Source organism: Spirosoma humi (assembly GCF_054776575.1).
This window is the reverse complement of the sequence record NZ_BAAHBR010000015.1, coordinates 1,369,408-1,426,379: the sequence shown is the minus strand read 5'-3', so window position 1 is coordinate 1,426,379 and position 56,972 is coordinate 1,369,408. Positions and strand designations below refer to the sequence as shown.

The following is a 56,972-nucleotide window of genomic DNA, read 5'->3' as shown; positions in this document are numbered from 1 at the left end:
CAGGTGAAAAAAGCAAAAGATGCGTTAAAAATCGAATGGGAGAAGGCAGATGCTCTGGAAAGCACAGCCGACCACAATCGACTATTTAAAGAATTACTGGACGGCTCAGGCGCAACAGTGCGTCGGAAAGATGGTGACGTTGACACGGCGTTTAAAAATGCGGCCAAAGTGGTCAAGGCGGAATATCAATGTCCGTTCCTTTCTCACGCGCCTATGGAGCCTATGAACTTCTTCGCCCACGTCCGGCCGGATGGAGTAGAGTTAGTGGGGCCTACCCAAACCCCCGAACTGGCCCGAAATGAAACCGCTAAGCTGCTTGGGATCGCGCCCGATAAGGTATCAGTGCAATTGACCCGCATGGGGGGGGGATTTGGCCGTCGGTTAAAAGCTGACTATGTCGTTGAAGCCGTACAGGTATCGAAGTTAGTGAATGCGCCGGTTAAAGTAATCTGGACGCGGGAAGATGACATGATGGGTGGAAGCTACCGCCCGGCTGTTCGCTACCGTTTTGAAGCGGCTCTGGACGCCCAGGGTACTATGATTGGGTACAAGCTTCGGGGGGCCAGTATTAACGCTGGTAATTCGACACGGGAGGACAATTTTCCGGCGGGTGCTGTCGATAACCTATTGATCGATAGTGTAGACCATAAATCGCCGATTACAACCGGCCCCTGGCGAGCACCAATCACAAACTTCCTTGCTTTTGCCGAACAGTCGTTTATTGATGAAGTGGCCCAGGCCGCTGGCAAAGATCCTGTTCAGTTTAGATTGGAACTGTTAGACAAAGCGAAACAGAAGCCCGCCGGAGCCATCAAGTACGACATTGACCGTATGAAAGGCGTTATCAATCTGGCTGTTGAGAAATCAGGCTGGGGTAAGAAGAAGGATGCCAGCGGAAAGCCTGTAGCACAGGGTTTCAGTGTTTATTTTTCCCATCGCTCTTACGTGGCGCAAGTTGGCGAAGTCGTTGTGGTAAAAGGCAAACCCGTTTTGCAGAAAGTGTACTCGGCAGCCGACTGTGGAGTGGTTATTAACCAAAGTGGATCGCAGCAACAGGTAAGGGGTTGTATCGTAGACGGTATTGGGCATGCCATGTATGGCAATATCACATTTAAAGATGGTGTGCCTGAGCAAAAGAACTTTAACGAATACCGACTGATTCGACTTAATGAAATCCCTGAAATCGATGTCCATTTTGTCCAGAACGAAATCGATCCAACCGGTTTAGGAGAGCCCTCGCTTCCGCCAGCGGGTGGAGCCGTTGCCAATGCTATTTTTAAAGCAACGGGTAAACGATTAAGAAGTCAGCCATTTGTGGAACAGGAAGAATTTAAAGGTGTATCGTAGCATACAGGCTTTGGATTGTAGTTCATCTATTTATAACCTCACTATTTTACTCTATGTACGCTCGCGTAATTCAATTCCCGTTGAAGGCTGAACATATTGCTGACGCAATAAATTACTTTGAGAATACAGTCGGGCCCGCCCTGAAGGAACTCGATGGGTTTAAGAATAGTCGTATGCTTACCAATTCAACAACCAATCGGGGGCTGATGGTAACCATATGGGCGTCAGAAGCACAACGACAGGCTGCCGAATCCAGCGGTTTTCTGACTGATATTCTGAAGCACATGAGCAGCTATTTCGATGGTCCGCCAAGCGTTGATTATTACGAAGTGAATGTTCAGGTAGCTTAAAAAGATAGGGGCCAGATATTCATCTGGCCCCTATCTTTTTAAGGACTTTCCTATTGCATGGCAACGACCCGACTTAACTCGCTTTTAGGCGTGGTTGACAGATTGACCTGTTTCCGTATGCTGCCTTCTTTAGACGAAACTTCCAGATCATACTGCCCATCGCCCAACTCATTGACATTCAATTTCACAACATATTTCGACTCTTTTTTGCTGATGTACTGCCGGAACAGGATTTCATTGTCTTTATTCCGGAGCAGAACAAGCACCGGTACATCAGTAGTTTTTTGAACCGCTACCCGTATTCGCTTATCGACCGTGACATAGGCACTGGCATCGAAGGACAATACATGGGGATTGGTTGGGTTTGTTAAGGTCGTAGCGCTTAAAAGAAGAGAGCCTGCCAAATTGCTTACTAGTGAAAACATTGTCGTAGTTGTTTAGTATTGATTAGTTGTTTACTGTTCATACGCAATAAGCCAAAGGCTGTGCCAACTAATAGTATGCTTTGATTATCAATAGGTTATCTTCGGTATTTGGGATTTACTCTGTCCGTAACTGGACGTTTCCTGTTCACTTGCGGACAATAGCGAGGCCTGTTTCGATGAGCGAGATAAGTCCTCTATTTTCATCAATTCAGTAAAATAGGAGTAGCTCTACCTTTCTGTATGGTATTCAAAAAATTAGTCAAAGAAGCATGATCAGTGTCAATAAGCTCAGGAATCTGATGCTTGTATGCCTTGTGTCGGGTGTATACCTCGGTGCCTGCCAGAGCAATAAGGCTAAACAGGAAAACAAAGAGAGCAGTAGTGCCGCTACGGATTCAGCGTCCAGTACACAGGCGCTCTCCAAACCATTGGTGAGCCATATATATACCGCCGATCCATCGGCCCATGTTTTCAACGGTAAAATTTATATTTATCCCTCCCACGACATTGATGCTGGAATAAAAGAAGACGATGAAGGAGCTCATTTTGCCATGCGCGACTACCACATTTTATCAATGGATAGTATCAATGGAAAGGTGACCGATCATGGCGTGGGGTTGGATATCAACGACATTCCCTGGGCGGGGCGTCAATTATGGGCACCTGATGCGGCTTATAAAAATGGTACTTACTTTCTCTACTTCCCGGTTAAGGATAAGAAAGATGTGTTCCGAATGGGCGTTGCTACCAGCAAATCACCAAGCGGACCATTCAAAGCAGAACCGACGCCGATAAAGGGCAGCTTTAGTATTGATCCAGCTGTTTTTACGGATACAGACGGGCAGTCGTATATGTATTTTGGCGGAATTTGGGGTGGCCAGTTGCAGCGCTGGTCAACTGGTAAGTATGCAGCCAATGAGTCTAAAACGGATTCCGGCAACGACAAAGAGCCAGCCCTGGCCCCTAAAGTGGCCCGGATGAGCAAAGACATGCTGCACTTTGACGCACCCGCCAAGGACGTAAAAATTCTGGACAAAGCAGGAAAACCGCTGCTAACCGGTGACCATGACCGGCGGTTTTTTGAAGGTGGCTGGATGCATAAATACAACGGTAAATATTATTTCTCCTACTCAACCGGCGATACGCATTTTCTGGCCTACGCCCTTGGTAACTCACCGGAGGGGCCATTTACCTATCAAGGAGTTTTTATGACGCCCGTGAAAGGCTGGACAACCCACCACTCGATTGTGGAGTTCAAGGGGAAATGGTATATTTTTTACCACGATACCGAATTGTCGAGCAAAACACACCTGCGGAATATAAAGGTGGCTGAACTGAGGCATAACGCAGACGGAACCATTGAGCCAATTAATCCGTATCCTGCTAAGAAAATGTAAGCACGCAGTCCTGACTGGATGTGTTAAGTTTGTAGCCTGAATCGAATACTCAACTGAATTCAGACTACTCTTAAATCTGTATCAAATTAAGTATGTCAAGCACTATTCAACCCATACGGGTACTCGTTGTTGGATGTGGCAACATGGGCGCATCGCACGCTATTGCCTACCAGACTACAGACGGTTTCGAAATTTGTGGTATTGTCTCGACCGGAAACAGTAAAGTCGTTTTGAATGAACGCCTGGGCGGTGGGTATGCCCTATTTAGTGACTATGAAACGGCGTTGAAAGAAACCCAACCCGATGCCGTTTGTATTTCCACGTACCCCGACACCCATGAAGCCTTTGCCCTGATGGCCTTTGAGCAGGGGTGTCATGTATTCATGGAAAAACCAATTGCTGACACGGTCGAAGGAGCAAAGCGCGTGATGGCGGCCGCTCAGAAAGCAAATAAAAAATTGGTTATTGGCTACATTTTGCGGCATCATCCATCCTGGGCCAAATTTGTTGAGGTCGCGCAGGGGCTAGGTAAGCCGCTGGTAATGCGGATGAACCTTAATCAGCAAAGTCACGGAACGATGTGGACTGTTCACCGGAACCTGATGAAAAGCCTTAGCCCAATCGTCGATTGTGGTGTACATTACATTGATGTAATGTGCCAGATGACCCGCTCGAAACCACTACAGGTCAACGCGATCGGCGCTCGGCTGAGTAATGATATTCCCGTTGGCAACTACAACTACGGTCAGCTACAGATTCGGTTTGAAGACGGCTCTGTAGGCTGGTACGAAGCTGGTTGGGGCCCTATGATGAGCGAAACGGCGTTCTTTGTGAAAGACGTTATCGGGCCGGATGGCTGCGTGTCCATCGTCGCCAAGAATGCGGGAGCTGCCGGCAAGTCCGATAACGTAGACTCGCACACCAAAACGGAGTCGCTGCGCGTGCACCGGGCCGCGCTCGATGCAAATGATCAGTTTGTTGAATCCGATACCTGGATCGATATGCAGGATGAGCCAGATCATCAGGAGCTCTGCAACCGCGAACAACGGTATTTCCTGGAATCTATTCGGGAGGATCGCGACCTGACCGACCATATGCAGGATGCCGTCAGCAGTCTGGAGATTGCTTTCGCCTGTGATGAATCCGTTCGGACGGGACAGCCGGTTATGTTATAATGTATCGTAAAAACAGCAAGGCGTGCCACGATTCTCGATCATGGCACGCCTTGCTGTTTTTACGAAAAGCTATACGTATCGTTCGGCAATGTGTCGGGCACGCTCGGCTGTCTCAATCAAGAGCGGATGACGCGGCTGGCTCAGTGCTGTCTCCAATTCATCAATCGTATCTTTGAAAAGTAAGTTGACCGGAATCTCATGCGACTCTAGCTTACTCTTGATGTACATCAAGGATGGGAAGACCTTACCCGACGCTGCCAGCTCATTATACTGCTGTTTGGCGACCACAAACTCTTCATCGGTAGGACCAAATGAAATGACACGCTCGGGTAATGGATTGGCTTTACGGGCGGCTAGTTGTGCATCCAGGGAGGTCAGCAGCCGTTTAAGATGATACGTATCTTTACCGGTCCGAATACGTTCCCGTAGCGACTGACGAATAAGATACGTCAGTGAATTCGATAAATTCAGCCCAATTTCAGCCATCTGCTTAAAGATCAGCGATGAGGGCGACATGCCCGGAATGGTGTTTGGGTCATGCAACAGAACATCTCCGGCAGGAGTCAGGAAACCGTCGATTCGCGAATAAACATTGATGCCCAGTCGGCTGAACACCTCCGCTACGGCCAACTGAATTTTACGGTTGTTTTCCAGGCTTGTATCAACCGGTATCCGCTTTTTGGTTGTATTCAGCTTGTACTTGGAATCGAAATCGAAGCTTGTTACATTATAAATTTCTGTAGGCGGCAAGGCAATCGCAACCTGGTCGTCGTCCTGAATAACACCACAGGAAAACTCCTGCCCCGTAATAAACTCCTCAAAAAGAACTTCGTCTTCGGCATTTAACGAAGCCAATGACACTGGCTGGCCCTGTTGGGCGATCGCATCCAGTTTCGTGACGAAATCGGCCGGGTGGTTGATCACTTCACCCGTTTGCTCAATAACGACGGGAAAACTGATGCCCGAGTCTAAACTGACCATTTTCTGAGCCAGTTCGTTTTTCTCGTCAGTTGATAAACCCGACCATTCACTTAGTTTACTCCAGCCATCGGGTTGCACGCTCATGGTGAAAAAGCACTGTTCTACGGAGCGGCAAAATAGCGTTAAATCCGCTTCACGGACGATAGCTACGCCGATGGAGGAACCCTGATGAGGGGCCTTTACCACAATCGGCAGACCCAGATGGTCAACCAGTGATTGGAAAAACTGAGCTTTGTCCGCCTGTTCGTAGGCATCCCGGCTAATGGTAGCCGTTTTCTTCTGCTGACCATTTGCCAGAGCAATCAGCTCATTTTGCAGAATCTTATTAATGCCTACTGCGGATCCAAGCAACCCTGGTCCTGTATAAGGCATTTTGTGCCACTCCAGTAGGCCCTGGATGGCACCATCCTCACAGTCGGGGCCATGCATAGCCAGAAAGGCCAGGTCGAAATGCTCACGAAACTGTTCGGGGCGTAGTTCGGGTAAGGTTGCGTCGAGTGCATCGATAGCCAGTGACTCATCGTAAACCGAAAAACCAGAATTATCCTGCGGTAGGGCATCGCGTAGTGATGGCGATTGCAGAAACTGGGGAGATACAAGCCGAAACCGTCCGCGTCCATCAACAAATACCAGAACCGGTTCGAACAGCCCTTTATCTAAATTAGCCAGGGCAGTACGCCCACCAGCAAACGAGACCTCCCGCTCCCGCGCAGGTCCACCGAAAAAAATGCCTATTTTCACTGAATTGAGGAATAATACGAACTGCAAAGAAACAAAAAAACGCCTGATTCGGCGTTTTGATGGTTAAGAAACACATAAGGACTTCGTGGTTTCTCACTCAGAGTAAGCTATCTACTCTGTTATGAACCCTGATCCAGTTAAAAAGCAGGCGTTATATTCACCGCTTCAACTTTTGTAATTTCGGGCACCGCTTTCAGAATCGCTTCTTCCAGACCGCCTTTGAAGGTCATAGCTGACATGGGACAGGAGCCACAAGAACCCATCAGTTCGAGCCGAACCGTTTTATCTTCTGTAACTTCCAATATCTTCACATTGCCGCCATCGGCTGCCAGATAGGGCCGCATATTGTCGAGAGCCCGTTCTATTTTACTTATCAGCTGGTCGTTATTGACTACCGTCTCCATTGATTGATTGATTTACGGTAAATTTATACTTTCTAGGTTGTTTATGCAACCTGAACACGTTCCGTACGGTCAAGGCTGGCATTTCGGATGGCTACTTGTTGAGCGAGGGCCTCGGCGGTTGCCTTGAAAGCTTCTGACGCAACAGGTTCACCGACACTAATCGCCGGGCGACCTTCGTCGCCTGCTTCACGGATGCTTTGTACCAGCGGAATCTGGCCCAGCATCGGTACATTGAACTGATCGGCTAACAATTGACCACCTCCCTTGCCAAATATATAATATTGATGATCTGGCAATTCGGTCGGGGTGAAATACGACATGTTCTCAATCACCCCTAACACCGGCACGTTGATTTGTGGCTGGCGAAACATGGCCAGCCCTTTTGTGGCGTCGGCCAGCGCTACTTTCTGGGGCGTAGTCACGATGATGGCACCCGTGACCGGTACCGTCTGCACAAGCGTTAAGTGAATATCACCGGTGCCTGGTGGGAGATCGATGAGCAGGTAATCCAGTTCTCCCCAATCAGCATCAGAAAAAAATTGTTGCAATGCCCGACCAGCCATTGTGCCCCGCCAGATAATAGCCTGTCCCGGTGCCACCAGGAAACCCATCGACAATAGTTTGATGCCGAACTGTTGGATAGGCTCCATACGAGTTTGCCCATCCACCTGAAAAATACGCGGCTGAATGTTTTCAGCGCCGAACATCGTTGGCATGGAAGGACCGTAAATGTCCGCATCAATAATGCCTACTTTAGCCCCGGATTTGTGCAGTGCAATGGCCAGATTAGCCGTTACCGTAGATTTGCCAACGCCCCCTTTCCCGGATGAAACCGCAATAATGTTCTTTACACCGGGCAGCGTAGGCGCGTTAACGCGTGTCGAGGTTACGTCCGACGTCATGTCGATCGTAATCAGAATGTCGGCCCCTATGTGGGCATGAATGGCATCTTCACATCGTTTGCGAATAACTTCCTTGAGCGGACAGGCTGGTGTCGTCAAGACGACGGTGAAGCGCACCGAACCGATGCCCAGCACGACATCCTTAACCATGTTCAGCGAAACGATGTCGCGTTTTAAATCAGGTTCTTCTACGGTGCTCAATGCCCGTAGAACAGCTTCTGTAGATAATCGGTAATCAGACATAAAAATGGGAAAAAGAGAAAGGTAAACTTAAGCGAACTCTTTTTCGCCCTCCTGCCGTTCAACCGTTTCTCTCTGTTTTAAACGACTTTGCACCTCTGCCAGTTCCGCTGACACGTCTACCTGTGTCGCAACAGTCTTCAATTGTGCTAATAATTTAGTCAGAAACTGATAATACGCCGGGCTCTCTTGCCCGTAGAGCGGTCTATGGGCTAATGATTTACTGATTTGGGACCAGTCGGCCACAAACTGACAAAGTTCGCTGTCAAACGCACACGCAGCAAATTTGGCAAAAATGTACTCGTGGGCCTGTGCATTAGGATGGATCATATCGGCTTCATAGAAACGATAGTCGCGCAGATCATCCATCATTATCTCGTAGGCCGGAAAGTAAGCGACCCGATCGTTCCAGGTGGTCAATTCGTGTGTAAGCACCCGTAATGTCGACTTACTTACGCTATTCAGCGGTAAAGTATCCCGCGTGTGACGTACCGGGCTAACCGTCAGCAACACGTTAAGTTTCGGGTTTGCCCTGTATACTGTTTTTAAGAGCTGTGCCAAATCTTCGCGTACATGATCGATCTGATACAGGTATTTCTCAAACAGTGAACCGGGCATTTTATGGCAATTGGCGACGACCTTACCCGTCTCGATATGCCGATAAACAATGGCAGAACCGAGCGTGATAAACAGAAAATCGGCTTTCCGAATAGCCGCCGCCGTGAGCGCCAGGCTGGACGCAAGCTTATGGCGTAGTTCATCCTGACTGTTGGCCCAAAGAGACGAGTGGAAGTCATAATGAAACCACACACCATTGCGCTCCAGATAGCCGTCTTCATCAGGGGCCGTACCCCGCAGTGCCATCGTTACTAATTTGGCGATCGAAACCGGATTGAAAATCGTTCCGAATGGATTGTTCAGTACCGGCAATTTATACTCACTTAAGCGACGTCCCATAACATCGGCAAAGCACGATCCGATGGTTACAATTCGGCTGTTCAGACCCATGCGATGGGGAAGTGGTTCGGGCGAAAATTCGGTATGAAACTGCATACCTTACCAACAAAAGAACGGACTGATTAGGTCCGTTCTGAGTAAAAGATTTACATTGATAATTGCCTGATTATTAGTTATTAAACAAGATTTCGTGCGCTTTCATATTAGCTTGTTCATCGAACAACGCTAAGACAGGTACGCGAAAACCTGCGACCTGTTTAGATTCAATATCCTGAGTTTTCAGGAAGGTACCCACGTGAGCATATTCTTCAATGTCGGGGTCCAACTCATATTGCTCAACCGTTTGTTTACCTGGGTTGATAATCCAGTATTCAGCTATACCATTGGCTGCGTAGTCCGTAAATTTAACACCTCTGTCCCGACGGGCTGTTCCTTTCGACAACACTTCAATAACCAGATCGGGAGCCGGAAGCTTCATTTGATCTGCTGTAAACTGACTTGCTTTCTCCTGTTTCCAAAAGCAAACGTCAGGTTCGTAGTCATTGCGGATCAAGGAAATCAGCGCTTTCTCGGAAGCAACTCGGCCCAGCTTTCTTTTGAGGGCGTACCAACTCATCAACCGATAAATATTACCCACTGTTGTCCAGTGCCGTTCTTTAACAGGTGAGTGCATGACAATATGGCCATTGATAAATTCAGCTTTTACATCTTCCTTCAACCAGGCATAGAACTCATTCCGACGGCTGGCTTCCTGGCGAAGGGCCAGTTCTGCCTGCTGAATCAATTGAGGTAAATTCGGAGCTTCTAAAAGTTGTTCAAGATCAAGAGCAGCCATATTTCAGTTATTTAACTCAAATATAACAAAAAACCGACCTGCCGCGAGACAGGTCGGTTTGTCAAAAAATAGCCCTGCTTATTCAGCCGATACTACTTCGAATTTTACTTTGTGCTTCACATCCTTGTGCAGATCAAGAGAAGCCTCGTAGGTACCAAGCACTTTAACATCTTCAACCGTAATTTTCTTCCGGTCGATGTCGAAGCCTTTCTCACGCAGCGCTTCAGCTACCTGCGTATTGGTAACCCGGCCGAAAATTTTGCCGCTGTCACCTGCTTTTGCTGGAATGGTCAACGTCATATCACCAATGCCGTCGGCAATGGTTTGGGCTTCGGTTTTGATTTTTTCGGCTTTGTGAGCTGCCTGACGAATATTTTCAGCAACGATCTTTTTGTTAGAATCGGTTGCCATCATGGCAAATCCCTGAGGAATCAGGTAATTGCGACCGTAACCGGGCTTCACCACAACGGTGTCGTTCTTATAGCCCAGGCCGGCAATATCGGTTTTTAAAATGATATCCATTTTTTGAAAAAGGTTTGTAGTTTGTGGTTGGCGGTCTGTAGTTTTTCTGAAATCAGTATTCAATAACTATAGACAACGAACTACAAACGTTATTTCAGTGAATCGCCTACGTAAGGCAGGATGGCCAGATGACGAGCGCGTTTGACAGCCTGGGCCACTTTGCGCTGGTTTTTCAGGGTCGTTCCCGTTAACCGCCGTGGCAGGATTTTACCTTGCTCGTTCAGCAGTTTCAGCAGGAAGTTGCCATCCTTATAATCGATGTATTTGATACCGGCTTTCTTGAAGCGGTCGTATTTTTTGCGGTTCTCGGTTTTCGAGACGGATTCGTTTTGCAAGCTCATGATTACTTGGCCTCCCCGGCGTTTTCGGTTTGTTTTTTCTTACCCACTAAGCCATTGCGTTTACGGTCGTTGTAGGCAACAGCGTGCTTGTCGAGCGAAACCGTCAGGTGGCGGATGATGCGCTCGTCACGGAGATACTCGGTGTTGAGTTTCTCGATGATCGTGCCGGGGGCCTTAAACTCGAAGAGTTGGTAGTAACCCGTGTTCTTATGCTGAATTGGATAGGCCAGCTTGCGCAAACCCATATGGTCTTCATGGACCAGTTCCGCACCGTTATCGGTCAGCACTTTGCGAAACTTGTCAACGGCGTCCTTCATCTGAGCATCAGATAAAACGGGAGTTAAAATGAACACCGTTTCGTAGTTATTAGGAAACATTTTTTTGTAATTTGTTTGAAATGAGGCCGCAAAGGTAAGAAATAAACTGACAATCGCAAAGGCAAACGGGGGAATAAAGGGAAGTAAGTGCTAAAAAGTAAGGGCCGCTCCCTACTGGAGAGCGGCCCTTACTTTTTAGGGATGAATGCTGGGTCGATGCCTACCGGATGGTAAATTCGCCTTCGCCAATTCGGAACCCTTCGCAGTACACTTCGACCGTGTGCTTTCCTTCTTTAAATGGCTGACCAGCACGCCCGTAAAAGAAGTCAAGTCGCTGGCGGCTATTGTCAAACGTGAACTTTTGCATGGCGGTATAAATCATGCCCTGGTTGTTGTACATAAACTCACCCGATCCCGTTGCCAGATCAGAAACAACGGCTCCCGAAGGGTCAATTACCCGAACATAAAGCAGTTTCTCGTCTTTTTTGGCTAATCCGTTGGGAGACAATTGAATCGATATGTGAATTTTATCGGTTTTTTTAGCTTTGTATGTACCCCCATCCGTTTCTTTTCCCCTTGCGTTCACGCCATTGATCGTAACAGACTCGGCGTGTAGGGCCGCAGCGATGGTTACTTTCTCGGCTAATTCCTGGTTCTTGATGGTCACTGAGACGACAGAATCACTCAACGATTGTTTTTCGGCTTTAAGGCCATTGTTTTCCTGCGTGAGCGATTCGTTCTGCTGAGCCAGAACGCCATTCTCTTCTTTCAAACGAGCAATTTCCTGATCTTTCTGAACCAGAATAGCCTGGTAATTTCTAATCTTCTGATCGTACTTCTTGCTGTCAAAGGAACCTACGTTCTTCAGCTCCCGCTTGTCGACCTCCAATTGAGCTTTTACTTTCATTAATGAGTCGATGCTACCACCTAACCGCTGAATTTCGGCAATTTTCGTGTCAAGTTGTGCCGAAATCGAATCGAGTTTTGTTTTAGCAACAAGAACCTCCTCCGTCTTAGCGGCAATGGTGGCATCCTTGGTTTTATTGTCCTGCCGCTCCTGGTAATAGAAGTAGAGTAGCAGGACATTGAGTGCAGCCAGAATGAGTAGTGCAGCCAGTAAGTAGCTACGACTGTTATTCTGGGGTTGTGGTCTGGGTTCCATTGGGGTCATATGTTAGGCTGAAGAGCAAAGGTTAAAATCTTTACCAAAACTACACCAAAGAGTTATTTATTGCTTCCATTAACTGGTTTATGGGTGAAAACTACGCCTTCCGGCGCAGCTATCAACCCTATATTTGCACAATATTAACAAACCGCTGGTAGAAGACAACCACCTGATATTGTATGATTGCTGATTCAATTCGCCTGATTGAGAGTGAATTACAGAATAAAGCCAAACTAATTGCTGTTACGAAAACGAAGCCGGTCGAGTTGCTGCGCGAAGCGTATGAGGCTGGTTGTCGGCGGTTTGGGGAAAATAAAGTGCAGGAAATGGCTGACAAATACCCCCAGTTACCGGCTGATATTGAGTGGCACCTGATTGGGCATCTGCAGACGAATAAAGTTAAGTACATCGCGTCGTTTGTAACGATGATTCAGTCGATCGATAGCCTGAAACTCTTGCAGGAAGTGAATAAGCAGGCCGCTAAGCACAATCGGGTTATTGACTGCCTGCTGCAAATTTACATTGCCGATGAGGAAACCAAATTCGGTTTGTCGGCCCAAGAGGCTGAAGCGCTGCTGAAAGCACCTGAACTGGACGACTTGCCCTACATACGTATCGTAGGACTAATGGGCCTGGCGACCAATACGGAGAATGAAGCACAGATCCGTCAGGAATTTCGGGGTCTTAAGCGGCTGTACGACCAATTGGCGAAAACTCAACGACCCATGGTTCATTTTCACGAGCTGTCGATGGGGATGAGCGGTGATTACCGGATTGCGGTTGACGAGGGCAGTACGATGGTTCGCGTTGGGAGCGCTATTTTCGGAAGCCGCATTTGAGTATCAACAATAAATTAAATCCTGCGGGCTACCCGGAGGTTCAGACACTATGAAGTTCTTTATTCAGGCCGGAGCCGTTTTAGGGCTGTTAGGCGTTGCGATCGGCGCTTTTGGGGCGCATGCCTTGCGGGCTATGCTCGACGCGTCGGGGCGGGCGGCCACGTTCGAAACGGCCGTTAAATACCAGTTTTACCATGCGGTTGCGCTCATTCTGATTGGCATGCTGCTGCACTTGTTCGGGAGTAATCCGACGACGGTGAAGCTGCTTAGCTGGTCGGGTTACTCGTTTCTGGGTGGCGTACTCATTTTTTCGGGCTCACTCTATGTATTGTGTTTCACCGGTATTACCTGGCTCGGTGCCATCACACCACTTGGTGGGCTGGGAATGATTGCGGGCTGGGCTCTACTGCTGTGGGCGTTCTTATAAAAGGATGGATGATGAATAGCGAAGCGCTGCTATGGAGCTTATTCATGGGTCATCATGAATAATTCATCGTTGAATCCGTATCTTTGTACCTTGATTCTGAGAATAATGCAAACGAATATACAGGCCGAAACGGCCCGTCGACGGACGTTCGCCATCATAAGTCACCCCGATGCTGGTAAAACGACATTGACTGAGAAACTGCTGCTTTTTGGGGGGGCTATTCAAACGGCTGGGGCGGTCAAATCCAATAAAATCAAGAAGACGGCTACGTCCGATTTTATGGAGATTGAGAAACAACGGGGTATCTCGGTGGCTACTTCCGTAATGACGTTTGAGTACGATAATCTGAAAATTAATATCCTCGATACACCTGGCCACAAAGACTTTGCTGAAGACACCTACCGGACACTCACGGCTGTCGATAGCGTTATCCTGGTTATCGACTGCGTAAAGGGCGTAGAGGAACAAACCGAGCGGTTGATGGAAGTTTGCCGGATGCGCGATACACCCGTTATTATCTTCATCAACAAGCTTGACCGCGAAGGCCGAAATCCATTCGATTTGCTGGACGAACTGGAGGAAAAGCTGAACATTCGCGTTCGGCCAATGACGTGGCCCGTTAACATGGGCTCCGACTTCAAGGGCGTTTACAGCCTGATCGAGAAAAAATTATATTTCTTTAAGGCCAACAAAACGAAGGTTGAGGCTGATGTGCTGCCCATCGACCTGGCCGATGATTTACTCGATACGAAGGTTGGTCCACGCGATGCTGGGCAGCTTCGCGAAGACGTCGAATTGATCGATGGTGTTTATGACAGCTTCGACCGGCAGGCGTATCTGGATGGTAAATTGGCCCCCGTGTTCTTCGGATCGGCGGTCAATAACTTTGGGGTAAAAGAATTGCTCGAAGGCTTTTGCGACATATCGCCGGAGCCCATTGCCCGCCCGACCGATAAGCGGGAAGTAGAGCCCGGAGAGAAAAACTTCAGCGGGTTTGTCTTTAAAATTCACGCCAACCTGGATCCGCGCCACCGCGATCGGATTGCGTTTCTACGGATTTGTTCGGGCGTGTTCGAACGCAATAAATTTTACCACCACACGCGTCTGGATAAAAACGTGCGGTTTGCCAGTCCGTTCAGTTTTATGGCTGACAGTAAAAGCGTGGTGGAGGAGGGTTTCCCCGGCGACGTGGTGGGTCTTTATGACACCGGCACGTTTAAAATTGGTGATACCCTGACCGAAGGAGAAGAATTGCAGTTTCAGGGAATTCCGAGTTTCTCACCGGAAATTTTTAAAGAACTGGTCAACCTTGACCCGATGAAGTCAAAACAGTTGGATAAAGGTATTCAGCAGTTAACTGACGAAGGGGTAGCCCAATTATTTACGCTTGAACTGGGTAACCGGAAAATTGTTGGTACCGTTGGAGAGCTTCAGTTTGAAGTTATTCAGTATCGACTGGAAAATGAATACGGCGCTAAGTGCCGCTGGGTACCGCTGAATTACACGAAAGCCTGCTGGATTACGTCCGAAAATCCGGCCAAGCTGACTGAGTTCATCCGCTTGAAAGGCAACCAAATTGCGTACGACAAAGATCAGAATCCGGTGTTTCTGGCCGAATCGGACTGGATGCTGCGCATGAATGAACAGAATAATCCCGACGTTACTTTCCACCTCACGTCGGAATTTAAGGTAGCCGTGTAAGCCGTTCGGGCATTATTAATGTAGAAAAGTTGATATATCGAAAACTCATGGACAGCGAGCGAGTTATTGGTAGTATAAACTCACGTTAACGAGATAACTAATGATTAACTCACTCGCAACCCTTGCCTTAACGCTGGTACTGGCCGGAACCGCGGCCGCTCAGCAGAAACAACCCAGCCGCTCGACCACGAACAAATCGTCTAGCGGTACCATCTCATCTACCGATGCCGCTCGCTCAAATCCATCGGCAGCCAATACCCACGATGGAACTAACGGCGCATCGACCGGGACTGGGCTGACTAACGACCAACTTCAGGCGAATGGCGCTGGTTCTAACCGGGGTACAACCAAAGTAGATGCCAACAGCAGCGTGCGCACTGGGCCATCGAATGTGAAAGCAAAGAAAAAAACGCCTAAGTCGTCGAATCAATAATGGGTCAACAGGTCGACCGTCAGAAATAAAGAAGCCTCTCCTTGTGGGAGGTTTTTTTTATGCCCGAAAATAAAATTGAGTAAACGCTTGACTCATATCGATAAAAATCTCAGCATTGTAGTGTACTATTAATCTAATACACTACAGCGCCTTAATTTTATGATCGAGTTTCGCGATGTGTCGTTCGGCTACCAGCGAGGTAAGCCGTTGTATGAAGGGTTGAATTTAACGCTGACGCCGGGTTCCATTTATGGCTTGCTGGGGCCGAATGGTGCTGGTAAGTCAACCTTACTGAAGTTGTTATCTGGCTTGTTGTACCCCAAATCGGGCGCTATTCAGGTTGGCCCCTATACGCCGGAGAATCGCCAGCCTGCTTTTCTGGAAGATCTATTTCTAGTGCCGGAGGAGTTTTATATGCCTCCGGTACGGATTCGGCAGTTTGTGGAGTCGAACGCGTCTTTTTACCCGCGCTTCGATCGCATGCAGATGACGGGTTACATCCACGAGTTTGGCCTGACCGGCAATCAGAAACTAAACGAGCTGTCGTATGGTCAGAAAAAGAAAATACTCATCGGGTTTGGCCTGGCTACCAACACCGCCGTACTCCTGATGGATGAGCCAACGAATGGGCTGGATATTCCTTCAAAAAGTCAGTTTCGGCGAATGGTAGCTGGTGCGGTCGATGAGAACCGCACGGTCCTAATTTCAACCCACCAGGTTCGTGATCTCGAAACCCTGATCGATCCCATCATCATTTTGGCCGAGCGCTCGCGTTCACACATGACCGTGGCACTCAAAGCAAGTGTGGAGGAAATTACGGCCCGGCTCTGGTTTAGCCTGGTGCCTGAACTGGAGAAAAACAGGTCAATCCTATATTCCGAACGAGCCGTGGGCGGCTATGCTATCGTCGCTGAAAATCCACTGGGCGAATCGAGCCGACTGGATCTGGAGCGGTTATTTAATACCGTACAGGCTGAGCCAGCGCGCATTAGTCAATTGTTTTCCTCCATCTCAGCTTTATCAAACGTATGAACCAGACCTTTTCAGTAAGCCGCTTTGGACGGTTGTTGCGAACGTACTTTACCGACAATCGAGGGCAGTTGCTGGCAAACATTGGGTTGCTTGTCAGTGCTTTATTTGTTGCCTGTGTATTTGCGTATCAGGGTTCCCCGGCTGCCGTTGACAGGCAGCGTAATTTATTGTTCTTTTTATTCGTTTGGCCTTGCTGGTATGTGTTCACCGTACAGCAAACGGCGGTGTTGAATCAAAAAGAACGAGCGATTACTTATCTGATGCAACCAGCATCACAGGTTGAAAAAATTGCGCTGATCTGGCTTATTTCAGGGCTTGGGTTTGTGGTTGTGTATTTATCAGCTTTTGGTGTAATGGATGCCATAAGCATTTCGATTGTCAATAATCGCCACTGGACACCAGAGCAAGTCGCTATGATTCGAATGCAGGGTGGCCTTTACACAATACAATCGATTTTCAGCGAAAAGAATATTGGTAGCGTCCCGACCCAGTTATGGGTATTTACGGCCCTGCTACATTCGTTCACACTATCGTTTGCCTTGTTTATTCGTCGGTATACAATGCCATTGGTGGTTATAATAGCTTTTGCCCTGCTAATCTTTGGCTTCTTAGCCAACAACTATTTTTTACAAGTATTGACCGATTCCGGCAGTATTCGGAGTAATACACCTTTTTCGGATGCTATCGCCCAGTCACCTACGGATCAGTACCACTATCGAAAAATTAGAATGACTCAGCCGATTGGTAATCAAATTAGCTACGCAGTGGGTAGTATGGTCGTGGTCTTTTTATACATCATGGCCTATTTTCGGCTTAAAGAACGGGAGGTATAACGATGGATTTTCGAGATAAACAAGCCATATACCTGCAAATTGCCGAGCATGTCAGCGAGCAGGTGCTGCTAGGGCGCTGGCCAGTGGGGGAGAAGATTCCGTCGGTACGGGAACTGGCCGCTGAACTGGAAGTGAACCCCAACACGGTGATGCGGACCTACGATTTCCTGAGTCAGAAAGGCGTCATCAGCAACAAACGGGGTATTGGCTATTTTCCGACGGATGGTGCTGAAGAACAGATCAAGTTGTATCGGCGCGAACAATTTCTGGAAAATGATCTGCCTGTTTTCTTCAAAAACCTGTACCTGTTGGGGATCGACTTATCGGAGATCGAGACGCGTTACCAACAGTTCATTGCAAACCACTATCAACCCAAATTATGAAAGTAAGTCATATACTATTCGCCCTGATTGCGGTCGTAACCCTAACCGGAATGGTGGCGACAGATCTATTGCTCAAGCAGCAATATGATGGAATGGATTGGCATAACGCCTATCAGGATTTCGGAAAACGGGATTTGCCGGACGCCCACCACTGGGTAGTGACAGGCACACCAGCCAGCGAAGTTATCGTTGCCAGAACGACCAGTAAACCGCAGGCATTGATTGCGCCCGATGAAGTCAAGTTTTATCGGGTCCGATTGCAGGGCGATACCGCTTTTGTTTCCTTTACGCCCGATTATAGTGGCTATCATAATTCGCCACAGGCTGATGCCAGTCGCGAATTAGGGGTTCGGTTGGTGTTGAGAGTACCGAGCTTTCAAACGTTAACCGTTGAAAATGCACGGCTAACGTTATCTGATTTCTCTGCCGATTCGCTCACTATTGCACTGACTCAAAGCCGTTTACGCACGCATAAAGTAACTGTTTCGGAGCACTTTAGGCTAACTGTTGCTCAAAATAGCTTTGCCATGCTTGGTAACGATCAGTATAAATCGTTACAGGCCGTAGTAGCTGATTCGAGCGGATTGCAGCTCAATAACAGTCAGGTTGATGCCTTCACCAAGACCGTTTCGCCCCAGGCTGAGATACAGGTAAAAGGCCAGGCGCTGAAATGGTTAAAATAGGCCAGAGCCGATACTGACGAATGTATCATCGTCAGTATCGGCGTGTCGTTGATTTCAATGGGGGCTCCTTTTACCATTTGGATAAGCACCCAGCATGAAAAAGAAGCCGCCAATGAACGCGAACCATATCAACCATTTCAGAAAAGGAAACCGTTCGGTGATGGGAGGCAGCACCATGATGCCGCAGATCAATAACAGAACAAGTGACGTACTCGACCCACTGCTATCCGTTATTCCGCCCGTATGCACGATGATGGCCAGTGCCATAAGGATGTACATCGCCCCCATAAACCATTGTACTTGCTTCATCGTCATTGAGTTTTGTTACTCTTAACAAAATTCAATGACGATGTTACCGGACTGAGGTCGCGATGGCTGGCGATTGGTACAAGAAATAGTCATAGATACTCCGGGCGGCATGGGCTATTGTTTGCTCGCGTTCGGCCAGCGGCATGGGCGAATCACCCACAAAAACGGCAATGGCTATGTGACCGGCATTGTCGGGTAGCGTAATAATCCCCACGTCGTCTGTAGCGCTGCCATCCAGCGAACCGGTTTTATGGGCGATAACCGTAGACGGTGGTAGATAGCCTTTCAGTCGGGCGGCTCCACCCCGGCACCGTTCCATGACGCCCAGTAATAAGGCCCGGCTCTCGGGCTTGAGGGCCGTTCCCCGGTAGATTTGCGTCAACAAATTGACCATAGCCTCCGGAGTCGATGTATCGCGCGGGTCGGTTTTTAGTTTGATAGCAGCTGCCCGTTTCATGTCTGGTGTGGTGGCGCTGTCTAATTTAGCGTAGAAACCGAGCGTCCATTTGTCGGATGGCGGAAGGATGATGCCGTCGAGGTCGGCCAATAGCTGGATGATGGTACGGTCAACCGACATACCCTGAATGCCCAGTGCTTTCACCCGGTTCTGAACCGCTTGCGGACCACCCACCAGACGAAGCAAAATGTCCGTAGCGGAGTTGTCGCTGATAACCATCATGAGTTCCAGCAGATTCTGGACGGATAACTGAACACCGGGTTTCGCGAACAGAACATCCAGCGTACCGCTGCCCGGATGCAGGTCCGATGGTTGCAGATCGACCATGGTCATCAGGGAAAGCTGGCCTTTCTCGATCATCGTAAAAAGCTGAACGGCAATGGCCACTTTGATGGTACTGGCCATCGGGAAGCGTTCCTGTAAATTCAGGCTAACCTGTTTGCCCGATTCGAGATGGAGAGCACAAATGCCAACCTTTCCCTTCGCCAGCCCGGCAATACGCTCCAGCTCCTGCTGCAGTCGTTGCGTGGCTATATCCGTTTTCGCGTTTGTGCTGGTTTTAGTTTGGGCAGTTGCTGACTGGTTGATGAGCAGCGAAAGCCCGATAAAGAGGAAGAAGAGTTTTGAGAGAGTTGATTTCATCTGCTGGGTTATGAAAGCTAGGTGAGTTTTACAAAATGGCCAGTGCATTATCTAAATCAGAGAGAAGATCGCTGACATTTTCAATGCCAACAGAATACCGAATCAGGCTTTCCGGGATACCGAGTAGCCGACGCTGTTCTTCGGTTAGTTCGACATGACTCGTGGTTCTTGGCGGTCCGGCCAGGGTACTGACGGAGCCCAGGCTAGCGGCCAGATGCACGAACTGGAGTTTTGGCAGAAATTTCTTTACATTATCATAGCTGCCATGCAATGAAAAGCTCATGATACCACCGAAGCCCGACATTTGCGCTTTGGCGATCGCATGGCCTGGGTGAGTCTCCAGACCGGGGTAAAAGACGTCGCTCACTTTTGGATGCGCTTTCAGGTGTTTGGCGATGGTGAGGGCCGATGCGTTCTGCCGCTCAATCCGTAGTTCCAGCGTTTTCATGCCTCGGGCAATCATATAAGCCGCATCGGCCTGCAGGCTGGCCCCGTTGATTTCCCGAAACTGAAATACCTTCTCAACCAGGGCTTTGGTCCCGCATAACACACCGCCCATGGCATCGGAATGCCCCCCGAGAAACTTGGTCGCGCTGTGCACAACCAGATCGGCGCCCAGTGCCAGCGGATTTTGGTTTATAGGCGTAGCAAACGTATTATCGACAACAGTGATCGCCCCTACTTTCTTCGCGGCCGCTGCCAAGCGGGCTATGTCGACAATTTTCAGAGTAGGATTGGTGGGCGTTTCCAGGTAAAGAACATCGCAACCTTTCGCAATTTCAGTTTCGAGGTTATCGAAGTCGGTGGTGTTGCAGAGGGTGACGTTCACCTGATACCGGGGAAGAAAATCGAGGAAGAGTCGGCTGGTACCGCCGTAGGTATCATTGAGTGACACCACTCGTTTGCCCGGTCCCAGCAGGGCAAATAAGGTATTGCTAATGGCGCCCATACCTGTGGCGAACGACGTAGCCGCTTCGGCACCTTCCAGAATACGGATTTTCTCTTCCAGTACGTGTACGGTGGGATTGGTATTGCGGCTGTAAATATAGCCCTCTGCTTTCCCGGTTGCCACGTTGTGCCATTCGTCCAGGTCATTGTAGGAAAAGGCGACGCTCTTTACGATAGGGGTTGTTACGGCACCGTCGTTGTAGTGATCGGTTTCACCAGCCCATACCGAGGCTGTGCTTTTTTGGTAAGCTGAAAAATCCATTATAGACTGTGTAGGTTGTATGTTGTTGGCGCATAACTTGATACGCTAAGGCCAGAAATTGACAAGAAGGTAATATTACAGAAAAAGACGATCAGCCGTACCGTGAAGGGGACAATACCTACCTAATTCATAGTAATTTGTTCATAGCTAAAGCAGGCTCCTCGCAAAGAGAGCGTAAAATGACGGTCTTCGATTAGCGGGCGACCTCAATCTTGTACTTCTTGCCTTTCATCTTCTCCTGACTGATTCTAGCCAGTAGCGACTGGACTTTCTCCTGTTTTACGGCGGCAAAAGAGATGAAATCCTGCACGTCGATACGCCCTAAATCACCTTTCTCGAGGCCGCCTTTCTGAGCGAAGAAGCCAACGATGTCGACTTTGTTTAGTTTATTTTTCTTGCCCCCACTAATGTAAAGGGTCACAAAGTCGGGTGGCTCCGGTAGCTTGGCTGCAGCGGGCAGCTGAAGCTCTTCGAGCGCGTCGGTTGCCAGATAAGCTGGTGGCGTTTCATCTCGGGAGAGAATAATATAGGCCGTTCCGGTGGCGTGCATTCGGGCGGTTCGGCCATTGCGGTGCGTAAACTCGTGTTCCTGCAAAGGCAAATGGTAGTGAATGACGTGCTTCATTTCGGGAATGTCCAGCCCACGGGCGGCTAAATCCGTCGTGACCAGATAGCGGGTACTGCCGTTCCGAAATTGAATCAGCGCCCGTTCCCGGTCGGCCTGCTCCATGCCGCCATGATACACGAGCGAGTGGATACCCCGTTCGGCCAGCATCTCGCTGGTTCGTTCAGATGCGTCCCGGTGATTGCAGAAAACCAGAGCGGACTCCGAATGCAGGGAACAGAGCAGCGTAAACAAGGCGTCGATCTTATCCTTCGACGCGGAGTAAACCAGCTTGGTTGTCAGTCCGGTTTGTTCGTCGGTTTCAGCCGAGAATGTAAGTTTCGTAGGGGACTTAAGTCGGATAAAGTCAGGAATGCTGATGCCCGAAGTCGCCGAGACGAGTACGCGTTTGCGAAGGTTTCGCAGTCCGTGAACAATGAAATCCATCTCATCGTGGAAGCCCAGCGCCAGCGATTTATCGAATTCATCCAGCACCAGCGTGTGAATACCGTCCAGCGAAAAACTGCGCCGGGTGATGTGATCGGCAATGCGGCCGGGCGTACCAATCAGCACCGCGGGGGGATTGCTCAGATTTTTAATTTCGGTTTCGACCGGATGCCCGCCATAACACACATTCACTTTGTAGCCGGTCGACATTTTTCTCCATACCTGCTCGATCTGCATCGCCAGTTCACGCGAAGGGGCCAGAATCAGACACTGTACCTTCGTTTGATCGGGCTTGAGCAAGTCGAGCAGCGGCAGCAGAAAGCCCACCGTTTTCCCCGAGCCAGTGGGCGCAATCAAGAAAGTATCGTTGTCTTGCCGAATCGCTTTTTGAGCGGCTTCCTGCATGGGATTCAGGGCCGAAATGCCGAGGCTTGTCAGAATTTGTGCTTGTTGCTGAGGGCTTATCATCCTGTAAAAGTAACTCAAAATGCGGGGGCTACTAAACTTAGACTTACCTTCGTATTCTATTTGATGGGAAAGGCTATGACATTTGACGAACTGAATTTAAACAAACCCCTGCTGAATGCATTGAATGATCTGGGTTATACAACGCCCACAACTATTCAGCAAAAGGTATTCTCGGTCGTCATGTCCGGTCAGGATGTGTGCGGAATCGCGCAAACCGGAACTGGTAAAACATTTGCCTATCTATTACCTACTCTCCGGCAGGTTCAGTTTTCCAAAGACCGGCTCCCCCAACTGCTCATCATTGTGCCCACGCGCGAACTGGTCGTTCAGGTGGTCGAAGCCGTTAAGAAGCTGACCTCCTATATGAATTTGACCGTTGTGGGCGTGTATGGTGGTGTGAACATGAAAGCACAGACGGTGGAGATTCAGCAAGGGCTGGATGTACTGGTAGCCACCCCCGGCCGGCTGGCTGATCTGATGCTGAATGGAATACTGAAAACCAAAGCGATCAAGAAACTGGTCATCGATGAATTCGACGAAATGCTGAATCTGGGATTTCGGACGCAGCTAAAAATCATACTGGACTTATTGCCGCCCAAACGGCAGAATCTGCTGTTTTCGGCTACGCTTACGGACGACGTCGATCAACTGGTGAATGCCTATTTTAACCGACCGGTTCGGGTAGAAGCCGCGCCGACGGGTACTCCGCTCGATAAGATTGACCAGTCGGCCTACCTCGTTCCCAATTTCTACACGAAGATCAACCTGCTGACCAACCTCCTGAACCGGAATGCGGTGATGACGAAGGTGCTGGTTTTTGTGGCCACCAAGCACTTAGCCGATCAGCTGTATGAGCAGCTGGAGTCGGGCTTCCCTGATCAGGTGGGCGTTATTCACTCCAACAAAGCGCAGAATTACCGCTTCGAAACAGTCAATAAATTCAAAGCCGGAGCGTACCGTATTCTGGTTGCCACCGATATTATTGCCAGGGGTATTGATGTCGACGACGTTTCGCATGTGATCAACTTCGACCTGCCCGACGTACCCGAAAACTACATCCATCGGATTGGGCGAACGGGGCGGGCTGACCGAACCGGCATTGCGATTTCGTTTATCACCGAGAGTGCCAACGAACAGCGGGCAGCTATCGAACAACTGATGAATCAGCCGATACCTGTACTGCCTTTACCCGAAAATCTGGTGATCTCCGATGAACTGACGGCCGACGAAAAGCCTAAGGTTTACATGAAGACCATCGAGGTTAAACCGCCCCGTCGCGACGACGTGGGTCCGGCTTTTCACGAGAAGATCGACAAAAATAAAAAGGTCAATGTCCGGCGTGATATTGCTGCCGAAAAGATGCTGAAATACGGCCGTCCCATCAAGCGGAGCGGCAAAAAGAAACGGGATTAAGGTAAATTTTCAGTCGAATTGAATTGCCCCAGGGTTTGTGAGGACACAAGCCGGGGAATACAGGCTCCTCCCTATTCACAAATCAATTATGCCATTTTCATCGCTTGGGTTGTCGAAGCCACTTCTAAAAGCAATCAGCGCCCAGAGTTATACGAAACCGTATCCCATTCAGGCAGAGGCCATACCGGCTATTTTGCAGGGCAAGGATATTCTGGGTATTGCCAAGACGGGATCTGGTAAAACAGCAAGCTTCGTATGGCCCATTCTGGAACTGTTTCAGCGAAAAAGCGTTGCCCGGAACCGGTTTGTCAACGCACTGGTACTTGTTCCAACGCGTGAATTAGCCGTTCAGGTTGCCGAGGTTTTTCACGTTTTCGGCGAGACGTTGCCGCGGCCGGTAAAAACGGTGGCGGTTTATGGTGGCGTATCCATCAATCCTCAGATGATAGCCTTGCGGGATGCTGAAATCGTGGTGGCCACCCCCGGCCGTTTGCTGGACCTAATGGCCTCAAACGCGCTGCAACTGACGGAAGTCGACATACTCGTGCTGGATGAAGCCGACAAGATGCTGGACCTTGGTTTTGAAGAGGAGATGGAGCGTATTTTCGATCGCTTACCGCGTCGTCGACAGACGATTTTGTTCTCGGCGACCCTGGGTGACGCGATTCAGGATATCAACGCGGCTTTGCTGCGAAATCCCGTCAAAATCGAAGTCGTAGAGGAAGAACAGAATCTTGATTCAATCAGGCAGATCGCTTACCGGGTTGACCCCGAGCGGAAAGGTCCCCTTCTGCGCTACTTAATCAAATCGGGACAGATGAAGCAGGTCCTGGTGTTTGTTTCTTCTACCCGAACGGCGGATAATCTGGTTGTAAAGCTGACGAAAAATGGAATTCAGGCAGCCGCCATCCACAGCGGCAAAACACAGGGTGCCCGAACGGATGCCTTGACTAAGTTTAAAGCGGGCAGGTTAACCGTTCTTGTTGCTACGGATTTGATTTCCAGGGGAATCGATATTCAGTTATTGCCGTATGTGATCAATTTCGAGTTGCCCCGCTCGCCCAAAGATTACATTCACCGTATTGGTCGAACTGGCCGCGCTGAAGCGGAAGGCGAAGCTATTTCGCTGATTGGTCCGGACGATGAACACCATTTTAAAATCATCCAGAAAAAGATGGGAAAACGCGTTGCGCTACTTGACACCGAAGGCCTGGATTTGATGGGCTATTGAACGAAACGTATTTAGGGCAGTCTACGGCAATTCAGCAGTATATCGACCGATTCATAGAAACGCCTAAAGTCTTTTGATTACTAAAACAAGTTTCATATTATTACACCTAATCGTAATTAATGTAACTTGTCTTTCAGTATGAGATCATTCTACAAAGGTTGGATTTTATCAGGGTTGCTGCTTGCCATATCAGCCGTAAGCTTTGGTCAGGTTATTTACAGTAATACATTTACGGGAGCCGGAGCCTGTCCAACCCAAGGCAATACGCCGGTTGTATCAACCAATGCTACGGGCACGCCTTTCACCCGAAGTATGGTGACGTGTAGTTCTTCAATGGGTGTGTTCAATTCGGCAACGCTCAACAATACCGCCAGCATCAATAACTCCTCCTACATTGAGTTTTCCGTAACCGCTAATGCGAACGCCCAGTTGACTGTGGCTTCGCTGAGCTTTGTACGGGATGCCAGTAACAGTGCGCCTAACCAGCTAGAAGTTCGTTATAGTACAGACGGGTTTGCTACGTCTACGAGCTGGGGAGCTGCCCCAAAAACGCCAACATCCGGAGCGTCCACAACGTGGGATTTTACCGATTTTTCGGTACCGCCCGGCACGACCTTAACCTTTCGTTTTTATCCATACGGCACGCAACGGGCCGACCTGGGAACAGGGCCGGCTTCGGGGACAACGGGAACGTTCAGCGTTGACAATGTCACGCTGAACGGCACCTCGCCCTTACCCGTCAACCTGGTATCGTTTACGGGAAAGGCCAGCAAAAATGGCGTTACATTGACTTGGATTACCGCCTGGGAAAAGGAAAATCTGGGGTTTGAGGTACAGAAAAGTCTGAATGCCGAAAGTTTCGAAGGGGTTGGGTTTGTTGATGGAAGGAGCAGCTCGAAAACGCAGGCGGTTTACGAGTTCACCGATAAAGAGGTGCTACCGGGCCTAACGTATTATTACCGGTTAAAGCAAAAAGATCGGAATGGCGAGACAACTACCTCTCAATTAATAAGTGTTCGTACCTGGTCTGACGGGCAGGAGGAAGTACTCGCTATTTTTCCCAACCCGAACAAGGGTACATTTACAATTTCCGGACAGAATTTAGATAAGGCTGATATTCGTTTTTACGCGCCTTCTGGCCTTGAAATGCCTATTCACGCAGTCGAAAGGGAGAGTCGTCAAAAGCTTGACATTTCCACCAATGCCTCGTTGCCGCCGGGTATCTATTTCCTGGACATAAAGGGGGAAAAACGCAAAGTTCTGATCAACTGAAAGGTCTTTTACGGAAAGTGGCTTCCTATATATAAGGCGTGCCCAGGCTTAAAGTCTAGACACGCCTTATGGGTTAGAGGCAGGTTGGCGCCATCCTTAAACGGTCATTTCGTCAGCGCTGGGGCCATAGCTGCCCGGAATCGGAATAGTCAGCAACCGCAGGTAAACGCCCAATTGTGCCCGGTGATGAACAATTTGGGAAAACGTTATTCTAATCATTTCGCCTTTAGTTGTCTGGCTGTGCATCTCATCCCCATTTCGGAGCGTCCAGACAGGCTCCAGTTGATCGTCTGTAGTCTGACTAAGTGACGACTTGCCAGCAGCCAGCGACTGGTCAAACAGATTGAGCACTTCGGTTGTGTCGTTGACCGTTTGGGGCGAATAGGGGCTCGTCGCAAAATCGAGTTCCTCAGTTGGCAGGGCCAGTGTAACCCAGGAAGGCAGTTCGGCAATGTGCGTTGTCAGTTGCCGGATGGTCATGCTTTTAGGATGCGGCTGCCAGCCATACTTGTCATTCGGTACTCTTTCGAGCATTTTCTGCATTATCTGCGCGTCCTGTTGCATTTCTTCTACCAGCATTTGAATCAGTGACATAGCCTTTTGGGTTTAGGGGAGGATGCAACGTAAAAGCCAGGCATTGACAGCCCTATGTCAGCAGTCATTCACGAATTTTTGCTGCCCGAATTGATGGGGAAAAGCTGTTTAAGCGTTTTGTAATGAAGGGTTTTTGGCCAAACACCAAAAGAAAATGTAAACTGGAATTGACTGATAAATTAAACTAAAAGCATGCAGATTGGTCTGAGAACAAACAATAGCTTGACAAGCTAAGTTGATTGCAAGATGTATACAAGATGTATATACATTTATTTCTCACCAAAAAAGAAACGCGATGAAAACGATTCGAAATATGGCCTTACTGCTCCTGGTGACCAGTATACTTGGCCAATCAGTGCACGCACAATCATGGAGTCCACAAGCAAAAGGAGCCGTAATCGGTGCGGGTACCGGTGCTGCCGTGGGCGCTATCATCAATAAACGGAACCGGGCCGTCGGCGGTGTAATCGGTGGCGTAGTAGGAGGAGCTGGCGGTTATGCCATTGGCAAACAGGGTAAAAAACGCTGGAGCCCCCAAGCGAAAGGTACTGCTATCGGCGCGGGCGTTGGCGGGGCGGCCGGGGCCATTATCAACAAACGAAATCGTGTCGTCGGGGGTGTCATTGGGGGGGTAGCTGGTGGCGCGGCTGGCTATGCCATTGGTAAGATCAAAGACAACAAAAATAAAGAAGCAGCTCGTATTGCTGCCGCGAACAGAGCTGAAGCCGAACGTAATGCTGCTGCCAGAGCCGCCGGACAGACCAGAGTCGCTGAAAGCAGACCCGCTGTGGCGGCAACGTCCGCTGGGGCAACTTCGGCAACCTCCATTAAAGAACCAAGTGTTGTCCAGCCCGTAGCGATGCTGGCCGCTCACCCAAACATGGCGGCCGCTACGATCAGTGCAGGCTATCTGGAAAATGAAACCTATGGCGACCCTTCTGCGCCGTATGGCACGTCTGAATACAGACGTAAAAGCTGGTAAATAATCAGCAAACAAATTTTATACTAGTTGCCGGGCGCGTTTCTGTAGATACGCTGCCCGGCAGGTAGCCCTTTTTCTCTCACCAACGTTATTAACTACAAGTATGAAATCGTTCATTGGAATAGCACTCATTTCTGTGCTTTTTAGTGCCTGCTCGCCATCCGGCGAAGCCGTTAATGTTCAGGATCTTAACCGGCAGTTCATCGATGCCTGGAACAATAAAAATGCCGACAAGATAACGTCTATGCTCGCCGAAGACGTCGATTTTCTTCAGGGCAACGTTCATTACAAAGGGAAGTCTGATGTAGCCAAGCAATGGGTACAGGCCACGCTGCCGACATTAGCTAATCTGAAGACCAACGTTGTCAGTTCGGCAACCGATACGCGTACGGCTTACGAGGCAGGCACATTTGCGGTCGACGTAATCACGGATGTTCCAAATCAGCCACGGGGCTTTGGGGAGGGAAATTTTATCCTTCTCTGGAAAAAAGGCGATGATGGCAACTGGAAACTCAGTTACGCGCAGTTAGAAGACCTGCCCGTACAGGTAAAAAATTAAGGGAACGGAACAGCTGATTCTAATTGAAGAAAAAACCTGTGGGAGCGCAGGTTTTTTCCGTTCCGGCCCGCGCGTAGTGCTATTCGTTTCACTGCCGAACGGAGGCTGTTCTTCCGTTTCAACGATACACACAGTTTGATCAAAATTGGCTAGTTTACAGCCTTACGGATGAGATTTATTACCATGCTTTTTCTTCGACTGCTCTGGCAGATCCCAACCGGTTTGTTTCTTGTCGTTACCGTGCTGCTGCTGGTTAACGAGTATGCCATCGCCCGCCCTAGCCGACGTACCAAAGACATCGCCTATGTAACGACAAACGCGCCGGGTGGCGATCGCGAACGGCATTTGTTGGACGTTTATGCGCCGAAAAAGGTAGCTGCCACGACCAGGCTTCCCGTAGTTGTGTTTATTCACGGAGGCAACTGGAATAGTGGCAACAAAAATATCTACTCCTTTATTGGACGTCGGCTGGCAAAGCAGGGCGTTGTAGCGGTCATTATCAACTACCAGCTTTCGCCCGCTGTTTTGGTTCCTGCTATGGCCGATGATTGTGCTCTGGCTGTTCGTTGGGTTAGCCAGCACATTACCGATTTCGGTGGAGATCCGGATCGTATTTTCGTGATGGGGCATTCGGCGGGTGGTGGGCTGGCCGCTTTGCTGGCTACCGATAACCAACTGTTCACGAAGCTTGGTATGGCTACGAATCCGGTGAAAGGCGCTATTCTGGACGATGCGGCCGGACTGGATATGTTCGATTACCTGACTAAAATGGAATATCCCAACGACCAGCAGTACTTGATTCCGTATGGAAAAGACCCGGCCGTTTGGCGGACTGTGTCGCCCATGTATCACGTTAATAACCAGACGCCCCCTATGTTGATGTACTCGGGTGGACGTACCTACCCAAGTATCACCGGCAGTTCGCAACGGTTTCATCAGTTGCTTTTAACGCATCAGGTAAAGCATGAGTACAAGGTTTTGCCCGGTAAAAAGCACATCGCCATGGTGACCCAGTTATTCTGGCAGCACAATGTCATTTACCAGGACTTGCTGAACTTTGTTGGGGCGGTGAAAAGGTAATTGCTTGATATTGAATGCCAAACTTGTAAGCTTTTTCACTCAAACTGAAAGGCGAAATAAGTGCAACTTCCCCGACTCGTATTCTGAATCGCGTGCGGAATATTGGATTCGAGGAAGATGAGGTCGCCAACGGTTGCCGGATACCGCTTGCCATCGATGCTTTCCTGAGCCGAACCATCGATCATCAGTAGGATCTCGGCTGCCCGGTGCGTATGTGGTGGGTGGCTCCACAGGTCTTTATTAAGAGTTGTCACATGCATCTCAAACCGTTTTGTCATAGCCGTTGCCCGGTCGAACATTCGGCGGATGCCGCCCTTGTCATGTGGTTGAAAAACTACATCGTTCCACTCGATCCAGAATGAACCGCCCGCCTTCTGGCCCCGCTCGCTGTCCACCGGTTCTTTGGCTGTATAACGCATCACGTAATAAGTTGCCGGGGCGTCTTCCTTATTTTCGAAACCATGTTCATCGCCCGGCATAAAAAGCGCAACACTTCCTGCTCCCAGCGTTTTCGATTCTCCGGCAATGGTTATCGTTAACTTACCTTCTTTGACAATGATCAATTCCTCATCATCATGTTTATGGGCCGGGTGAGGATCCTGCCTGGGCAGAAGCGTTGTTGCGTGTATGTTGATATGGCTAAAGTCAATCGAAGAGCCGTCGAGGATAACTCGCTGTTCAGCAGTAGGTTTCTTCGTCACCGTTGTCTGCGCCCATAAATACACACCCGATTCGACGGATTGCGGAAAGGCAAATCGGGCTGTCAGCACAAGAATAGTAAAGCAGGCGATGCGTAGGATCATGACCAAACGGGTTGACTTTAACCGGTTAAAGTCAAGAAACGGGAATGAATACTTCTTACTCGTTTCGACATGACCTCTGCTCGCCTGCAATTCGAACCAACAGCAGAACGGAATTGGCGCTGGGATTGAGCAAGTGATCTGTTTTTGTACTTACTGTTTGATCACTTTATGCATAAAATGCTGATTACCAATGCGAATGTTTGTGAAATAAAAACCTGTTGGGAATCCAGCGGTCGCTATCGTGCGAACAAGGGTAGGTTCGCTTTTTTCACCCGAAAGTGATGCGTATCGTTTGCCTTCAGCCGAGTATAGCTCAATGGTGCACGTTCCGTTTATCGGCGTACTCAGGGTAATCGTCAATTCATCGGAAAACGGATTCGGCTGTATGCTGGCTAGTTTATCATCACTGGTAAAGGCAACACTGATAATTTTTGAATAGGTATACGTGTTGTCCAGGTCAACCTGTTTCAGGCGATAATAAAACGTATTACTTCGGGCATCAATATCTGTCCATTCATACCGACGGGCACCTGGCTGCTCGGCAAGCGAGGCAATACGGGGGCTCACGACCTCGAAGCCAATGGCATCGGTGCTACGCTCAACCTGATAATAATCGAAATTTTGCTCTGATGAACTAGTCCAGTTCAGACGTATTCCCTCACCAAACGATTGCGCCTGAAACATTGTCAGACGAACGGGTAATGCCGCGAAGCAGCCCCCACCCGCCGACGAGCCTGAACAATTAGGATTGACCGTAGCGCTACCAAACTTATTGGGGGTAGGAGCAGCGCCGGGCAGACAAACGCTTATGTTGCTGTTGTTTGTCAGTACCTGATTGAAATTGCCAACACTGCCGCGAACAGTATAACAGCCTCTGCTGGAGGTAGTCGTAGAGTTGACCTGATCATTTTTAGTGAACTGGTTCGTGTTGACAATGCCATTGTTCAAACACACACGTCCATTGCCATTAATGCCAAAATTACCCGTTGAGTACAGGGTTGACCCCTGATCAACGTATAGGGTGCCGTTTATGTCTATATTACTGACAGTCAGGGTAGCACTGTTTTCAACAATGACAGAGGATGATCCGTTTATAGATGTCAAATTGGTCAGTGTAAGATTGTTTCTAATTCGTAGCGTGCCCCCTCCAATGTTAACGTTTAATGGGTTGGTCGCCGAGCTGCCATTGTAAATAACGGTACCGCCATTCACATTGCCTCCATTAATTTGACCGGCTCCCGATACGCATATCACGGCTGATCCGCTCAGATTCAGATTACTTATGGATGTAGTGACGCAGTAAGTCCCGGAAGTGATATTCAGATTGCTGCCGGTGAGGTTTGAACAGCCTGCACAACTGGGTAGTGTGGGTATCGTACACTGACCAAAGACGCCAGTTTGGGCAATAAAAATATAAAAGACAACCAGTATAGAGGAGGAAAGATGTTTCATCGTTTAGAGCGCATTTAGTAAGCTAGTCTTTTGATTTGATAAATATAGATAGTTATACAATTTATAAAAATGATTAGTAAGGGAGATGTTGCCATTTAGACATAACCTTATGGCCAAACCGCAGTTATGGTAGTTCAACGATAGGAATGAATCATGAATGCATCAATTCAAACGAAAGCCTTACTTTGGGGACTTGCCGGTATAGGCGCGTGGACCGCCATTAAAGCCGCATTGGCTCAGAAACGTAAAATCGATTTTCGCAATAAAACCGTCCTGATCACCGGCGGGTCTCGGGGATTGGGTCTGGAATTGGCCCGACTCCTGGCAAAGGAAGGGGCCAACCTGGCAATCTGTTCCCGGGATGCCGATGAACTCGATCGGGCTGAAGATGAACTTGCTCAATTCGGCACTGCTGTTTATACGGAAGTGTGCGATGTGACAAATAAAATTCAGGTGGAACGTTTTGCCGAAAACGTCCGGCAGGCCATCGGACCGGTTGATGTGCTTATCAATAACGCAGGTACAATCATCGTGACTCCCTACGAACACGCGACAGAAGATGATTTCCGGTATGCCATGGAGACTCACTTCTGGGCAACCTTCTACATGACCAATGCCGTGCTGCCACATATGCTGGCCCGTGCTGAGCAGCCTGGCCGGGGGGCGTCGGGCCAATCAACGTCAGCGGGGCGAATTGTGAATATTACATCGATTGGCGGTAAGGTGTCGGTTCCTCATCTGATGCCTTACTCAACCAGTAAATTTGCGCAGGTAGGCTATTCGGAAGGGTTGAGGGCTGAGTTGCAGAACAAAGGCATTTATGTAACAACCGTCTCTCCGGGCCTGATGCGAACGGGTAGTCCGCGCAATGCTATTTTTAAAGGGCAGAATGAAAAAGAATACGCGGCTTTCAAGGTCAGTGATTCAATTCCGTTCCTGACGATGGGATCAACGGAGGCCGCCCGCGAAATCGTAGAAGCCTGTCGGTATGGTGAAGCTGTGCGCGTTATTACCTTACCGGCTAAAATAGGGGTGGCCCTCCAGGGACTGGCTCCCAACCTGGTAGCCGAAACAATGGCTATCGTGAACGGGATGTTGCCTGACCCCGGTGGAATCGGTGAAAAAAAGGCCCTGGGAAAAGATAGCGAAACGACCCTGTCGGAGTCTGTATTAACCACACTGACCGATCAGGCCGCCGAACGAAACAACGAGGTTATAGATTAAGGTTAGATTAAAGAATGGGTTGATTTAAACAAGACTACTCAAGATTCGTTAAGTAGTATATTCCTGATTAGACTAGGAAATTACCAGGAATAATCACTCACTAAAGGCCACAGGCCACTACGATTATGAAAAAAGTACTTATTGCATTCGCTGCACTTGCCCTGACCTTTAGCGTTGCTCAGGCGCAGGACAGCAAACTGAAAAAGAAGGCAGACGTTGTTGAAGCGAAAGCAGAAGTTGCTGGCGACAAAGCCGCTTTGAAAGCCAATAAAGCAGAACGGGAAGCCGCTAAAATGACTGGCGATAAGGAAGCCCTCAAGGCAGCCCGCAAAGATCGGGTGAAAAAAGAAGGTGAACTGATAAAAGACCGCGCCAAAAAAGACGTTAAAGTTGTGAAAGAAAAGATTTAATCAATCCTGTTTCTTTACAACAAAAAACGCCCGGCTTTTCAGAGCCGGGCGTTTTTTGTTGGCATAGATAAGTCAGTCTTCGTCAATGGTTACGTCATGCTTTCTGGCCGCTTTTCTGATGCACTCTATAATCACATCAACCTCATCGTATTTAGCCGTGTTGTCTTTGTGATTGATCCGGGTCGCCGGTGCAATAGTTCCACGCAGCCCGAACGTGTTCGGGCGTGTCGATTGGATATTTCTTATTCGTACGGTCAGCGAACCGGAGCGCCGGACCGTTCGCATCACTGTATGTACGCTCGCCTTCTTTGGAGTTAACCTCATCCCGTTGATCAATTTTTGAATCAGTAGCCATCCTTGTCGAGGTTTTGTTGGGCTATTTCTAACGATAATCGAGATTGAATGTTTATAGCTAGTAACATCTTTCAAAACGAGTATGTCTGTTCTGTTCAGTCCGCTTTCTATCCGTAGTATCCAGCTCAAAAATCGCCTTGTTGTTTCGCCCATGTGTCAGTACTCCAGTGAGGACGGATTCTCCACCGACTGGCACCTGGTGCATTTAGGCAGCCGCGCCATTGGGGGAGCCGGGCTGATTATAACCGAGGCCGCAGCCGTATCCCCCGAAGGGCGGATCTCCCCAAATGATCTGGGTATCTGGAAAGATGAGCACATCCCCGGATTAAGACGAATTACTCAGTTTATTCAGCAGAATGGCTCCGTTGCGGGTATTCAACTGGCCCACGCCGGTCGTAAGGCTAGTACGCCACGCCCGTGGGAGGGAGGGAAGGCGATTTTCCCGACCGAAGAAAACGGTTGGCAGACCGTTGCCCCCAGCGCTGTTCCGTTCGTGGCCGATGCGCCCGAACCGCTAGCCCTCACTGAAGAAGGTCTTGAAAAAGTGCGGAACGACTTTGCGTCCGCTGCGCAACGTTCGTTAGCGGCCGGTTTTCAGGTTATTGAGCTTCATGCGGCTCATGGCTATCTGCTCCACCAGTTCTTGTCGCCGTTGAGCAATCAGCGTACCGATGCTTATGGTGGTTCATTCGAAAATCGTATTCGTTTGTTACTCGAGGTTATTGAGCGCGTCCAATCGGTGTGGCCATCCACGCTACCGCTGTTTGTCCGATTATCGGCAACGGATTGGACCGAAGGTGGCTGGACTATTGAGGACTCTGTAACGTTGTCGGGTATTCTAAAAAATAAAGGCGTCGACGTGGTTGATGCGTCGACGGGCGGCAACGTCGCAAACGCAAAAATTCCGGTCGGCCCCGGCTATCAAGTGTCTTTCGCTGAGCGTATCAAGCAGGAAACCGGCATTATGACAGCGGCCGTTGGCATGATCACAACGGCCAGCCAGGCCGAGCAAATCCTGACAACCGGACAGGCTGATTTAATTTTATTAGCCCGCGAGTTTCTGCGCGATCCGTATTTTCCGTTGCATGCCGCCCATCATTTGGATGACAAAATCGAGTGGCCTGTACAGTATGAGCGAGCCAAACCCCGGTGACTACCTAGCACGGGCTAAACATTTTGCCACTGGAAACAGTAGTCTTGCCAGCGGAAGTCAATTTGCATAATCACCATTTAACTAAAAAAAATCATGCGTTGGTTAGGAGGACGTGAAAGTGATAATGTCGAAGATCGCCGGGGAAGCGGTGGTGGCGGCTTACTTGTTGGGGGCGGCATTGGCTCAGTTGTCATTGCTGTAATCGTGATGCTGCTGGGTGGCGACCCAACAGAAGTACTGAATCAGGCTTCACCCACTCAGGCAACATCACCTGCCGACCAGCAGGCTGAAGGAGAAGCCGCCAGTTTCACCCGGAAGACACTGGCCAGTACAGAAGACGTCTGGACTAAAATTTTTGCCGATCAGGGATCTCAGTACCGCAAACCAACGCTGGTTATGTTTAATCAGGCGACGACATCAGGTTGTGGTACGGCTTCTGAAGCATCGGGGCCCTTTTACTGCCCGGCCGACCAGAAAGTTTACATTGACCTGTCCTTTTATAATGAACTTCGTGATCGGTTCAATGTGCCCGGTGATTTTGCCATGTCCTACGTTATTGCCCACGAGATCGGGCACCATGTACAGAAGCAACTGGGTATTATGGACAAAGTAGACGGGCTAAGAGGGCAGCTAAGTGAGCGGGAGCAAAACAAACTGTCGGTTCGGTTGGAATTGCAGGCTGACTTTTTTGCGGGCGTGTGGGCTAACAAGGCGCAGGGGAAATCGATTGAGCTGGATAAGAATGATATCGAGAGTGCCTTAACGGCAGCCAACGCCATTGGTGATGATCGTATTCAAAAGGAAACCCGCGGAACGGTAGTGCCCGATGCGTTCACGCATGGAACATCAGCCCAGAGGGTCTACTGGTTTTCAAAGGGATTTAAAACCGGCGATATTAATCAGGGCGATACCTTCAATAGCCGCGAAGACGCCAACTTACAGTAGAGAAAGCATGCTTTATTAGTACAGCCGGTCCAGATGTGGACCGGCTTTTTTATGCATAACGAATGAACCGGATGCTGCCTGAAACCTACACCAGTTTGGTCTTGATTAATTTGCGTTGCCTGGTCTGGTAACGCACGATGAGCAACGACGTACTGAAAACAATCAGGCAAAGAGGACCAAAACCAGCCAGGGTATCTCGTGAATAGGCACAGGAACACCAGCCGATCTGAAGGCGCGATATAGGAGCAATTCTTTCTGAACGGGGTTCATGCCGGCCACATTGAACGTTTGGCTAAACTGAATTTTACGGCCATCCTGATTTCCATCCAACTGAATGGAAAGGGTTTTGGTATCGTCAGAAATCCGCGTTCGCAGGTTCGACGCTACTGAACGCTGGGGCACTGTGGTTAAGCCAATGCAGATAAGCAAGCAACTAAACAGGTATTTCATACAAAACTGAATTTGTTTATTCACTTCGTAAACTCTTCACGGGGTTCATCAGGGCCGCTTTGATGCTGTGAAAGCTGACCGTAGCGAGGGCAATAAAAATGGCTGACAGGCCCACCAGAATAAACACCCAGGCGCTTATTTCGATGCGGTAGGAATAGTCATCCAGCCATTTTTGCATAAAAAACCAGGCCAGGGGTGTTGCGATAACGATGGCCAGAACAACGAGTTTCACAAAGTCCTGCGAGAGAATGAAAACGATGTTGGGTATGCTGGCTCCCAGTACTTTACGAACGCCGATCTCTTTGGTGCGCTGCTCAATCACCATCAGCGCAACGGCAAATAGGCCCAGGCAGGACAGTAAAACCGCTATGCTCGACGCAAGGCTGAAAATCTTCGAGAGCTGTTCTTCCCCTTTGTACCAGGCATTGGTATTCTCGTCCATAAACGATCCAATGAATTCCGACTTGGGAGCCACTTCTTTCCATACGGCTTTCAACTTATCCATCGAGCCTGCCAGACTGTGCGGGGCTACCCGAACAAAGATGTAGCTGACAGGTTGCGAATGGGCCAGGTACATGGTGATCGGCTTTTTCTCGCTTTTCGACGAATACAAATGGAAATCCGGAATCAGGCCGATAATCTGGTATTTCACACCCGCGGTGTCGGTCTGGAAGTACTTGCCTACTGGATCTTTCTCGCCGATCATTTTGGCCATACTTTCCGTAATGACCACCCGATCCAGTGTATCTGACGGGTAGGCTGGACTAAATTCACGACCCGCCAATAGCTTAATATTGAGTGTCTTGAGGTAATCGTAATCGATTTGCAGCCAGTCGGTCGAAATTTCTTTTTCCTTATACGTGAAGCCCATAACCGATCGCGAGGTACTTCTATCCTTGCCAAGGCCAAGGTTCACACTGCTGCCGGTTATGGCGACAATGGTTGGGTCGCTGGCCAGCCGATTGCGCATGCGTCTGAGGACCTGCTGGCCATCTTCCTGATTGCCCACGGGAATGCTGATAACTTCCTCTTTCTTAAAGCCGAGGGGCTGCTCACGCATATGGCGTACTTGCTGCACGGCAATGATGGTACAGCAAATGAGTAAGGTCGATAAGGTGAACTGGGTAACGATGAGTGAGTTACGCAGGAAGCCAGGCCGCTTTACGGTTATCTTTCCTTTTAATACATCAACGGCGTTAAACTTCGACATCTGCAAGGCCGGATACCCACCCGCTACCAACGTTACCAGACCAAAGAGGCCCAGTATGATTGCCAGTTTGTCGGGTTGCAGCATGTAGTCGAGGGTGATTTTCCCCTGAAACGTCGTATTGAAAGCGGGTAGGAAAAGATAGGTGAGGATCATTCCAACCAGAAATCCAATAAAGCAGATAAGAGCAGCCTCCCCCCATATTTGCGCGAACAACTGCGTTTTAAGCGCCCCCAGCGACTTCCGGACGCCTACCTCTTTGGCCCGGATAAACGACCGGGCAATGCTTAGGTTAATGAAGTTGATACAGGCAATCAGCAGAATGAAAAAGCCAATACCCGCCAGGGCGTATACCAGCGTAATTGATGACCCCGATTTACCTCCTATCTCCGTGCCAAAATGAACATCAGATAAGTGCTGTAATCGTATGGCGAACAGGTCACCCCGCTCGTCAGGCTTGGCCCCTTGCTTTTTCAGCTTATTGATGTCGCCGGAGAAATATTTTGCGGCAAAGGATTTAAACCGGTTTTCAGCCGTTGCCTGACTCACCCTGGGGGACAATTTGACGTAGGCAGCATGCGACATGGCATCCCATTTGTCCTTATCTGTCTGATAGTTATCGGCATTGACTATTTGAATAAACGCGTCATATTGAATAGACGAGTTATCCGGGTAATCGGCTAGTACGCCACTGACCGTAAATTCTTTTGCGTTATTGTCCCGGCCCAGCATTACCCGTTTCCCAATCGGATCTTCGTTACCGAAAACAGCCTTTGCCATGCTCTGGCTGATAACGATACTGCTCCGGTCATTGAGTGCCGTTGCCCTGTTCCCTTTAAGTAAAGGAAAGGAAAATATCTTCAAAAAGTCAGGATCGGTGAACATGACATTTTTATCGACGTATTTTCCCTTGTACCCGACCACATTGCTGCCGTTCATCAGGCGCGCTGCGGCTTCTATCTCGGGGTATTCTGCTTTTAGGGTTGGCGTGAAGGGCAGGGGCAATGTGCCCGAGTAAATCGCTTTATCAGGGTTATTGAAAAAGAGATTCGCTTTGTAAATGCGGTCACCGTCCGTATGAAATGAATCGTAGCTGAGGTGGAAATAAGCGGTTAGAAAGAGAAAAATGCTGATGACGAAGGCGACCGATAAGCCAACTACGTTGATAGCCGCATAGCCTTTACTTTTCCAGAGGTTCCGAAAAGCGATTTTGATATAATTACTGAGCATAGCAGGATGTAAAAATGAAGGTTGAGAATACGCGCTGGGTCCGTAGCGGGAAGTAATGGTTAGTTTCGTATTAGCTGATGGCTTCGTAAAACGGGTCGCCCGTCGGCGGAGGAAGTAAGGGCGTATGAATCGCAAAACTTCCAGACTGTAAAACTGGCGCGCCTTTCGTTCACCAAACTGGGCAACCTGATCGGCAAACTGCTCGTGCAGATCGCCCAATAGCTCTTCCTGCAAGGCAGGCGGACAGAGCCAGGTTAGTAGTCGATCGGCCCAGGCGGGGGGAGTAGGAGCGCGGTTAGCCATGATTAGATTAGCGAAGTCGTTGGAATAGCGTCCCAGAGTTGGTTGCGTACGTCTCTCATTTCGCTCAGAGTTTGTTTGCCTGCAGCGGTAACGGTAAAGAATCGTTTCCGACGTCCGCCCCGTTCATTGGTTGCACCCCCAAGCTCAGATAAAACAAAACCCTTCTCTTCCAGCCGGTACAAAGCGATATGCACCCCACTCAGGCTGATGATGCGGTTGGTCCGCTGCTTCAGTTCATTCGCCACCGCTACCCCGTAAGCCTGTCCTTCCAGTACAGCGACTGTCAATAAAACTAGTTCTTCGAATTCCCCCAAATAGGCTCTGTTCATACCCGTCCGCTACGTTCCGGTTTTATTTCCTTGTTATTTGTTAAACAAATGCCCTGCCAAAGAAGAAAAAGATTGATTCTAGCCAATCCAGGCCTATAATCTTATCCATAAAATCAATTGGCTGTCCAGAATCGGACAAGGAAAGTACGTTTGTGGACAGCTGGTCGAGAGAAACGAACCCATTTAACGGGCCTGGTGGCGACGATCCGGAAGTTGGCAAGAGTACCTAGAGCCAACTTCGCCTGGAGGCCGGTTGATTCGACTATCCCTGAATCAGCTGCCATTCCTGAAAAAGGCTGAGTTAACGGTCAGGAGAGGAAGGTAAACTACTGATAGTAAGCGTACTATTACCTGGTTTGGGGGGCAATTCTTGAAAAAGAACAGCTTGCTTTCGACCTTTCTCTTCGCAAAGTAAGGTCAAACTACTAATCACTAGCTTTATGAATCGTTTACAATTCACAGGCATCGCTGCCTGTCTCTTTATCGTTTCAATCTGTTTTCAACAATGTCAGCCTAAAGCCGGCGACCCTGGCCCTAAAGGTGACACGGGCGCAACCGGGCCAGCCGGACCAACGGGCGCTACAGGTCCGCAGGGCCCAACCGGCACCGCTGATGTGCAGTATTCGCCCTGGATCAGTACTACATTCTCGGGAAGTGGCACGTTGTTTACGGCGAATATAACGGCGACCCCCATCACACAGGCCGTCCTGGATAAGGCCGATGTTCGGGTGTACTGGAATGAAGGTGGCCGTATATTAAGCCTGCCATACGCAGAGACTTTCGGCACCACTACCTTTACGGTTCACCAACGAATTTATGTAGGGCGTATTGAACTCAGAGCCTCTTATGCGCTTACTACCCAACAATTCAGATACGTCATTATACCGGGTGCGGTAGCTGTTGGCGGTCGCCGGGCCGCCATCGATTATGCCGATTATCAGGCGGTTCGGAAGGCGTTCAACATTCCTGATTAAAGTTAAACGGTCCTGTATCCCATTGCTTACTAATGGGATACAGGACCGTTTAACTTTAATCGAATCAATTACTGGTCGCTGGCTGGATCGGGTGAAGGCGCCGGACGAACTAATCCATCAGCTTTTCCAGGTTGTCAGAAACTCGTTGAACGACTCTTCCAGGGCATGGAGCGCATCCAGCAAGCCACTGGTGTCATTGACTTTTAATTTCCCTTCGGCCGTTCGGGCAATGTCGGCCATACGGGCTACGCCAATGGTGCCCGCACTTCCTTTTAACGTGTGCAGATGGCTCTTCACGGTAGGAATATCGCCCAGGTCGTAAGCCGCCAAGGCGCCATTCACCAGGTCGGTGGCTTCCGTCACGAACTCTTCCATGATGCTGTCAACTAACTCCTGCCCACCAATGTCACGAAGCTGCCCAACAATCTCTTCATCGATAATCGGTAGTTTGAGGTCGGCGGTGGGTTGGGCTGGTCGGGCCGGTTTAGCCGGAGTTGTGACCTGCTTCGCCCGTTTCGTATCGGTGAGTTCCTTTACTTTAGCGATCAGGCTCTGGGCGCGGATCGGCTTGGCAATATAGTCGTCGAGTCCCTGGCTAATGAACCGCTCACGATCTTCACGCATTGAATAGGCTGTCATCGCCACAATCGTTGGTAGTTGATTACCAAACAATTTGCGCAGATTTTTTGTCGTTTCCACGCCATCCATATCGGGCATCTGAATGTCCATGAAAATAACATCGAAACTTGCTTCCGTTGCGCTATCGTATGTTTTCTGGACTTCACTAATGGCGGCTGGCCCACTATCGGCCGTGGTTACGACGCACCCCGATTTGCGCAGAATTTCGCTGGCCACTTTGCGGTTTACGGCGTTGTCATCGACCAGCAGCACCTTGGGATGGTAGTCGCTGAAGAAGTTGGCCAGGGCAATTTCGGCAACTTCCGTCGTTTGTTGCGTGGGACTAATGCTGGTTTCTTTCAGTTCGATGGTAAACCAGAACGAACTACCCATTCCCACGGTGGAATCGACCCCAATCTCGCCTTTCATCAGCGTCGCCAGTTCTTTCGAGATGGCTAGTCCCAGACCCGTACCGCCAAACGATTTGCGGGAAGATGTATCGACCTGACTAAACGAGTTGAAGAGCAGGTTGATGTTTTGTGGGGAGATGCCAATGCCTGAGTCCTTCACCGCCACCCGGATTCGGTTGAACTTCCCGTGTTTGCTGAGTAGCGTTGCCTCGATCCGAATGGTGCCGTTTTCGGTGAATTTTATGGCATTCGAGGTTAAATTAGACAGTACTTGCAGCAGCCGGGTCTGATCGGCGATAACGAACATGGGTAAATCAGAACCGAGGTGGTAGGTCAGCTCATTGTTCTTCGAGTTAGCCTGTTGCCCGAATAGCGCAATCAACTTCTCGAAAATCTCCTTGAAGGCTACTGGTGACTCATGAAGCACCATTTTCCCAGCCTCGATCTTGGACAGGTCCAGAATGTCGTTCAGAATATTGAGCAACGTCTCCGACGATCGCTTGACGGTTTTGACATAACTGCGCTGTTCCTCGTCTAACTGCGTGTCGTTTAGCAGGTCGATCATGCCGATAATGCCGTTCATCGGCGTCCGGATCTCGTGGCTCATATTGGCCAGAAACTGCTCTTTCACTTTCAGGGATCGCTCGGCCTCGTTTTTCGCTTTCACCAGTTCCGCCGATTGCCGCTTCAGCTCGGTAATGTCGCGGGCCAGCACGGCCACGACCGAGTTGCTACCCGAACCGTCGTTGAGCATCAGCATGTTAAACATGAATTGGCGTTCGCTGCCGTCCTTACGGCGCATGCTGGCCTCAAAGTTCCGAAGGCTGCGGTTGCGGGCCAGCTTAAACATGGCATGACGAATCTCGTTGGCGTCGATAAAATACTGGGTAATATCCTGCCCCAGCACTTCGTCAGGCGTGTAACCCATCCGTTTAAATACGGACGGACTGATCATTGTAATGCGCCCCTTCCGATCGACACGCGCGTAGATGTCCTGCAGGTTTTCGAAAATACCCCGGAATTTCTCTTCGCTCTGACGGGTGGCAATTTCGGCTCGTTTGCGGTTGGTGATATCGCGGGCAATACCCGATACTTCCTCGATGACGCCCCCGGCCAGCAAAATTGGGTTCAGGTGAAATTCGAGATACGTTTCTCCCTTGGGTGTTTCAAAATATAACTCAAAGTTTTGGGCAAAGCCCCGGAATGCCTGTCGATAGCGTTCTTCCAGAAGTCTTCGATTGTCAATCCCAATCATCCGCCAGCCCAGATCGGGGGTGCTGGTCTGAAGAGACGGCGCTTCGCTCAACTGGTCTTCCATGAGCCGGACGTAATTTTTATTGAAGGAGGTCAGCTTCAACGCCTTGTTCACCGACCAGATCAGGTACGTGCTACTGTCGAAAATAGCATTCAGTCGGGCATTCTGTTTGTCCAGCCGGGCTTCCGATTGCTTCCGGGCAATGGCCAGGGCTACCTGTCCCGAAATAAATTCCAGCAGTTCGAGGTCGCGCGGACCGTAGGTCTGCGCATCATCGTATGATTTTACGCCAATAATGCCCGTAATCTCGTCGCCAATACGAAGCGGTGCCGTCAGCATTACCTGCGGCTGAAGCTGGCCATACAGATCGACGTGTTCACGGTCGGCGAGTTTCCGGATGTCTTTTTCGTACAGAAATAAGGGTTTGTTCGCCAGAATCGTGTACTCGATCAGGCCATTGCCCAGTTTGCGCTTCGTAAACCGCATGTTGCCGCCAAAATATTCATCGACGTAGTAGGGAAACGATAAATAGGTTTTGCTCGCGTCATACAGGGCAATAAAGAAATTTCGGGCGTCCATGATGTTGCCCAGCTCTTCGTGAATTTTGTGATACAGTTCGCCGAGATTGGGTGTGTTGATGGTCCAGTTGGCGATGCTGTAGTAAAGCTTCTGCGATTTCTCGGCCCGGAGCTTGCCCGTCGTATCGTGCATGATGCAGCGAAACGCCGTAGGACGTCCATTGTCGAAACGGCAGTTTACACTTCCCGACAGAAAGAGGGTTTTCCCGGACTTGTCCCGAAAAACGGTTTCTATATAAGGGAGTTTATCGCCTTCCTGAATGCGTTTGAGCAGGCCGAGGGTACTTTCGGCATAATCGGGATGAAGTACGTCGCGCAGGTTGAGGGCCGAAATTTCGTCGGAACTGTAGCCAAGAGCTTCACGCCAGGCCCGATTGACAAAGATGAATTTTCCGTCAAGCGTGAGCAGTTGAATCAGGTCGGAGGTGTTATCCACCAGATCCTGCAATTGGGCATTGGTATTGGAAAGAGCCGAGGCAACCCGTCGCTTGTTCGTTACGTCTTCGCCAATGATAGTGAACGAAGATACCTGCCCATCGGTACCATTGACGATAAACGAATTGACCTGCACACTGCGCAGCGCGCCACTTCGGGCCAGAATCGTAATTTCTTTCTGTTCAGGAAATCCGCCTTTGGTCACGGCTTCATCAAACTCATTTTCGAGCTTGGCCCGGTCGGCGGGAAGAATAAAGACGTCGAAAAAGTTTTTGCCGATAATGTGCTCGGGTTGCCAGGCCGTCACCCGGTAGGTATAGGGGTTGGCATAACTGAGCGTTCCATCGCGTTCGATGGTGAGACCAACCAGATTCAGTTGGTCAACCGTATGCCGAACATCGAAAGCAGGCAGCACATCCGTTACGGCTACGTCGCTGCGTTCGTGTTGTAGCCGTTGAATCTCGGCTACTAGTTCATCTTTCGTTTTGGCAGACCAGCGCATGGGTAAGTCGGTGAGTTAAGTGTCGTTGGACTCTTTAAATTTACGAAAAATGTTGGCTACTGCCGAAATGAATGCAAGAAACGGATTTAGTTTTTAACGCGTTCGCTCATTTCCCAAGTATTGTTTACTTTGCCGACAATCCTTACAGTAAGTATGAATAAACGGTCTATTTATTTGTTGGTATTGCTGGCTACAATGGCCTGTGAGCCATTTGATTTAACAAAAAAAACGTTTCCGACATGTGCTAAACCGACTGCCGGTATCGGATACACCGCCGGCCATCTAGACGTAACATTTTTCCTCGAAAACCCCCAGGGCGACATTGGGGCTACTGGGTGGGATCCCGGCGATGGCAGTGGTAAAAGCCGCGTTGGAACGCGGGTAACCTATAATTACCAGAAAGCGGGCACCTATGTCATTATCCTGACACTGGCTAACGCGTGCGACGACCGCTTTACTACCACCCGACAAATCATCGTCAGTAACTAACCCACCATGCGCTTCGTTTTTACGCTTTTATTTTGTTTTGCTATGGCCTTGTCGGGGCGGGCGCAGGAGCGCATTCGGAATGTCCGGATTCGGGTGGCCGATTCGTCGCAACTCGAAATTCGCTATGACCTGATCAATACCCGCTATGGCGATTCCGTTTATTTCGAAGTCCGTAGTCGTATCCGTGGTGCCCTGCGTATTTCGCCGGAATTTGTTCGGGGTGACGTCGGCTTTCGAGTAACGGCGGGCTCCGATCGACGCATCATCTGGAATGCGCTGGCGAATGGATACTCGCTGAATGAGGAAATCCAGGCGAAGGTTTTTGTCAGGACTGGGCTGTCTCCGGGTCAGCCAATAGAGCCCGAACCCGTTGTCGTTCAGAAACCAGCCGTAACCACACCGGCACCCGCTACGGTTGTACCCAAACGTGAACCCGTAGCGGTGACGGATCCTCAGCCCGTTCCACAAACGTCGGCACCAGCGTTACCGGTCAAGAAAACGAAGCGGGGGCGAGCCACAGTTGTTCTGGCAGATTCCATACCCCGGCAAGCGGTACCTGAACCCACCGTTGTGTCGACTCCGGCTCCGCAGGCCACGGTGCCAAGGGTTGAGCCTTCCGGGCAACCAACCCCGTCCAGCCCGGTAACGGTACCCGCCGACGAGCCTGGTCCGGCCCGAAGACGTTACGCCGGACCTGCCTGGGCGTTGGTATCCGCTGTCGCACCCGGAATTGGAAATATTTTTGTGCAAACACCCCGGCCCAAAGTAGGGTTGCGCCCTCTGGTCACGGTTGGGTGTTATGGTTTGCTGATTTACGGATTTATGGAACGGCAAAAGGCGAACGATGCGTACGCGGTCTATGAACAGCAGAAAAACATGGTGGCTGGTGAGCCTTATTACCAGACGGCCAACGATCACCACCATGCCTACTTTATGGCTACGCGGGGGGCGCTCGTCGTTGCCGCGGCCGATGTTATTCTGACGTTTATTAAGGGTGTTCGCAATAACCAGAAAGAAGCCCGACGGTATCAATCGGTTACGATCAGTCCCAGTCTTCAGGCTGGACGGCCAACGGCTTTAGTGCGGTATTCGTTTTAGTTGACTTTGACAAACTTACTTCCCTATAGGGCTCAACAGCCAAATAGGTTTACCAAACCAACGATGCGTTTATATTTAATCATTGCCTTTACAACCCTTTCGGTAACGAGCAGTTTTGCCCAGTCGGCTGGGCGACGGGAAAAGTCGGCCGTATATTCAGCTTCCAGCGAATGGCAGAAAGTGACGCTGAAGCCGACAGCTCGCTTACAAACCAACTCGTCCCTCAATACCTCAATGAGTCCGGCCACGGGTACACCCACCGAGCGGACACAAACCGGCACTGCCTCGACGCCCGTAGTACCGGCCCGCCCATCGACGTTAGCGAACAGCACATCGGATTATCGGCCGGCATTCGCGGGCGACTTTGCAACCAATCGAAATGGCTGGAAAGCCGGTAACAAGGGGGATTATTATTACCAGATTGGCCTTGGTCGATACAGTATTCGTAAGCGGAATACAACTACCCAGCAAGTGGCGTTCAGCGCCGTTGAACTACCAAGAGATATCAACCTGAATAACGCTGATTTTTTCACCATAAAAGTGGACGTACTGGCTGACTCAGGTCGTGTTCCCATGGGGGGCGTGCTGTTCGGAGTCGTCGATTCGTTAAACTACAATGCCTTCACGATGAACGAGAAGGGAGAAGTGTCAGTGGTGCGCGTATCGAATGGAAAAACGGCCAGTGACTATATGCCAGCCGATTTTTTCTCGCCGGGCGTATCGGTTGAAAAGAACCGTAATCGGCTCAGCATACAGCGCAAAGGGGAGGAGCTGCATTTTTATGTGAATGCTCAGGAAATTCGCAGTAGCCCGTATCCATTCCGACTACTGGCCGGTAATGGAATTGGACTAACTTCCTCAGGCTACTGGACATCTTTTCAGAAGCTTACCGTAACGCTGGGACCGTAAGAAAATAAAAAAATCTATAAGTCGTTACAAGGTAGAAGTCGCCCCGGCGACTCCCTGCCGGGCTTTGCTTATGCCGGAGGATCGTAAAATGAAAAACTAATTCCTAAAAAATAGACTGTTATGGCAAAGAGTCAGGACGCCAGGAAAAGCGTCAAGAAAGAACCGGCGAAAACCCCAAAGGAGAAAAAAGAAGAGAAACGGGAGAAGAAAGCCAAGAAGGAGTAGTGGTCTGGTTAAGCCTATAAGGTTTCTAAAATCTTATAGGCTTAAACCAACTGCTTGCGCTTATTATTTATGTAAAATCCGAATTAGTCGGGCATCGTAAATCCCCTACTTTTTGATCTGCTCACCTGACCGGTTGATGGTCATAAGCTGGCCGTTCAGGAACACGGCGGCTGTGTTGCCCCGAAAAGGAGTGACGGCCTCAAATTCTGGCTGAATTACCCATTCGTCCTTCTCATTAACGTAGCCCCAACGGCCATTGCTTCGGGCCCGACGCCAGCCTCGCTCATCAGTCCCCAGTTCAATCTTATCATACGGTTTATCACCGAAGGCTTCTTCGTATTTACCCTGACGAGCATCGGCGGGGGTTGCTGGCTTGGTCACTGGTTTGACCGAAGCCGTCTTTTCTTCCGGAATAGGTTTGCTGACGGATGGGTCTGCTTTTTGGGCGGGTTCCTGCCGTGTTGCTACCGATTCGGTGGCTGGTTTGGCGGGGGAAGATGCCGCTTCATCTATTTCTGTTTTTGGCGGGCGTTTCTCCCGTCTTACTTTTTTTTTTCGGCTTGACGAGCGCTCGCTCGAAGCGCTCGTTGTCTGTTCCACCTTACGATCGATGGTTGCGTTTCCGTCGTTTTTATTGTTGCTTTTGATGAACCAGTAGATCACCGCCAGTAGAGCCAGCGCGAATAAAACACCATATAAGCCACTACGGTCGGGTTTAATGACTTCTACACGTACCGTACTTAATGGATTATTGTTTGCATCAAAGAGCGTATACTCCGTTGTTTTGGTGGGCTTTACCCAGCCCCGATTCGTGGGGGACAGGCCTTCGCCCAAATCATCGATCGTCACGGCCAGCAGGTTGTCCACTTCCCAGGCCAGGGTAACCGGTTGGCCTTTACTGACACGGGCGGGCGTAGCCGTAAACGACCGGACAACGGGTGCAGGCTCTGGCGGGGCGGGCGGCTTCACGGGTCGCTCAACGGGCGCTACCGTTGGTGTTACGTAAACTGGTGGCTCAACTACCGGGATACTAGGTTGGACAGGTTCGGGAGAAACAACGGCAGGCTTTGGGGCTTCCGGCGTCCTGTCAACAAACGCGTCAATGGCGGGTTCGGCAGTTACCGGCGGGGTCCGTACGGTCGTTTCTGCTACAGGTTGGGGCTGCTGCGCTTCAGACTCAGGGCCTAACCGTTTCAGGACCGTTGGCACCCACTGATGCCGCACAAAATCGGGCGAAAGCTTTAATGAGCTGGCTGCGTTGACGATCTGGTTCAAATCCTGATCGTACAAATGTATGCGGGATGGCTGCGCTAACCGGGCAATGCGCGCCCGAATATTCTGAAACAGCAGATTGTTGTTGGCAACTTCCTGGCTGATGGCGGCTGCCCGTTTCTGCGCATCGGCTTCTGACAGACCGGCCTGCCGGGCATCTCCGAGATACCCGTTTGTACGCCAGACGTCAGGGCCGTCGAGTACAATGGCTTCACGGAGTCGGTCGGTCAGTTCAGTTTCGGTCATGGTGACAGGTTGTAGAAAAGAAAAATCAAGGCAGTACGTCATACACTTACCACCTTTACAACTTACAAAACACCGAATTTCAGTCGAACGTCACAACATTACGTCGATAATCGACAGAAATTTTACCAAACTGAGATAAGGCTGACTGGCCGAGCAACAAGGGTGCTTTGGCATTGGCAACGACGTTGGCGTTAACATTTTCCAGCACGCGATCGCCAATCTGTACGGACTTGAGCCGAATAACGGCGCCGGGAGAAATAGCCCCACTGGCATCCTGAAAGCGCGATTGCCCGACGATATCGTCGTCCGTAATCGTGCCGTTCTTTTCCATGAAGGCAGCTTCGGTCGCGGTGATCGAAATCAGGCTGGCCCCCGTATCCAGGATAAACTTCATGGGGGTCCCATTGATCGTCACGGGCACTTTATAAACCCCATTCGCCTTCTCCATAACCACTTCCGTTGGGCCATTACCCATTTTCGTCAGCGTTGGCTTAGGAGCCGGAACGGACGTTTGGGTCGAAGGCTGTTCCGTTTTATCGGCGGTACTACGCTTGCTTCGGCGGGGTTGATGGCTGCCCGATCGGGAACAGCCCGAACAACCGGATAGGTAAAGTACATGACCGACGATCAGTAGACTAATGAGGACTTTATTCATACCGGATCAGTGCTTTTGCCTTCACGCGCCAGGTGCCGTTTTCCAGAACAGCCTCCCCATCCCGGCGCATAACAATGCGGGTGTGCGAAGTCGTATAGCTATTTTCGCTGTCGCAGGCGGGTTCGATCATGTAGTTTCGGTAGGTCAGAAAACGGGCCACCCGACTTGGTTCAGCCTCGAACCGAAACGAAGCCACTGCCGGATTGCTGGCGTTGATGCTAAACCGATACGCCGACTCGGGCGAAAGAACACCGCTTTTTTGCTGACTGTCAAACTGTCCCGTAGGGTCAGGGGGCGGAAAGTAAAAGACCTCTGACCTGGCTGGAGCGGGGGGCTCCACCGATGCTGTCGGCACCTGAATGGGAGCTACGGGTTGCGTCAGAGCAGGCATGGGGTCATTGATCGACCCCGTTGGAATGACTGGTTCTCCCGAGCGGACTACCGGTGCCGGTGCAGAGGCTGGTGCTGGTTTATTGGCCTGTTGTTTAAGTTGTTGGATAGCCACCAACGGACTATTAGTGCCTAATTCGGTTATAATGGCGTCGTAGGCGCTGGCTTTCTGCCGCAGATCACCTTGTGGCTGCCGGGGTTCGTTCGTCGGCCGGGGTTCATTGGCTGGCTTACTGCGCAACAAACCATCATTCTGCTTGCTCAGTTTTCCATTCTCTTCGGTTAGTCGGTCAACTTCATGTTTGAGCGACCGATAGGCCAGTAGGTAAACGGCACCGGCCCCAACGACCAGTCCTGCGAGGGCACCTAGTATCATCATCCAAAGTTGTTTTTCTTCTGCCTCCTTTTTCTGACGTTCCAGTTGACTGAGCTGGAGCGCTTCCGGGCTTATGCTCGTTTCGTCGTCTGTGGCTGCTTCGGCCGCAGCTGTTTTTTCGGCTTGGGACGATGGCTCGGGGGCCACGGCGGGCGGAAGCATGCCATCCAGTTTGGCGAGTATCTGGGCCTGAACCGCCGGGCTCAAGGGCTTGCCGTAATTCTTGTCGCTCTTGTATTTCGCGTAGAACTGGGCCAGTTGTTTGCGGATGGCGGTGTTGGCATCGGCGGGTGACATGCCGACGAAGGCTGCTGTATTCTTCAGCATAGCCAGTTCCTGCATTTTTGCCCCAACCTGGTCCCAGCTACCCACGCCCCGAATGACCTGCTGTGGATCACAACCCTCTCCACAGTCCAGCAATTGCGTATAGATTTCCTGTGCTTTCGGCTGGTTGATTCCCGCGAAAACCGCCACCGCCACATCTTTTGTCAACGTATCGACGGCTGCCTGATTGGCATTCTGTGCCAGCGTGAGCGACGCCGACAGACACAACGAGACAACGCCTATGTAAGCTACTTTGGGCATACGAGTAGGTTTAGTAGTCGGAAAAATAGTCACTACGCCAGAGCATTGGCCAGCTTGTTGATTGCCCCAATGAGCGGGTAGAAAAATAGTGTTTCCTCGATTGGCGAGCTGAGCGTATCGATCATACCACTGTATTCGGCAGCTACTTCGCTTTCTTTCCGCTGAATACCATCCATGAGCGAAGTGTCCAGATGTGTCCGCAGCTCCTGTTGCGCCACGACCAACGATCGGGAGGACACGTTCAGGTTCCTGACGAAGCTAAACTGCTGATTAATAGCGAAGAAAAAATCGATAAACTCGTTGGTCTCTTTCAGCAGCGAGTTCACGACTTCCGGCTTCCGCAGGTCGGCGTAGGTTAGCGTCGAAAATTCATCGTTAAACGTAGCCGGATACACATAATTGATCGCTTCTGTATCGACGGGCCGGTTGTTGGCGGGCTGCATCAGCGCACCCTTGCAGGTTACTTCTTTAGGCCCTTTGCGCTCGTAGAAGAGTGTAAGGCCACTTGTATCATATGGCTGTTCATATACTTTTTCGAAGATAGCCCGCGCCAGTTTCCCCAGCATCTGATCGTCGGTGCTGATAATCGTCAGCAGCTTCGAGCCCGTTCCGCTGAACGTAATGGCGCCTGGCAAATTGATGCCCCGGTGCTTCATCAGGCGGGCAATATGATACAGCAGGGCCGTATAGAACAGGACGAAGACAATCTTCATGTCCTCATCTTTTGCCAGCATGCCATTGAACGACAGCATGCTCTTGGCCTTCACATCGTTGCTCTTTTCAATGGAGAACCAGAATGCCATAATGTCTTCTGAACGATTCGTATCCAGCATACGCCGGTTGTTATCACTCAGGTTGCCAAGGCTTTGGCTTTCCAGAAGAGTTTGAATCCGGTCGGCATATTTGCGGATGAATCCGTTGTGGCTCGCAGCTCCGTACTCACTGAAGGCATCGCCATAGATCGCATTTCCCGCAAACCGGAACGAAGTCAGTAATTTAGGTTCATTGCGCTCATAAACCACGACGTCGGAGGTGCCACCCCCAATATCGACGTTGATGACGGGGCGGGCTGACGCGCTTAACGTTGGGTTTTGTTTGTAATAATAGAACGGTGCCACGGATTCCGACACTTCGCGCAGGCGACCCGGTGCCCCACCAATGTAGCGATCATACAGTTCCTGCCAGTCGGTGCGGAGCTGGCTTACGCGACCGGGCGTCATACTGGCCGGGAAAAACCAGTAAACGGTCGTTTGGGTCAGATTGCCCCCTTCGGTCAGAACCTTGTTTTTGATCAGCATCAGCAATTCTTCCAGAAAAGCCTCTACCCGCCGTTCGGTCTGGTCGTTGTTTTTGGCCCACTTCAGGTTGGTGGTGATGCGATTGGAACCCGCCGGTTGCCGCTCGACGTAGAACGGAATATTGAAGTCGGCGAGTGCCTGGGTCTGCTGGTTGTAGCTCAGGTTCATGGGTTCGGCAATGGCCGTGCGCGTCGGGAAACTATCCGGCCGACCGGGACCTATGGTGGGCGGTACAAACTCCAGATCGTACAAGAGGAACAGCTCGAACAGCGCTGGATTGTACTGCGCCGGAGCCACCAGCGTTGCCACTTGCGGGGTCAATTCGGCCACATCGAAGGGGCGGGGCGATCCGCCATCTACTTTGTACTCGACGTGCGTGTTGGTCGTGCCGAAGTCCACCGAAAATTCAAACTGCTTGCTGCCGCCATTGTATTCCTGCCAGCGGGGGAGAATAATGCCGTTCATATCCCGACCGTCGGCGCGTATGTGCGTTTGCAGGTAGTCGAACTCCTCCCGCAAAACATAGTAGACGCTCGATCCATCGGTGTTCTGCTGCCGAACGGTGCGCTGGTGTTTCGATTCGGGTTTTACTTCGGCGTTGGCCTGCTGCCGGAAATAGGTCAGTTCATACTGATTCTGGCTATCGAAGCCAGACTCGATCAACTGAACCCGATAGTCGGCGGGCACCGAAACGGCACCCGAGCGCACGAAGGGATAAATATTGACCGTAAACGAATTCTCGACGATAATTCCCTCATTGGTCGTCTCGTTTGGTGCATTCGACGTACCCACGGTTGGATTGTATACGCGCTCGAAGGTCACAAACTGATTCCCCGGTTGATTTGGAGCCGTAACGGGAATATCGAGGGTGACATTGATGCCGTTACCCTGCGGGGTCATCTTCAACCGTACACGACCCTGCAACAGATCCTCTACATCGAAAAAATCAAAGAAGTCCTTTTTAAGCGGTAACAGAAATCCTTTGTCGGTAGCCGACGTTTGCAGATTGCCGTCAAAGAACCGACCCCGGTCTGTGGGGAAAGGCAACCGGATCAAATATGGCTCCAGCAAATCGCTAACCGTAAGCCAGGGATAGTTGCCCGGCTGGCCCGGCAAGGGCCGCTGGTTGTCGCGCCACGACTCGCGGGCGTAGTAGGGAACCGGCGTATTCGAATTCCACTGCGCCTGCGGTACATAGGTGAACTGCCGGAAAAAACGGTTTTGCAACGCCATCGGGCGTGGCTGGTTCGGATTCAGCCGTGCGTATTTGTCCGACTTGATAATGAAGTCGCTCACCGTATCGATGGCGCGGACATCGGATTTTTTCTTGCGCAGCGGGAAGCCCAGCACTTCAACGACATCGCCCGGCCCGGTCGTTAACTCGTCAAAATCCTGATCGAACTTTTCGCGGGTCAGTAAGGGCTGGCCGTTATGCGATTCGATATGTTCGTAGAACATGGCTGGATTCTGCTGCTGCAACAGGGCACGGCTGCGGTTCAGGTAATCATCGACCTCCCGAAACCGATCCCTGAAGTTGGGCATGAACAGCTTGATGGCGTACCAGAATTTCTGGTATTCGATATCGCGCTGGTGCAAAGGGCAAACCGATGCATCGAACAGTCGATCGTTACCCATCGACACATCGACCCAGCTCAGATCATTTCCCGAGCTGAAAAACAATGTTTTTGGCGATGTGCCACCCACCACCCGTCCCCGGTAGCTGAGGACGAATAGCCGATTGATGGCGTCGAAATTGTATTCGGCTGCATCCTGATCCAGAAACAGTTTCAGGGCGTCGCCAAGTCGTTTGTGGCCCTGGCTGCTCGACTGCCGCAACCGTTCGAGATCGGTGCGGATATCGAATGGTGTAATGGTAACGAACGTTTTAAGCTTGTCGTAATTAAAGAACAACTCACCCACATCCAGGCAGTCCGAAACGATGCGCTGGTCGTTTATGGTGCCGCTGAGGTCCGGTTTGATCGCCAGGTTCAGGAAGGCCGACCGGACCAGATCCATCCGGGCAAACGGGCTCGGAATAGAGGTTGGCTGCTTTACGGTCTGACCACCCTGCGGGTCACGAATTGCCGCAATCTGATCGGTACCCAGTGGTTTACTGACGTACCAGTGAAGACCGGGGGTAGGGTTATGTAGGCTGAATGTTGTTGGCATGTTTTTCCTAGTAATCCATCACTTTCGGCAACCGGTCGCGGACGAACTGCTCGGTGCCTTCTGAAAATAACTGTATAAACTTATCGGCTTCGCTGCCGTAGGCTTTCCCTTCGGCCGTTTTGTTGAGCGTTTGATCCAGATCATCCACGATGTCCAGTTTTACATCCGACTCACCGCCAAAAATGCCTTTCTTTTTTGGCTCGAATCCCCGTACGGTATGGCCCAGATTAGCCGCGTCGAGCAGAAAAGGCTCGAACGACCGTTTGTTGCCCCGCATCTCACTCAGCCACTGCCGGAACGACGCATCGAAATTTTTGACGCTGGTAAAGAAGCCCGAGTTCAGGAACGAAGTGGAAATGGTCGGGTTAGCTTTGGACCACTGGACCGTGCCAGCCGCCAGCCGCAGCCGCTGGCTCAGGTAGGTGCTGAACAACGCCATTTTGGAAAGCGGCAAGCTGATGATCTGCTTCGTGGCTCCAGCCAGATTACCAAGCTGAATACTTAAGCCATCCTGCTCGATGCCAAATTCCTTATAAACCGGGCTGACTGGTTTGCCATTGGATACCGCTAAGCTGCTGTCGTCGGTGTTCATGAAATCGACAATGGCCAATGCCGACGCCATCTCGACAAAGTGGGCTTCGTTTTTCTGTCCGCCTGCGCCGGGGTCGTAAGTGTAGGCTTTCGTCTGATCGTCGCCGATATAATACAGGGCATTGACCGAGGGGTTAACGCCCTTCTGGTAATAACTCAGGGCGGCTTTGGTTTTGGCAATAAACGAGGCCGGGTCAATCAGTTTGTTCTCGTTGGTGGTCAGGCTGAAATACGGCATCACGGTGACGGCACCGATTTTGGCGTTCGTTAAAAAGGCCGGATTCGGAATCTGGCCAAGTGCCTGCGCCCCCCGAATGTTCTTGAGCAAAATCGGGAAACCGGCGGCACCCGTACCGCCAAAAATTGAACTGACAATAAAGATTCGGTCGTTGGCCCCGAAGTTCTCGGCAAAGGCTTGAAATACATCCGAGTAGCGGAACTGGTTTAGTACCGTGCTGCCAATATTGGGGTTGCCAACGAAGCCGATGTCCATCTTGGTTTCCAGGTTTTCTTCCGAAAATAGCAGACTAGCGAAGGCTTTGCTGGGCGCGTCTAATCCTTCGTAATTGATATAATCCCGAAATTTTTCCTGCTGAACGCCCTGTAGCTCAAAGACGTACGTATCGGCAATGGTTGCGTTGCCGCCGATAGCCCGGTTGAGTGTTTTGATTTCGGTGCTGAAAAAACCCGATGTGGGTTTGGTTTGCAGCCCCGCCCGGATGTTGCCGTATTCACGCAACAGGTCTTTGGTCCGGAGGAGATCGTCGTTGGTGGCGTGGGGGTCCAGTATAATGGGGATCACCTCGTCGGTATTGTTCATTTTAACGCCCGATGCCAGCAAAAAAGTGAGTGCTTTCAACACCCGCGAGCCGGTACCGCCAATGGCGAACACAAATAATTTAGCCATGCTTTCTGAGGTTTGTGTTGTGCCTAACAGCCAGAGGCTGTCTGGTACAGGTTACTTTGACGGCCAGAGCATTGGCCGATGTTTGGCGTTCTTGCTGAAGTTTTTCAGCACCATGGATATAATAAAGAAAATGAAAGCCGTAAGCAAGGCCATTTCGAAGGCATAGCTCAAGAATACGCTGACGCCCTGATCGAAGAGAGTTCCCTGATTTGGGTCGGCTTCATCGCGGGGGATGTCCTGATTCGCTTTCTGATAACAGGTAACCAGTGTAATAACGAACAGGAACAGGGCGCTTACGCCCGTCATCAGGAGCCAGCTTCCGAAACCACTAAAACTGACCTTGTTGAAGGGCCAGATATAAAAGGCAAATGCCACAACGAAGGCCAGCCCGACGGCCGTCCAGGTGAGCGGTGACAGGAGTTCTTCCTGATACAAATCTTCCAGCAGGCTGCCGTTAACGAACAGGTTGTAAAAATTATAAAGCGATTCTTCCATTTTTGAAAAGGTGAAAGAGCGAAAGAGTGAAAGAGCGGAAGGGAACTCGCGTTAGCTTTGCGCTCTTTCGCTCATTCATTCTTTCGCTCTTTTTAACTCGTTCACTCATTCTAATTTGATGGTTAGCGTGAAATATTCAGTTTGATTAGTAGGGTTGTACGCTCGTTCGACGCCTTGTAACAGATTTTGAATGCCAAAAGTCGAGTTAGCATCTGGTGAGGCATCGTTGGTGGTATTGGTATTGGCAATCCAACGAGGTGGAAACTGCCGCCGAAGTCGGATTGTTGCCGTCCGTTCGCCACGCGCGGGTTTATCGGTGGTCAATAATAGCTTGTGCGTTGTGCCGTTGGCTCCCGAATAGGACTGAATCGCCGACACCTTGAAGTTATCTTTTCCGTCAACGACATACTGGCTGGCATCGGTAAGTAACGACGCTGGTACGCGCAGGGCTGATAAGTCGACGGCTACCGGGATGGTTAGATTTTTGTCGGCCACATCAGGTTGTACATCTTCGAGGGCGTGAATGGCTTTGGCGTGGCTGCGGACTTCTTCGCCGGATCGTTTGAAGCGGCCTTTGCGAGCCGGGTCCGTTACCAGAATACTGTAAAATGGGGTAATGTTTTTGGTGTCCCTTCCGAAGAACCAGGAATCGGCGTAACCGGGCAACTGATCGAACCGGCGAATCGTCTGGTACGTCTGATCCTGGTAAAGCCGCTGCATGGTTTCATTCCGGCCAACGAGGCAGAGGTAATAAGGCCGCTCACCCTTGTAGGGTTTCTTGGCGTTGTTCCAGCTATAATACGTTCCGTCGAAGTCGGAGGTAAGCTTGATCACCAGCATCGAATGAGTACTGGCGTATGGGTTGAAGACCGTGGTAAGCAGCGAACTGGCCGCGTCGAGCGTTTTCTGGGCGCTCATACCCGCCAGATTCGGGTCC

Annotated in this window: 56 protein-coding genes (2 of these 56 only partly in view); 26 read left to right on the top strand and 30 right to left on the bottom strand. The window is 50.2% G+C overall.

The genetic code is table 11. From position 1 onward, the window contains the following. Together ACYU8Y_RS22250 and ACYU8Y_RS22245 are read left to right on the top strand one after the other, a co-directional pair. Positions 1–1,347, top strand: partial view of a xanthine dehydrogenase family protein molybdopterin-binding subunit gene (locus tag ACYU8Y_RS22250; protein WP_460940308.1) — the 3' portion only. It extends 801 nt beyond the left edge of the window; the window shows 1,347 of its 2,148 coding nt (coding positions 802–2,148); its start codon lies off the left edge, out of view; its stop codon occupies positions 1,345–1,347. A 53-nt stretch (positions 1,348–1,400) separates the two neighbouring features. Then, entirely contained in the window at positions 1,401–1,697 is a 297-nt protein-coding gene (locus ACYU8Y_RS22245) for an antibiotic biosynthesis monooxygenase family protein (RefSeq protein WP_460940307.1), read from the top strand. 50 nt (positions 1,698–1,747) lie between these two features. On the opposite strand, the gene ACYU8Y_RS22240 is transcribed toward ACYU8Y_RS22245, so the two are convergent. Next, positions 1,748–2,122 carry a hypothetical protein gene (locus ACYU8Y_RS22240; protein ID WP_460940306.1) on the bottom strand — a complete coding sequence of 125 codons (375 nt, stop codon included), beginning with the start codon at positions 2,120–2,122 and terminating at the stop codon, positions 1,748–1,750. A gap of 299 nt (positions 2,123–2,421) precedes the next feature. On the opposite strand from ACYU8Y_RS22240, the gene ACYU8Y_RS22235 reads away from it, so the two are divergent. Both ACYU8Y_RS22235 and ACYU8Y_RS22230 read left to right on the top strand, forming a co-directional pair. Further along, positions 2,422–3,519 (top strand): glycoside hydrolase family 43 protein, encoded by a 1,098-nt coding sequence (locus ACYU8Y_RS22235; protein WP_460940304.1) that lies wholly within the window; start codon positions 2,422–2,424, stop codon positions 3,517–3,519. 92 nt (positions 3,520–3,611) lie between these two features. Next, positions 3,612–4,694, top strand: coding sequence for a Gfo/Idh/MocA family protein (locus tag ACYU8Y_RS22230; RefSeq protein WP_460940303.1), 1,083 nt, complete (start codon positions 3,612–3,614; stop codon positions 4,692–4,694). Between the two features lie 69 nt (positions 4,695–4,763). Here the strand turns inward: ACYU8Y_RS22230 and ACYU8Y_RS22225 are convergent, their stop codons facing one another. The 9 genes from ACYU8Y_RS22225 to ACYU8Y_RS22185 form a co-directional block, all read right to left on the bottom strand. Further along, positions 4,764–6,416 carry a D-alanine--D-alanine ligase family protein gene (locus ACYU8Y_RS22225; protein WP_460940302.1) on the bottom strand — a complete coding sequence of 551 codons (1,653 nt, stop codon included), beginning with the start codon at positions 6,414–6,416 and terminating at the stop codon, positions 4,764–4,766. Positions 6,417–6,553: 137 nt separating this feature from the next. After that, on the bottom strand, positions 6,554–6,820 hold the full coding sequence (locus ACYU8Y_RS22220) for a NifU family protein (RefSeq protein WP_460940301.1): 267 nt from the start codon (positions 6,818–6,820) through the stop codon (positions 6,554–6,556). 41 nt (positions 6,821–6,861) lie between these two features. Continuing rightward, positions 6,862–7,965: an Mrp/NBP35 family ATP-binding protein gene (locus ACYU8Y_RS22215; RefSeq protein ID WP_460940300.1), complete on the bottom strand. Its 1,104-nt coding sequence runs from the start codon at positions 7,963–7,965 to the stop codon at positions 6,862–6,864. 27 nt (positions 7,966–7,992) lie between these two features. Further along, positions 7,993–9,015, bottom strand: coding sequence for a GSCFA domain-containing protein (locus ACYU8Y_RS22210; RefSeq protein WP_460940299.1), 1,023 nt, complete (start codon positions 9,013–9,015; stop codon positions 7,993–7,995). Between the two features lie 73 nt (positions 9,016–9,088). Further along, the gene (locus ACYU8Y_RS22205; protein ID WP_460940298.1) at positions 9,089–9,754 is read right to left on the bottom strand and encodes a Uma2 family endonuclease; all 666 of its coding nucleotides are present in this window, start codon (positions 9,752–9,754) and stop codon (positions 9,089–9,091) included. 78 nt (positions 9,755–9,832) lie between these two features. Further along, positions 9,833–10,276: a 50S ribosomal protein L9 gene (gene rplI, locus ACYU8Y_RS22200; protein WP_460940297.1), complete on the bottom strand. Its 444-nt coding sequence runs from the start codon at positions 10,274–10,276 to the stop codon at positions 9,833–9,835. Positions 10,277–10,365: 89 nt separating this feature from the next. Continuing rightward, the gene (gene rpsR, locus ACYU8Y_RS22195) at positions 10,366–10,617 is read right to left on the bottom strand and encodes a 30S ribosomal protein S18 (protein ID WP_018620831.1); all 252 of its coding nucleotides are present in this window, start codon (positions 10,615–10,617) and stop codon (positions 10,366–10,368) included. 2 nt (positions 10,618–10,619) lie between these two features. Next, positions 10,620–10,994: a 30S ribosomal protein S6 gene (rpsF, locus tag ACYU8Y_RS22190; RefSeq protein WP_046575574.1), complete on the bottom strand. Its 375-nt coding sequence runs from the start codon at positions 10,992–10,994 to the stop codon at positions 10,620–10,622. 160 nt (positions 10,995–11,154) lie between these two features. Further along, on the bottom strand, positions 11,155–12,096 hold the full coding sequence (locus ACYU8Y_RS22185) for a hypothetical protein (RefSeq protein WP_460940296.1): 942 nt from the start codon (positions 12,094–12,096) through the stop codon (positions 11,155–11,157). Positions 12,097–12,278: 182 nt separating this feature from the next. Here ACYU8Y_RS22185 and ACYU8Y_RS22180 point away from each other — a divergent pair, with 182 nt between their 5' ends. From ACYU8Y_RS22180 to ACYU8Y_RS22145, 8 genes are all read left to right on the top strand, one after another. Next, the gene (locus tag ACYU8Y_RS22180; RefSeq protein WP_460940295.1) at positions 12,279–12,938 is read left to right on the top strand and encodes a YggS family pyridoxal phosphate-dependent enzyme; all 660 of its coding nucleotides are present in this window, start codon (positions 12,279–12,281) and stop codon (positions 12,936–12,938) included. Positions 12,939–12,987: 49 nt separating this feature from the next. Then, positions 12,988–13,365 carry a DUF423 domain-containing protein gene (locus tag ACYU8Y_RS22175; protein ID WP_460940294.1) on the top strand — a complete coding sequence of 126 codons (378 nt, stop codon included), beginning with the start codon at positions 12,988–12,990 and terminating at the stop codon, positions 13,363–13,365. 105 nt (positions 13,366–13,470) lie between these two features. Beyond that, entirely contained in the window at positions 13,471–15,066 is a 1,596-nt protein-coding gene (locus tag ACYU8Y_RS22170; protein WP_460940293.1) for a peptide chain release factor 3, read from the top strand. Between the two features lie 100 nt (positions 15,067–15,166). Then, entirely contained in the window at positions 15,167–15,499 is a 333-nt protein-coding gene (locus ACYU8Y_RS22165) for a hypothetical protein (protein ID WP_460940292.1), read from the top strand. Between the two features lie 159 nt (positions 15,500–15,658). Further along, on the top strand, positions 15,659–16,531 hold the full coding sequence (locus ACYU8Y_RS22160) for an ATP-binding cassette domain-containing protein (RefSeq protein ID WP_460940291.1): 873 nt from the start codon (positions 15,659–15,661) through the stop codon (positions 16,529–16,531). Next, on the top strand, positions 16,528–17,364 hold the full coding sequence (locus ACYU8Y_RS22155) for a hypothetical protein (RefSeq protein ID WP_460940290.1): 837 nt from the start codon (positions 16,528–16,530) through the stop codon (positions 17,362–17,364). The genes ACYU8Y_RS22160 and ACYU8Y_RS22155 overlap by 4 nt, the downstream gene beginning before the upstream one ends. 2 nt (positions 17,365–17,366) lie before the next feature. Continuing rightward, complete coding sequence (locus ACYU8Y_RS22150; protein WP_460940289.1) at positions 17,367–17,747, top strand: GntR family transcriptional regulator; 381 nt, start codon at positions 17,367–17,369, stop codon at positions 17,745–17,747. Beyond that, positions 17,744–18,430, top strand: coding sequence for a hypothetical protein (locus ACYU8Y_RS22145; protein WP_460940288.1), 687 nt, complete (start codon positions 17,744–17,746; stop codon positions 18,428–18,430). The genes ACYU8Y_RS22150 and ACYU8Y_RS22145 overlap by 4 nt, the downstream gene beginning before the upstream one ends. A gap of 54 nt (positions 18,431–18,484) precedes the next feature. Here the strand turns inward: ACYU8Y_RS22145 and ACYU8Y_RS22140 are convergent, their stop codons facing one another. The 4 genes from ACYU8Y_RS22140 to ACYU8Y_RS22125 all read right to left on the bottom strand — a co-directional run bounded on the left by ACYU8Y_RS22140 (position 18,485) and on the right by ACYU8Y_RS22125 (position 22,567). Continuing rightward, positions 18,485–18,739: a hypothetical protein gene (locus ACYU8Y_RS22140; protein ID WP_460940287.1), complete on the bottom strand. Its 255-nt coding sequence runs from the start codon at positions 18,737–18,739 to the stop codon at positions 18,485–18,487. A 43-nt stretch (positions 18,740–18,782) separates the two neighbouring features. Beyond that, on the bottom strand, positions 18,783–19,838 hold the full coding sequence (bla, locus tag ACYU8Y_RS22135; protein ID WP_460940286.1) for a class A beta-lactamase: 1,056 nt from the start codon (positions 19,836–19,838) through the stop codon (positions 18,783–18,785). A 28-nt stretch (positions 19,839–19,866) separates the two neighbouring features. Then, a complete protein-coding gene (locus tag ACYU8Y_RS22130) occupies positions 19,867–21,048 on the bottom strand; it encodes a cystathionine gamma-synthase family protein (protein ID WP_460940285.1) in 1,182 nt (393 codons plus the stop codon). Between the two features lie 193 nt (positions 21,049–21,241). Beyond that, positions 21,242–22,567: a DEAD/DEAH box helicase gene (locus tag ACYU8Y_RS22125; RefSeq protein ID WP_460940284.1), complete on the bottom strand. Its 1,326-nt coding sequence runs from the start codon at positions 22,565–22,567 to the stop codon at positions 21,242–21,244. A gap of 75 nt (positions 22,568–22,642) precedes the next feature. Here ACYU8Y_RS22125 and ACYU8Y_RS22120 point away from each other — a divergent pair, with 75 nt between their 5' ends. The 3 genes from ACYU8Y_RS22120 to ACYU8Y_RS22110 all read left to right on the top strand — a co-directional run bounded on the left by ACYU8Y_RS22120 (position 22,643) and on the right by ACYU8Y_RS22110 (position 26,483). Then, on the top strand, positions 22,643–23,980 hold the full coding sequence (locus tag ACYU8Y_RS22120; protein ID WP_460940283.1) for a DEAD/DEAH box helicase: 1,338 nt from the start codon (positions 22,643–22,645) through the stop codon (positions 23,978–23,980). An 88-nt stretch (positions 23,981–24,068) separates the two neighbouring features. Beyond that, a complete protein-coding gene (locus ACYU8Y_RS22115; protein WP_460940282.1) occupies positions 24,069–25,211 on the top strand; it encodes a DEAD/DEAH box helicase in 1,143 nt (380 codons plus the stop codon). Positions 25,212–25,349: 138 nt separating this feature from the next. Next, on the top strand, positions 25,350–26,483 hold the full coding sequence (locus ACYU8Y_RS22110) for a T9SS type A sorting domain-containing protein (RefSeq protein WP_460940281.1): 1,134 nt from the start codon (positions 25,350–25,352) through the stop codon (positions 26,481–26,483). 96 nt (positions 26,484–26,579) lie between these two features. On the opposite strand, the gene ACYU8Y_RS22105 is transcribed toward ACYU8Y_RS22110, so the two are convergent. Then, the gene (locus ACYU8Y_RS22105) at positions 26,580–27,077 is read right to left on the bottom strand and encodes a DinB family protein (protein ID WP_460940280.1); all 498 of its coding nucleotides are present in this window, start codon (positions 27,075–27,077) and stop codon (positions 26,580–26,582) included. 295 nt (positions 27,078–27,372) lie between these two features. Here ACYU8Y_RS22105 and ACYU8Y_RS22100 point away from each other — a divergent pair, with 295 nt between their 5' ends. The 3 genes from ACYU8Y_RS22100 (at position 27,373) to ACYU8Y_RS22090 (ending at position 29,698) form a co-directional block, all read left to right on the top strand. Next, positions 27,373–28,059 (top strand): YMGG-like glycine zipper-containing protein, encoded by a 687-nt coding sequence (locus tag ACYU8Y_RS22100; RefSeq protein ID WP_460940279.1) that lies wholly within the window; start codon positions 27,373–27,375, stop codon positions 28,057–28,059. Between the two features lie 103 nt (positions 28,060–28,162). Continuing rightward, complete coding sequence (locus ACYU8Y_RS22095; protein ID WP_460940278.1) at positions 28,163–28,618, top strand: YybH family protein; 456 nt, start codon at positions 28,163–28,165, stop codon at positions 28,616–28,618. Positions 28,619–28,786: 168 nt separating this feature from the next. Then, entirely contained in the window at positions 28,787–29,698 is a 912-nt protein-coding gene (locus tag ACYU8Y_RS22090; protein WP_460940277.1) for an alpha/beta hydrolase, read from the top strand. A 35-nt stretch (positions 29,699–29,733) separates the two neighbouring features. On the opposite strand, the gene ACYU8Y_RS22085 is transcribed toward ACYU8Y_RS22090, so the two are convergent. After that, on the bottom strand, positions 29,734–30,501 hold the full coding sequence (locus tag ACYU8Y_RS22085; RefSeq protein WP_460940276.1) for a cupin domain-containing protein: 768 nt from the start codon (positions 30,499–30,501) through the stop codon (positions 29,734–29,736). Positions 30,502–30,651: 150 nt separating this feature from the next. After that, positions 30,652–31,953 carry a T9SS type A sorting domain-containing protein gene (locus ACYU8Y_RS22080; protein ID WP_460940275.1) on the bottom strand — a complete coding sequence of 434 codons (1,302 nt, stop codon included), beginning with the start codon at positions 31,951–31,953 and terminating at the stop codon, positions 30,652–30,654. A 153-nt stretch (positions 31,954–32,106) separates the two neighbouring features. Between ACYU8Y_RS22080 and ACYU8Y_RS22075 the strand changes: the two genes are divergently transcribed. Together ACYU8Y_RS22075 and ACYU8Y_RS22070 are read left to right on the top strand one after the other, a co-directional pair. Further along, the gene (locus tag ACYU8Y_RS22075; RefSeq protein ID WP_460940274.1) at positions 32,107–33,177 is read left to right on the top strand and encodes an SDR family NAD(P)-dependent oxidoreductase; all 1,071 of its coding nucleotides are present in this window, start codon (positions 32,107–32,109) and stop codon (positions 33,175–33,177) included. A 125-nt stretch (positions 33,178–33,302) separates the two neighbouring features. Next, positions 33,303–33,587 (top strand): hypothetical protein, encoded by a 285-nt coding sequence (locus ACYU8Y_RS22070; protein ID WP_460940273.1) that lies wholly within the window; start codon positions 33,303–33,305, stop codon positions 33,585–33,587. 72 nt (positions 33,588–33,659) lie between these two features. On the opposite strand, the gene ACYU8Y_RS22065 is transcribed toward ACYU8Y_RS22070, so the two are convergent. Together ACYU8Y_RS22065 and ACYU8Y_RS22060 are read right to left on the bottom strand one after the other, a co-directional pair. Continuing rightward, on the bottom strand, positions 33,660–33,722 hold the full coding sequence (locus tag ACYU8Y_RS22065; protein ID WP_460940336.1) for a hypothetical protein: 63 nt from the start codon (positions 33,720–33,722) through the stop codon (positions 33,660–33,662). Between the two features lie 16 nt (positions 33,723–33,738). After that, a complete protein-coding gene (locus ACYU8Y_RS22060; protein ID WP_460940272.1) occupies positions 33,739–33,942 on the bottom strand; it encodes a DUF6582 domain-containing protein in 204 nt (67 codons plus the stop codon). A gap of 81 nt (positions 33,943–34,023) precedes the next feature. Here ACYU8Y_RS22060 and namA point away from each other — a divergent pair, with 81 nt between their 5' ends. Further along, positions 34,024–35,094: an NADPH dehydrogenase NamA gene (gene namA / locus ACYU8Y_RS22055; protein ID WP_460940271.1), complete on the top strand. Its 1,071-nt coding sequence runs from the start codon at positions 34,024–34,026 to the stop codon at positions 35,092–35,094. 93 nt (positions 35,095–35,187) lie between these two features. Further along, entirely contained in the window at positions 35,188–36,039 is an 852-nt protein-coding gene (gene ypfJ / locus ACYU8Y_RS22050; RefSeq protein ID WP_460940270.1) for a KPN_02809 family neutral zinc metallopeptidase, read from the top strand. 162 nt (positions 36,040–36,201) lie between these two features. Here the strand turns inward: ypfJ and ACYU8Y_RS22045 are convergent, their stop codons facing one another. Genes ACYU8Y_RS22045 through ACYU8Y_RS22035 form a run of 3 tightly spaced genes read right to left on the bottom strand, consistent with a single transcriptional unit; the run spans position 36,202 to position 39,558 of the window. Then, positions 36,202–36,489, bottom strand: coding sequence for a hypothetical protein (locus ACYU8Y_RS22045; RefSeq protein WP_460940269.1), 288 nt, complete (start codon positions 36,487–36,489; stop codon positions 36,202–36,204). A 16-nt stretch (positions 36,490–36,505) separates the two neighbouring features. After that, positions 36,506–39,229, bottom strand: a complete 2,724-nt coding sequence (locus tag ACYU8Y_RS22040; RefSeq protein WP_460940268.1) for an ABC transporter permease — start codon at positions 39,227–39,229, stop codon at positions 36,506–36,508. Between the two features lie 2 nt (positions 39,230–39,231). Next, positions 39,232–39,558: a PadR family transcriptional regulator gene (locus tag ACYU8Y_RS22035; RefSeq protein ID WP_460940267.1), complete on the bottom strand. Its 327-nt coding sequence runs from the start codon at positions 39,556–39,558 to the stop codon at positions 39,232–39,234. 440 nt (positions 39,559–39,998) lie between these two features. Here ACYU8Y_RS22035 and ACYU8Y_RS22030 point away from each other — a divergent pair, with 440 nt between their 5' ends. Next, entirely contained in the window at positions 39,999–40,532 is a 534-nt protein-coding gene (locus ACYU8Y_RS22030) for a collagen-like triple helix repeat-containing protein (protein ID WP_460940266.1), read from the top strand. Between the two features lie 117 nt (positions 40,533–40,649). On the opposite strand, the gene ACYU8Y_RS22025 is transcribed toward ACYU8Y_RS22030, so the two are convergent. Beyond that, positions 40,650–44,330 carry a PAS domain S-box protein gene (locus tag ACYU8Y_RS22025; protein ID WP_460940265.1) on the bottom strand — a complete coding sequence of 1,227 codons (3,681 nt, stop codon included), beginning with the start codon at positions 44,328–44,330 and terminating at the stop codon, positions 40,650–40,652. 153 nt (positions 44,331–44,483) lie between these two features. Here ACYU8Y_RS22025 and ACYU8Y_RS22020 point away from each other — a divergent pair, with 153 nt between their 5' ends. The 3 genes from ACYU8Y_RS22020 to ACYU8Y_RS22010 all read left to right on the top strand — a co-directional run bounded on the left by ACYU8Y_RS22020 (position 44,484) and on the right by ACYU8Y_RS22010 (position 46,826). Beyond that, complete coding sequence (locus ACYU8Y_RS22020) at positions 44,484–44,819, top strand: PKD domain-containing protein (RefSeq protein ID WP_460940264.1); 336 nt, start codon at positions 44,484–44,486, stop codon at positions 44,817–44,819. A gap of 6 nt (positions 44,820–44,825) precedes the next feature. After that, positions 44,826–45,917: a hypothetical protein gene (locus ACYU8Y_RS22015; RefSeq protein WP_460940263.1), complete on the top strand. Its 1,092-nt coding sequence runs from the start codon at positions 44,826–44,828 to the stop codon at positions 45,915–45,917. 63 nt (positions 45,918–45,980) lie between these two features. Beyond that, positions 45,981–46,826 carry a hypothetical protein gene (locus ACYU8Y_RS22010; RefSeq protein WP_460940262.1) on the top strand — a complete coding sequence of 282 codons (846 nt, stop codon included), beginning with the start codon at positions 45,981–45,983 and terminating at the stop codon, positions 46,824–46,826. A 330-nt stretch (positions 46,827–47,156) separates the two neighbouring features. Here ACYU8Y_RS22010 and ACYU8Y_RS22005 read toward each other — a convergent pair whose 3' ends face one another. The 7 genes from ACYU8Y_RS22005 to ACYU8Y_RS21975 form a co-directional block, all read right to left on the bottom strand. After that, positions 47,157–48,569: a WG repeat-containing protein gene (locus ACYU8Y_RS22005; RefSeq protein WP_460940261.1), complete on the bottom strand. Its 1,413-nt coding sequence runs from the start codon at positions 48,567–48,569 to the stop codon at positions 47,157–47,159. Between the two features lie 79 nt (positions 48,570–48,648). Further along, positions 48,649–49,224, bottom strand: coding sequence for a retropepsin-like aspartic protease family protein (locus ACYU8Y_RS22000; protein ID WP_460940260.1), 576 nt, complete (start codon positions 49,222–49,224; stop codon positions 48,649–48,651). Further along, positions 49,217–50,575, bottom strand: coding sequence for a hypothetical protein (locus tag ACYU8Y_RS21995; protein WP_460940259.1), 1,359 nt, complete (start codon positions 50,573–50,575; stop codon positions 49,217–49,219). The genes ACYU8Y_RS22000 and ACYU8Y_RS21995 overlap by 8 nt, the downstream gene beginning before the upstream one ends. A gap of 32 nt (positions 50,576–50,607) precedes the next feature. Next, positions 50,608–54,042: a hypothetical protein gene (locus tag ACYU8Y_RS21990; RefSeq protein WP_460940258.1), complete on the bottom strand. Its 3,435-nt coding sequence runs from the start codon at positions 54,040–54,042 to the stop codon at positions 50,608–50,610. A 7-nt stretch (positions 54,043–54,049) separates the two neighbouring features. Beyond that, positions 54,050–55,540 (bottom strand): hypothetical protein, encoded by a 1,491-nt coding sequence (locus ACYU8Y_RS21985; protein WP_460940257.1) that lies wholly within the window; start codon positions 55,538–55,540, stop codon positions 54,050–54,052. 51 nt (positions 55,541–55,591) lie between these two features. After that, entirely contained in the window at positions 55,592–56,035 is a 444-nt protein-coding gene (locus ACYU8Y_RS21980; RefSeq protein WP_460940256.1) for a hypothetical protein, read from the bottom strand. Between the two features lie 105 nt (positions 56,036–56,140). Beyond that, positions 56,141–56,972 carry the 3' portion of a hypothetical protein gene (locus ACYU8Y_RS21975; protein ID WP_460940255.1) on the bottom strand. Its footprint extends 677 nt past the window's final position, so the window shows 832 of its 1,509 coding nt (coding positions 678–1,509); its start codon lies beyond the right edge, outside the window; the stop codon is at positions 56,141–56,143.

Coding starts and splice junctions, on each gene's coding strand:
- ACYU8Y_RS22245 (WP_460940307.1), top strand. CDS start 1,401: ATGTACGCTCGCGTAATTCAATTCCCGTTGAAGGCTGAACATATTGCT.
- ACYU8Y_RS22240 (WP_460940306.1), bottom strand. CDS start 2,122: ATGTTTTCACTAGTAAGCAATTTGGCAGGCTCTCTTCTTTTAAGCGCT.
- ACYU8Y_RS22235 (WP_460940304.1), top strand. CDS start 2,422: ATGCTTGTATGCCTTGTGTCGGGTGTATACCTCGGTGCCTGCCAGAGC.
- ACYU8Y_RS22230 (WP_460940303.1), top strand. CDS start 3,612: ATGTCAAGCACTATTCAACCCATACGGGTACTCGTTGTTGGATGTGGC.
- ACYU8Y_RS22220 (WP_460940301.1), bottom strand. CDS start 6,820: ATGGAGACGGTAGTCAATAACGACCAGCTGATAAGTAAAATAGAACGG.
- ACYU8Y_RS22215 (WP_460940300.1), bottom strand. CDS start 7,965: ATGTCTGATTACCGATTATCTACAGAAGCTGTTCTACGGGCATTGAGC.
- ACYU8Y_RS22210 (WP_460940299.1), bottom strand. CDS start 9,015: ATGCAGTTTCATACCGAATTTTCGCCCGAACCACTTCCCCATCGCATG.
- ACYU8Y_RS22205 (WP_460940298.1), bottom strand. CDS start 9,754: ATGGCTGCTCTTGATCTTGAACAACTTTTAGAAGCTCCGAATTTACCT.
- rplI (WP_460940297.1), bottom strand. CDS start 10,276: ATGGATATCATTTTAAAAACCGATATTGCCGGCCTGGGCTATAAGAAC.
- rpsR (WP_018620831.1), bottom strand. CDS start 10,617: ATGAGCTTGCAAAACGAATCCGTCTCGAAAACCGAGAACCGCAAAAAA.
- rpsF (WP_046575574.1), bottom strand. CDS start 10,994: ATGTTTCCTAATAACTACGAAACGGTGTTCATTTTAACTCCCGTTTTA.
- ACYU8Y_RS22185 (WP_460940296.1), bottom strand. CDS start 12,096: ATGGAACCCAGACCACAACCCCAGAATAACAGTCGTAGCTACTTACTG.
- ACYU8Y_RS22180 (WP_460940295.1), top strand. CDS start 12,279: ATGATTGCTGATTCAATTCGCCTGATTGAGAGTGAATTACAGAATAAA.
- ACYU8Y_RS22175 (WP_460940294.1), top strand. CDS start 12,988: ATGAAGTTCTTTATTCAGGCCGGAGCCGTTTTAGGGCTGTTAGGCGTT.
- ACYU8Y_RS22170 (WP_460940293.1), top strand. CDS start 13,471: ATGCAAACGAATATACAGGCCGAAACGGCCCGTCGACGGACGTTCGCC.
- ACYU8Y_RS22165 (WP_460940292.1), top strand. CDS start 15,167: ATGATTAACTCACTCGCAACCCTTGCCTTAACGCTGGTACTGGCCGGA.
- ACYU8Y_RS22160 (WP_460940291.1), top strand. CDS start 15,659: ATGATCGAGTTTCGCGATGTGTCGTTCGGCTACCAGCGAGGTAAGCCG.
- ACYU8Y_RS22155 (WP_460940290.1), top strand. CDS start 16,528: ATGAACCAGACCTTTTCAGTAAGCCGCTTTGGACGGTTGTTGCGAACG.
- ACYU8Y_RS22150 (WP_460940289.1), top strand. CDS start 17,367: ATGGATTTTCGAGATAAACAAGCCATATACCTGCAAATTGCCGAGCAT.
- ACYU8Y_RS22145 (WP_460940288.1), top strand. CDS start 17,744: ATGAAAGTAAGTCATATACTATTCGCCCTGATTGCGGTCGTAACCCTA.
- ACYU8Y_RS22140 (WP_460940287.1), bottom strand. CDS start 18,739: ATGAAGCAAGTACAATGGTTTATGGGGGCGATGTACATCCTTATGGCA.
- bla (WP_460940286.1), bottom strand. CDS start 19,838: ATGAAATCAACTCTCTCAAAACTCTTCTTCCTCTTTATCGGGCTTTCG.
- ACYU8Y_RS22130 (WP_460940285.1), bottom strand. CDS start 21,048: ATGGATTTTTCAGCTTACCAAAAAAGCACAGCCTCGGTATGGGCTGGT.
- ACYU8Y_RS22125 (WP_460940284.1), bottom strand. CDS start 22,567: ATGATAAGCCCTCAGCAACAAGCACAAATTCTGACAAGCCTCGGCATT.
- ACYU8Y_RS22120 (WP_460940283.1), top strand. CDS start 22,643: ATGACATTTGACGAACTGAATTTAAACAAACCCCTGCTGAATGCATTG.
- ACYU8Y_RS22115 (WP_460940282.1), top strand. CDS start 24,069: ATGCCATTTTCATCGCTTGGGTTGTCGAAGCCACTTCTAAAAGCAATC.
- ACYU8Y_RS22110 (WP_460940281.1), top strand. CDS start 25,350: ATGAGATCATTCTACAAAGGTTGGATTTTATCAGGGTTGCTGCTTGCC.
- ACYU8Y_RS22105 (WP_460940280.1), bottom strand. CDS start 27,077: ATGTCACTGATTCAAATGCTGGTAGAAGAAATGCAACAGGACGCGCAG.
- ACYU8Y_RS22100 (WP_460940279.1), top strand. CDS start 27,373: ATGAAAACGATTCGAAATATGGCCTTACTGCTCCTGGTGACCAGTATA.
- ACYU8Y_RS22095 (WP_460940278.1), top strand. CDS start 28,163: ATGAAATCGTTCATTGGAATAGCACTCATTTCTGTGCTTTTTAGTGCC.
- ACYU8Y_RS22090 (WP_460940277.1), top strand. CDS start 28,787: ATGAGATTTATTACCATGCTTTTTCTTCGACTGCTCTGGCAGATCCCA.
- ACYU8Y_RS22085 (WP_460940276.1), bottom strand. CDS start 30,501: ATGATCCTACGCATCGCCTGCTTTACTATTCTTGTGCTGACAGCCCGA.
- ACYU8Y_RS22080 (WP_460940275.1), bottom strand. CDS start 31,953: ATGAAACATCTTTCCTCCTCTATACTGGTTGTCTTTTATATTTTTATT.
- ACYU8Y_RS22075 (WP_460940274.1), top strand. CDS start 32,107: ATGAATGCATCAATTCAAACGAAAGCCTTACTTTGGGGACTTGCCGGT.
- ACYU8Y_RS22070 (WP_460940273.1), top strand. CDS start 33,303: ATGAAAAAAGTACTTATTGCATTCGCTGCACTTGCCCTGACCTTTAGC.
- ACYU8Y_RS22060 (WP_460940272.1), bottom strand. CDS start 33,942: ATGGCTACTGATTCAAAAATTGATCAACGGGATGAGGTTAACTCCAAA.
- namA (WP_460940271.1), top strand. CDS start 34,024: ATGTCTGTTCTGTTCAGTCCGCTTTCTATCCGTAGTATCCAGCTCAAA.
- ypfJ (WP_460940270.1), top strand. CDS start 35,188: ATGCGTTGGTTAGGAGGACGTGAAAGTGATAATGTCGAAGATCGCCGG.
- ACYU8Y_RS22045 (WP_460940269.1), bottom strand. CDS start 36,489: ATGAAATACCTGTTTAGTTGCTTGCTTATCTGCATTGGCTTAACCACA.
- ACYU8Y_RS22040 (WP_460940268.1), bottom strand. CDS start 39,229: ATGGCTAACCGCGCTCCTACTCCCCCCGCCTGGGCCGATCGACTACTA.
- ACYU8Y_RS22035 (WP_460940267.1), bottom strand. CDS start 39,558: ATGAACAGAGCCTATTTGGGGGAATTCGAAGAACTAGTTTTATTGACA.
- ACYU8Y_RS22030 (WP_460940266.1), top strand. CDS start 39,999: ATGAATCGTTTACAATTCACAGGCATCGCTGCCTGTCTCTTTATCGTT.
- ACYU8Y_RS22025 (WP_460940265.1), bottom strand. CDS start 44,330: ATGCGCTGGTCTGCCAAAACGAAAGATGAACTAGTAGCCGAGATTCAA.
- ACYU8Y_RS22020 (WP_460940264.1), top strand. CDS start 44,484: ATGAATAAACGGTCTATTTATTTGTTGGTATTGCTGGCTACAATGGCC.
- ACYU8Y_RS22015 (WP_460940263.1), top strand. CDS start 44,826: ATGCGCTTCGTTTTTACGCTTTTATTTTGTTTTGCTATGGCCTTGTCG.
- ACYU8Y_RS22010 (WP_460940262.1), top strand. CDS start 45,981: ATGCGTTTATATTTAATCATTGCCTTTACAACCCTTTCGGTAACGAGC.
- ACYU8Y_RS22005 (WP_460940261.1), bottom strand. CDS start 48,569: ATGACCGAAACTGAACTGACCGACCGACTCCGTGAAGCCATTGTACTC.
- ACYU8Y_RS22000 (WP_460940260.1), bottom strand. CDS start 49,224: ATGAATAAAGTCCTCATTAGTCTACTGATCGTCGGTCATGTACTTTAC.
- ACYU8Y_RS21995 (WP_460940259.1), bottom strand. CDS start 50,575: ATGCCCAAAGTAGCTTACATAGGCGTTGTCTCGTTGTGTCTGTCGGCG.
- ACYU8Y_RS21990 (WP_460940258.1), bottom strand. CDS start 54,042: ATGCCAACAACATTCAGCCTACATAACCCTACCCCCGGTCTTCACTGG.
- ACYU8Y_RS21985 (WP_460940257.1), bottom strand. CDS start 55,540: ATGGCTAAATTATTTGTGTTCGCCATTGGCGGTACCGGCTCGCGGGTG.
- ACYU8Y_RS21980 (WP_460940256.1), bottom strand. CDS start 56,035: ATGGAAGAATCGCTTTATAATTTTTACAACCTGTTCGTTAACGGCAGC.